Origin of the sequence: Streptomyces sp. NPDC057253 (assembly GCF_042669125.1) — a bacterium.
Lineage (GTDB): Bacteria > Actinomycetota > Actinomycetes > Streptomycetales > Streptomycetaceae > Streptomyces.
In genome coordinates, this window is the sequence record NZ_JBHUXV010000081.1 from 1 (window position 1) to 43786 (window position 43786).

The following is a 43786-nucleotide window of genomic DNA, read 5'->3' on the forward strand; positions in this document are numbered from 1 at the left end:
ATGGTACTGCAGGGGGGACCCTGTGGGAGAGTAGGACACCGCCGAACTCCTTTTAGAGCTCTGGCTCTTGGGCACTCCGCCCAAGAGCCAGAGCTTTTTTGCGTTGAGGTAGGGTCAGGGGGCATCGTTGGCACGTTTCCCACAGGAGGCCCCCGGGTGGAGGTCCAGGAGACCCGGGTCCAGACGGACCGGGTCCTCACCATCCCCAACATCCTCAGCATGGCGCGGCTCCTTGGTGTGCCGCTCTTCCTGTGGCTGATCCTCAGGCCCGAGTTCGGTGGGCCGAAGAGTGACACCTGGGCATTGCTGGTACTGGCGCTGAGCGGGATCAGCGACTACCTCGACGGCAAGCTCGCTCGCAGGTGGAACCAGATCAGCAGTCTCGGCCGGCTGCTCGACCCCGCGGCCGACCGGCTCTACATCCTGTCGACTTTGGTCGGACTCACCTGGCGCGAGATTCTGCCCATCTGGTTGACGGCTGCACTTCTCTTGCGCGAGCTGGTTCTCCTGGTGATGGTGGTCATCCTCCGGCGTCATGGTTATCCGCCGCCGCAGGTGAACTTCCTCGGCAAGGCGGCCACCTTCAACCTGATGTACGCCTTCCCCTTGCTCCTGCTCAGTGACGGAACTGGATGGATCTCGTCACTCGCTGCTATTTTCGGATGGGCGTTCGCCGGATGGGGTACAACGCTGTACTGGTGGGCAGGAGTCCTCTACGTGGTACAAGTCCGCCGCCTGATCCGTGCGGACGCCATGGCCGATTGAACTCGTCCTTTGGCACGGCCGAAGCGGCTCGATGGCCCCCGGTGGAAATGTGCGGGACAATCTGGACGGGTGAAGTCGGCTAGACCGTCATCTCTTGGAGGAGGACGCTTCCGACATGAAGGCCGTCGTGATGGCCGGAGGCGAAGGCACGCGCCTTCGTCCCATGACCTCAAGCATGCCCAAGCCGCTCCTGCCGGTGGCCAACCGGCCGATCATGGAGCACGTTCTGAGGCTGCTCAAAAGGCATGGGCTCAACGAGACCGTCGTCACCGTCCAGTTCCTGGCCTCTCTGGTCAAGAACTACTTCGGTGACGGTGAGGAGCTCGGAATGGAGCTCTCCTATGCCAATGAGGAGAAGCCACTCGGTACCGCCGGAAGCGTCAAGAACGCCGAAGAGGCGTTGAAGGACGATGCTTTCCTCGTCATCTCCGGTGATGCCCTGACCGACTTCGACCTCACCGAACTCATCAACTTCCACAAGGAAAAGGGCGCGCTGGTCACCGTCTGTCTGACGCGTGTGCCCAATCCGCTGGAATTCGGTATCACCATCGTCGATGAAGAGGGCAAGGTCGAGCGTTTCCTGGAGAAGCCGACCTGGGGCCAGGTCTTCTCGGACACCGTGAACACGGGCATCTATGTGATGGAGCCCGAGGTCTTCGACTATGTCGAGGCCGATGTACCGGTGGACTGGTCCGGTGATGTCTTTCCTCAGTTGATGAAGGAAGGCAAGCCGGTCTACGGCTATGTCGCCGAGGGCTACTGGGAGGACGTCGGCACCCACGAGAGCTATGTGAAGGCCCAGGCCGACGTCCTCGAGGGCAAGGTCGACGTCGAGATCGACGGGTTCGAGCTGTCCCCGGGCGTGTGGGTGGCCGAGGGTGCCGAGGTGCATCCCGATGCCGTGCTCCGCGGCCCGCTGTACATCGGGGACTACGCGAAGGTCGAGGCCGGCGCCGAGATCCGGGAGCACACCGTCGTCGGCTCCAACGTCGTCGTCAAGAGCGGGGCTTTTCTGCACAAGGCCGTCGTGCACGACAACGTGTACGTCGGACAGCAGAGCAATCTGCGCGGCTGTGTCGTCGGGAAGAACACCGACATCATGCGTGCCGCGCGGATCGAGGACGGCGCGGTCATCGGCGACGAGTGTCTCGTCGGTGAGGAATCGATTATTCAGGGGAATGTCCGGGTCTACCCGTTCAAGACCATCGAGGCCGGCGCATTCGTCAACACCTCGGTCATCTGGGAGTCCAGGGGCCAGGCGCATCTCTTCGGCGCCCGTGGGGTCTCCGGCATCCTGAACGTCGAGATCACGCCGGAACTCGCCGTCCGACTGGCCGGTGCCTACGCGACGACCCTCAAGAAGGGCTCGACGGTCACCACGGCCCGCGACCACTCCCGAGGCGCCCGAGCACTCAAGCGAGCGGTGATCTCGGCGCTCCAGGCCAGCGCCATCGACGTACGCGACCTGGAGAACGTGCCGCTGCCCGTGGCGCGGCAGCAGACCGCGCGGGGCAGTGCCGGCGGGATCATGATCCGGACCACACCCGGGGTGCCGGATTCCGTCGACATCATGTTCTTCGACGGACGGGGCGCGGACCTGTCCCAGGGCAGTCAGCGCAAGCTGGACCGGGTGTTCGCGAGGCAGGAGTACCGCCGGGCCTTCCCCGGGGAGATCGGGGACCTGCACTTCCCGGCGAGCGTCTTCGACTCGTACACCGGTTCGCTGCTGCGGAACGTCGACATCACCGGTATCTCCGAGTCCGGGCTGAAGGTCGTCGTGGACGCGTCCAACGGCAGCGCGGGGCTTGTGCTGCCCAGCCTGCTCGGGAAGCTCGGTGTGGACTCGCTCACCATCAACCCCGGACTCGACGAGTCCAGGCCCACCGAGACGGCCGACGCACGGCGGTCGGGGATGGTGCGGCTGGGCGAGATCGTGGCGTCCGCGCGGGCCGCGTTCGGTGTGCGGTTCGACCCGGTGGGCGAGCGCCTTTCCCTGGTCGACGAGAAGGGCCGGATCATCGAGGACGACCGGGCGCTGCTCGTCATGCTCGACCTGGTGGCGGCCGAGCGGCGCAGCGGGCGTGTGGCGCTGCCGGTGACCACCACGCGGATCGCCGAGCAGGTCGCCGCGTATCACGGCACGCAGGTCGAGTGGACGACGACCTCGCCCGACGACCTGACCCGGGTCGGACGCGACGACTCGACGATCTTCGGCGGTGACGGCAAGGGCGCCTTCATCGTGCCGGAGTTCAGCAGTGTCTTCGACGGTACGGCGGCCTTCGTACGGCTGATCGGGCTGGTGGCGCGGACGCAGCTCACGCTCAGCCAGATCGACGCGCGGATTCCGCGGGCGCATGTCCTCAAGCGGGACCTGGCGACCCCGTGGGCCGTCAAGGGGCTGGTGATGCGGCGGGTCGTGGAGGCGGCGGGCGATCGCTTTGTCGACACGACCGACGGTGTCCGGGTCGTCGAGACCGACGGGCGCTGGGTGATGGTGCTGCCCGACCCGGCCGAGGCGGTCACCCACCTGTGGGCCGAGGGACCCGACGACGCGTCCGCGCAGGCCCTGCTGGACGAGTGGTCGGCGGTCGTGGACAGCGCCGGCCGCTGAACCCACGCACGCGTGCGTGCCGGACATGTGTCCCCAAGGGGGGCCTGTCCGGCACGTCGGTGGGGCCATTCGGAGGTAGGGGCCGCGACGTGCGACGATGTGCGGCATGCCGCAGCAGCCCCCCATTCGGAGCACCCCCACGCGCCCCTCGCGCCCGGATGCCTCCATGTCGCTGCTCACCAACGTCATGGACCACAGCCTCGACGACGGGTACGCCGAGGCGGCGGCCCGCAAGAAGGCCGCCGGCGACGGAGGGCTGCCCAAGACGTTGCGGGCGAAACTCGGTCTGGCCGTCGGCCTGGTGCTCGCCGCGCTGGTCGTCACCGTGGGGGCGGCTCAGGCGCGGGTGGCGGCACCGGTGGTGGCCAAGGAGCGCCAGGAGCTCATCGACCGTATCGACCGCGAGAGCGACACGGCGGACCAGCTCGAGGAGAGCGTCGACAAGCTCCGCGACGACGTGAGCACGCGGCAGCGCGAGGCGCTCAACGAGAGCGGGGACAGCGGGCAGGCCGGCCTCGTGGACATCCTGTCGGGCGCGGCGGAGGTGCACGGCCCCGGCGTCAAGCTGGTCGTGAACGACGCCAAGGAAGCCACCACGGGCGGTGACGGCAACCCGCGTGAGACGTCCGGGTTCTCCGACACCGGGCGGGTGCGCGACCGTGACATGCAGCGGGTCGTCAACGGGCTGTGGCAGTCGGGCGCCGAGGCCATCTCCATCAACGGACAGCGGCTGACCGCGCTGTCGGCGATCAGGGCCGCGGGTGACGCGATACTGGTCGACAACAAGCCGCTGGTTCCGCCGTATACGGTGCTTGCGGTGGGGGACGGGCAGCGGCTGAGCACGCGGTTCCAGAACAGTGCCGACGGGCTGTATCTGCACGCCCTTCAGGAGAACTACGGCATCCGGACCGCGATTTCCGTCGAGGACGACCTCCGGCTGCCGGCCGCACCGAGTGTGATCGTACGTACAGCAGAGCCAAGAACTGAGAAGGGCACATCGTGATCGCCGTACTGGGCCTCGTCGTGGGAGTCGTGGCCGGCCTGTTGGTCCGGCCTGAGGTTCCGGCGGTCGTCGAGCCTTATCTGCCGATCGCCGTGGTGGCGGCGCTGGACGCCGTCTTCGGTGGTCTGCGCGCCATGCTGGACGGCATCTTCGACGACAAGGTCTTCGTCGTGTCGTTCCTGTCGAACGTGGTCGTGGCCGCGCTGATCGTGTTCCTGGGCGACAAGTTGGGCGTGGGTGCCCAGCTGTCGACCGGTGTCGTCGTCGTGCTCGGGATCCGCATCTTCTCGAACGCCGCGGCGATCCGCCGGCACGTCTTCCGGGCGTGAGGCCGATGAGCGAGCAGGAAGAGACGCCCGGTAACAGGCTGCGCAAGGAACTGCCCGAGGAACTCCCGGCGACGCCTGCCGAGGAGACCACCGGCGAAACCACCGGCGAAACCGCCGACTCGGCGGCCGAGCCCGCTCTGACCGGCCGTCAGAGGCTGGTGCAGGGGTTGTGGCCGCCGCGCGTGACGCGGGCCCAACTCATCGTCGCCGTGCTGCTGTTCGGCCTCGGATTCGGCCTCGCCGTCCAGGTGGCGTCCAACAGTGACAGCGACAGCGCGCTGCGGGGGGCGAGGCAGGAGGATCTTGTCCGCATCCTCGATGAACTGGACGACCGTACTCAGCGTCTTGAAGACGAGAAGCAGGGTCTCGAGAAGCAGCGGGACGAGCTGGAGAACAGCTCCGACCAGGCGGAGGAGGCCCGCAAGCAGACGGTCGAGAAGGAGCGGCAACTCGGCATCCTCGCGGGCACGGTGGCCGCGCAGGGGCCGGGCATCGAGATGACGATCGAGGACACCAAGGGGACGGTCGAGGCGGACATGCTGCTCGACGCGATCCAGGAGCTGCGGGCGGCGGGCGCGGAGGCGATCCAGGTGAACGGCGTACGGGTGGTCGCCGGCACCTATCTGTCGGACTCCGACAAAAGCGTGAGCGTCGACGGGAACAAGATCACTGCTCCGTTTCGTTTCAAGGTCATCGGCAATCCGCAGGACCTGGAGCCGGCGCTCAACATCCCTGGAGGCGTGGTGCAGACTCTGGAGAAGGAGCAGGCCACCGTTGTGGTCGAGCGGTCGGACAAGATCGTCGTGGACGCCTTGCGAGCGGCGAAGCGGCCTGACTACGCTCGGTCGTCCTCCCGGTGAACCGGGGGTGCATGCGGGGCGTCGGGCCAGGGCATGAGGTTGCGGGGGGTCGGCGCACCGATTGGGTGGTGCGTGGTGGAAACTGTCTGGTGGAAACGGACGTTGTGAGGATGTCCGGGTCGACCGGTGTGTTCAATCAGGGTTCGTCCTGCCCCACGGGCGGGTCTGTTTCGGTCAAGGGGAATCGCCCGTGAAGTTGTTTCAGAAGTTGTTCGGCAAGAGCGCGCGAGAGGGCAGCGACAACAACGCCACCGCTCGGCACCGCGCACAGCCCGACGCCGAGGGCCAGCGCCCGCTGTTCCGGGACCAGGTCGGCGGTCCGGGCGGCGACATCTCCGGAGGTCAGGGCGTGCCGTCTGTTGACCCTGCCCAGTCCGGCGGCATAGGTTTCGGGCAGCCGTCAACCTCAAGTACGGGTGGAGGGTTTTCCCCTATGTCGGCCCAGGTGTGTACGAGGTGCGGTAACCGCAACGCGGAGAACAGCCGCTTCTGCTCCAACTGCGGCGCTCCGCTGCGGGCCGGGGCGGTGCCCGAGCGGCCCTCCGAGACGACTTCCACCATCTCCATCTCCGGTCTCGAGGCCTACGACTCGGAGGTCACCGGGCAGACGCAGATGCCGGCGCTCTCCCCGGAAGCCCAGGCCGCTGTCGACGCGCTTCCGCTGGGCTCTGCGCTCCTGGTCGTGCGCCGGGGGCCGAACTCTGGCAGCCGCTTCCTGCTGGACGGCGAGCTGACCACGGCCGGCCGTCACCCGCAGAGCGACATCTTCCTGGACGACGTCACCGTCTCCCGCCGCCACGTGGAGTTCCGCCGAGGCCAGGACGGCTCGTTCACGGTGTCCGACGTGGGCAGCCTCAACGGCACGTACGTCAACCGCGAGCGGATCGACTCGGTCGCCCTGAACAACGGCGACGAGGTGCAGATCGGCAAGTACCGGCTGGTGTTCTACGCGAGCCAGCAGGGCTACTGACCCTCCCAGGGAAGGTCCATGCTTCAAACACCGAGCGGCGGTGCCGGACACGGCACCGCCGCCACGGACAGTGGACTGATGAGCATCGGCACGGTGCTGAACGTGCTGCGCGACGAGTTTCCCGAAGTCACCATCTCCAAGATCCGTTTCCTGGAGTCGGAGGGCCTCATCGAGCCGCAGCGGACCCCCTCCGGGTACCGCAAGTTCAGCGACCGGGACGTCGAGCGCCTCGGCCACGTCCTGAGGATGCAGCGGGACCACTATCTGCCGCTCAAGGTGATCCGGGAGCACCTGGACGCCATGGAGCGGGGCGAGGCCGTCGCGCTGCCCACACTGGGCCGCCAGCGGGACGGAGAAACGGTCCTGGAGGTCGCCGAGGGGCCCACCGCGGCCAGGATCGGGCGGACCGAGCTGCTCGCCGCCGCCGAGATCGGTGAGTCGGAGCTGGCGGAGTGGGAGTCGTACGGGCTCATTACCCCGCTGCCGGACGGGGCGTACGACGCCGAGGCGGTCACCGTGGCCGCGCTCGTCGTCGAGCTCGGGCGGTTCGGGATCGAGCCGCGGCACCTGCGCGCCATGAAGGCCGCCGCCGACCGTGAGGCGGGGCTCGTGGACCAGGTGGTGGCTCCGCTGAAGCGGCACCGCAACCCGCAGACCCGCGCGCACGCGGAAGCCCGTACGAAGGAACTGGCGGGACTCACGGTGAAGCTGCACGCGGCACTCGTGCAGACGGCCCTCGGTGTGCGGCTCCCTTGAGGGCGGCAGGTGCAGGAACTGTCACCCGTTTCCTGCCCGACTACCCAAACGTCCCGGGCACGGCCTAGGGTTGCTGTGTGAACGAGCTCGATGTCGTAGGTGTCCGGGTCGAAATGCCCTCCAACCAACCGATCGTGCTCCTGCGTGAAGTGGGAGGCGACCGCTACCTCCCCATCTGGATCGGGCCGGGGGAGGCGACCGCGATCGCCTTCGCGCAGCAGGGCATGGCCCCCGCACGACCGCTGACCCACGACCTGTTCAAGGACGTGCTGGAAGCGGTCGGCCAGGAGCTCACCGAAGTGCGCATCACGGATCTGCGTGAAGGCGTCTTCTACGCGGAGCTGGTGTTCGCCAGCGGGGTCGAGGTGAGCGCGCGGCCGTCCGACGCCATAGCGCTGGCCCTGCGCACCGGGACGCCGATCTACGGCAGCGACGGAGTGCTCGACGACGCCGGTATCGCGATCCCGGACGAGCAGGAGGACGAAGTGGAGAAGTTCCGCGAGTTCCTCGACCAGATCTCCCCCGAGGACTTCGGCACCAGCAGTCAGTGAGGCGGGGGCGGCCGATCCGGCGGATCAGTGGTCCGTGACGGGTCGGCCGTGTCCGGTCGTCACCAAAATGCTGGCATTTGCCGCCGGCGCGTGAGAGCGTCCTGCGGCCCGCTCAGAGCGCATTCGGCTAGCCTTTCCCCGCGGACGGGTACGGGAAACCACTCCTAGGGTGATTATCACTCGGCGTGCCGAGTGTGGCGATCGTTGACGCACCCCTGGTGACTGCCTACCGTCGAGAAGGCAGGTCAAGGACGGAGGTCGGCGTGAGAAGCAGCGGCGACGGTACGGCTGGGGGTGCCCCCGGACGGAGTCTCGGGGCGAGCGGTCCGTACCCGCTTCACACCAGCGCGGCCGATCATCACGCTCCGCAGCGACCGGCGGCCGTGCCGAGCAGCGGAGGGGCGACGTCCATGGCGTCCGAGCAGATCGGCTATCGCGGCCCTACGGCGTGCGCGGCGGCCGGTATCACCTACCGGCAACTCGACTACTGGGCGCGCACCGGGCTCGTCGAGCCGAGTGTGCGGCCCGCCTACGGGTCGGGGACGCAGCGGCTCTACAGCTTCCGGGACGTCGTCGTCCTGAAGATCGTCAAGCGGTTCCTCGACACCGGTGTGTCGCTGCAGAACATCCGCACCACGGTCCAGCACCTGCGCGAGCGCGGCTTCCAGGACCTGGAGCGGATGACGCTCATGAGCGACGGGGCCACGGTCTACGAGTGCACCTCGCCCGACGAGGTCCACGCGCTGCTCCAGGGCGGACAAGGGGTCTTCGGGATCGCCGTGGGTGTCGTGTGGCGGGACGTGGAGAGCGCGCTGTCGCAGCTGCACGGGGAGCGCGTCGACACCGGCGAGACGCTCGTCGGGCACAACCCCGCCGACGAGCTCGCCAGGCGCCGCAACCGAGCGGTCTGAAGCCCGCCCCGCCGCCTTCGGCGGGGCATTGTCAGTGGCGTAGGGCAGCATCGGACATGTGAGGAAAGCGCCCACGATCCTGCATCTCGACATGGATGCCTTCTACGCCTCGGCGGAGCAGGCGTCCAAGCCGAGTCTGCGCGGGAAGGCCGTCGTCGTGGGCGGGCTGGGGCCGCGGGGTGTGGTGGCCACCGCGTCCTACGAGGCCCGGGTGTTCGGGGTGCACTCGGCGATGCCCATGGCCCAGGCGAGACGGCTCGCGCCCAACGCCGCGTATCTCGTGCCGCGCTTCGGGTTCTACAAGGCGATCAGCGAGCAGGTGATGGGGCTGCTGCGGGAGTTGTCGCCGCTGGTGGAGCCGCTGAGCCTGGACGAGGCGTTCGTGGATCTGGAGGCCGGAGGAGCGGCCTGGGACGAGGGGTCGGCGCGGCTGGTGGGGGCGAAGCTGCGGGCCGACATACGGGCCGGCACGGGGCTCACGGGGTCCGTGGGGCTCGCCGCCTCCAAGATGCTCGCGAAGATCGCCTCCGAGCAGGCCAAGCCGGACGGGCTGGTGGTGATCGAGCCGGGCACCGAGCGGGCGCTGCTGGGGCCGATGTCGGTGCGGACCCTGCCGGGGGTGGGGCCGGCGACGGGGGACCATCTGCGGCGGGCCGGGATCCATACGGTCGACGAGATCGTCGAGGCGGGGGAGGACGAGCTCGTAAGGCTGCTCGGGAAGGCGCATGGGCACGGGCTGTACGCGATGGCACTGGCGCGGGACGAGCGGGCCGTGGTGGCGGAGCGGGAGACGAAGTCGGTGTCGGTGGAGGACACCTACGACGTGGACATCCATGACCGGGTTCGGGTGGGGCTGGAGGTGCAGCGGCTGGCGGACCGGTGTGTGCGGCGGTTGCGGGGGGCCGGGTTGTCGGGGCGGACGATCGTGCTGAAGGTGCGGCGGTACGACTTCTCGACCTTGACGCGGTCCGAGACGCTGCGGGGGCCGACGGATGATCCGGCGGTGGTGCGGGAGGCTGCTCTGCGGTTGCTGGAAGGGGTGGATTCCACCGGGGGTGTGCGGTTGCTGGGGGTGGGGGTTTCCGGGCTTGCCGACTTCACTCAGGAGGATCTGTTCGCTCAGGCCGCGGGGGAGGGAGTGGTGCACGCCGTGGAGGAGGTTGCCGAGGACGTGTCGGTGGAGCGGGAGTCGGTGGTCGAGCGGCGGTGGGTTGCCGGGCACGATGTGCGGCATGCCGAGTACGGACATGGGTGGGTGCAGGGGAGTGGGGTGGGGCGGGTGACTGTGCGGTTCGAGACGCCGGGTTCCTTGCCGGGGCGGGTGCGGACGTTCTCTGTTGACGATCCTGGGCTGGAGGTTGCTGAGCCGCTGCCGTTGGTTGAGGGGATGGGTGCCCATCCGCACCATCCGTGACGGGTTCGTGGTCGGGTGCCGGCCGGGTGTGGCTGGGCGCGCAGTTCCCCGCGCCCCTGGGTGGGGGTGGTGAGCCGGTGGTGATTGTTGCCGTGGCTCAGGGTTCTGCGTCCTCCGTGCCTGCGAGCTTGCCGAAGGGGCGGTCCGGTAGGGGTGGGGGTGGGGCCAGGTCCAGGCCGTAGTGGTGGTAGAGCTGGAGTTCCTGGGACGGGGAGAGGTGGCGGCCCACGCCGAAGTCGGGGGCTTCCTTGATCAGGGAGCGGTCGTAGGGGATCTGCAGGGCGCCCTCGACCAGTTCGCTGGGCTCCAGGGGGACGAAGGCGTCGCGCGAGAACAGGCCGGTGCGTATGGCCGCCCACTCCGGGACCCCGGTCGCGTCGTCGAGATAGACCTCGTCGACGGTGCCGATCTTCGTGCCGTTGCGGTCGAACGCCTTGCGGCCGATCAGGTTGCGCGGATCGATGTCGGTCTGCACGGGCCCTCCACTTGGTCGCAACTCATCCGAAGCGGTCGTAAGCACTACGAAAGAGCACATTGGAGTGGGCGGCCACTCGAACGCCCTTGCTTCGGCCTCGCTGGTAGGCTTGCAAGCGGCTGTCGACCCCGTGCGGGAGAGTCCTCCAGACGACATCGGAGGCGCCGAAGGAGCAAATCCTCCCCGGAATCTCTCAGGCCCACGTACCGCACGGACGAGGTCACTCTGGAAAGCAGAGCGGGTGTCGACGGCGGCTTCCGCTCTCACCGACGGTGAAAGCCGGTGGCCCTCGGGCGACCGGTGAAGCTCTCAGGTGCAGATGACAGAGGGGGAGGCCGTCGGGGTACCCGCGCCGGGGTACCCCTCGAAGGTCGCGTCAGACCAGGAGGCCTCCGCAATGACCGCCCACCGCATTCCGCTCGCAGAGCTCGAGCAGGGGATCCCGTTCGAGCAGCGTCACATCGGTCCCGACCACGAGGCCCGGGCCAAGATGCTCGCCCAGGTCGGATACGGCTCGCTCGACGAGCTGACCGCCGCCGCGGTGCCCGATGTGATCAAGAACGCCGATGCCCTGGAGCTGCCCGGTGCGCGCACCGAGGCCGAGGTGCTGGCCGAGCTGCGGTCGCTGGCCGACCGGAACCAGGTGCTCGACTCCATGATCGGGCTCGGGTACTACGGGACCTTCACTCCGCCCGTCATCCTGCGGAACGTGATGGAGAACCCGGCCTGGTACACCGCCTACACGCCGTACCAGCCGGAGATCTCGCAGGGACGGCTGGAGGCGCTGCTGAACTTCCAGACCATGGTCGCCGACCTCACCGGGCTGCCGACCTCCGGTGCCTCGCTGCTCGACGAGGGAACGGCGGCCGCCGAGGCCATGGCTCTGTCCCGGCGCATGGGGAAGAACAAGAAGGGGCTCTTCCTCATCGACGCGGACGCCCTTCCGCAGACCATCGCCGTCATCGAGACCCGCGCCGAGCCGACCGGTGTCGAGGTCGTCGTCGCGGACCTGAGCCAGGGCATTCCGGACGGGATCGCCGCGCGTGAGATCAACGGCGTACTCCTCCAGTACCCCGGCGCCTCCGGGGCCGTACGTGACATCAAGCCGGTCATCGACCAGGCTCATGAGCTCGGCGCGCTCGTGACCGTCGCGGCCGACCTGCTCGCGCTGACGCTGCTGAAGTCGCCGGGTGAGCTCGGGGCGGACATCGCGGTCGGCACCACGCAGCGGTTCGGTGTGCCGATGGGCTTCGGCGGGCCGCACGCGGGCTACATGGCCGTGCACGAGAAGTTCGCGCGGAGCCTGCCCGGGCGGCTCGTGGGCGTGTCCGTCGACGCCGACGGCAACAAGGCGTACCGGCTCGCGCTCCAGACGCGTGAGCAGCACATCCGGCGGGAGAAGGCGACCAGCAACATCTGCACCGCCCAGGTGCTGCTCGCGGTCATGGCCGGGATGTACGCCGTCTACCACGGTCCCGACGGGCTCAGGGCGATCGCTCGGCGGACGCACCGGTACGCGAACATCCTTGCCGCGGGCCTCACCGCCGGTGGCGTGGAGGTCGTGCACGGCTCCTACTTCGACACCCTCACCGCGCGCGTACCCGGCAGGGCCGCCGAGATCGTCGCCGCCGCCCGCGACAACGGGGTCAACCTGCACCTCGTCGACGCCGACCATGTCTCCGCCGCCTGTGACGAGACCACCGCGCGGGCCCAGGTGGCCGCCGTGTGGAACGCGTTCGGGGTCGAGGGCGACATCGAGGCGCTGGACGCGGCCACCGAGGAGGCACTGCCGGACGCGCTGCTGCGCGGCGACGAGTTCCTCGCCCACCCCGTGTTCCACCAGTACCGCTCCGAGACCGCGATGCTGCGCTACCTGCGCCGGCTCGCCGACCGCGACTATGCGCTCGACCGCGGCATGATCCCGCTGGGCTCCTGCACCATGAAGCTCAACGCGACCACCGAGATGGAGCCGGTCACCTGGCCCGAGTTCGGGCAGCTGCACCCCTTCGCGCCCGCCGAGCAGGCGCAGGGCTATCTGACGCTGATCCGGGAGCTGGAGGAGCGGCTCGCCGAGGTCACCGGGTACGACAACGTCTCGCTCCAGCCGAACGCCGGGTCGCAGGGTGAGCTGGCCGGGCTGCTCGCCGTCCGCGGGTACCACCGGGCCAACGGTGACGAGCAGCGGACCGTGTGTCTGATCCCGTCGTCCGCGCACGGCACCAACGCCGCCAGCGCGGTGATGGCGGGCATGAAGGTCGTCGTCGTCAAGACCGCCGAGGACGGCGAGATCGACGTCGAGGACCTGCGGGCGAAGATCGAGCAGCACCGGGACGAGCTCGCGGTGCTGATGATCACCTACCCCTCCACCCACGGGGTGTTCGAGGAGCACGTCGCCGACATCTGCGCGCAGGTGCACGAGGCCGGCGGGCAGGTGTACGTCGACGGGGCCAACCTCAACGCGCTGGTGGGACTGGCCAAGCCGGGGCACTTCGGCGGTGACGTCTCGCACCTCAACCTGCACAAGACCTTCTGCATCCCGCACGGCGGGGGCGGGCCGGGCGTCGGGCCGGTGGGGGTGCGGGCGCACCTCGCGCCGTACCTGCCCAACCACCCGATGCAGCCCGCCGCCGGGCCCGAGACGGGCGTCGGGCCCATCTCGGCCGCTCCCTGGGGCTCCGCGGGCATCCTGCCCATCTCGTGGGCGTACGTGCGGCTCATGGGCGGTGAGGGCCTCAAGCGGGCCACGCAGGTGGCCGTGCTCTCCGCCAACTACATCGCCAAGCGGCTGGAGCCGCACTACCCGGTGCTCTACACCGGGCCGGGCGGGCTGGTCGCGCACGAGTGCATCATCGATCTGCGGCCGCTGACCAAGGCGACCGGCGTCAGCGTGGACGATGTGGCCAAGCGGCTCATCGACTACGGCTTCCACGCGCCGACCATGTCGTTCCCGGTGGCCGGGACGCTGATGATCGAGCCGACCGAGTCCGAGGACCTGACCGAGCTCGACCGGTTCTGCGAGGCGATGATCGCCATTCGCGGGGAGATCGAGAAGGTCGGTTCCGGGGAGTGGGACGCGGACGACAACCCGCTGCGGAACGCTCCGCACACCGCCGGTGCGCTGGGTGGCGCCTGGGAGCACGCGTACACGCGTGAGGAGGCCGTCTTCCCGGGCGGTGTCTCGGTCGCGGACAAGTACTGGCCGCCGGTGCGGCGGATCGACCAGGCCTTCGGTGACCGCAACCTGGTGTGCTCGTGCCCGCCGCTGGACGCGTACGAGGACTGAGCCGAGGTGAGGAGGGCCCCGCTGCGGCGGGGCCCTTTTCCGTTGGGCGTCAGGTGGTCGCCAGAGCCAGGGACACCTCGGTCGACTTGATCAGGGCGACGACCGGGGTGCCGGCGGTGAGGGCGAGCTCGGTCGCGGAGTCCGCGGTGATCGCGGAGGTGAGCTCGCCTCCCTCGACGGCGACCTTGACGGTGGCCATGGCGGCTCCCGTGGCGACGGCGGTGACCGTGCCGGGGAGCTGGTTGCGGATGGACACGCCATGGACCGGGGCCGTGGCGAGGGAGACCTCCGTCGATTTCACGAGGGCGCGTACCGGGGTGCCCTCGGAGAGGCCGAGGTCCTCGACGGCATCGAGGGTGATCGCGGCCGTGAGGTCCTGACCGCCGTCGAGGCGGATCCTGACCGTCGCCATGGCCTCGCCCTGGGTGACGGTGGTGACGGTGCCGGGGAGCTGGTTGCGGATGCTCAGGGTCATGGGGTCACGGTAGGGCGAATGCGGGAGCGCGGCCGGTAGGCCACTGCTGGACTCGCTCGCGGGTCAGGCCGTGTGGACGCGGGGGCGGCGGGCGCGGTCCGGTTCCGCCTCGCGCAGGACCTCCCGGGTGACGGGGGCGACTTCGCCCTGTCCGAAGAGGAAGAACCGCAGGAAGTTGTGGAAGGGGTTGCCCTCGGTCCATTCGAAGTAGATGTGGGGGGTGCAGCCGGTCTCGTCGCGGACGTGCAGGAGCAGGGCCGCGAGGGCGTTGGGGATGGAGGAGTGCTCCAGGGTCAGGACGCGGTAGCGGTTGTGCAGGACCTCGCCGCGGACGGTGAGACCTGCCTCGAACTCGGAGGGGTCCAGGACGGTGACCTCGGCGAAGACGAAGTCCTCGCCGGGGATGTCGTTGTCCTCGCGGATCTGCTCGATCTTGTCGCGGTACTCGGCCTTGTCGCGGCTGTCGGGCTCGTTGGCGATGAAGCGGATCTTGCGGCTGGCCATGTCCCGGATGAAACGTTCCGCCATGGGGTCGAGGGTGACGCTGGTGACGCGGAGCTCGAAGGCGCGGGCGAGGCGGGAGAGCAGGGAGACCAGGATGATGCCGGCGATGAAGCAGGCGCCGATCTTCACGCCGTCGGGGCGTTCGATGACGTTGACGACGGTCGTGTAGAGGAACACCGCGGAGATGACCGCGAAGCCGATCGTCCAGCCGCGCTGGCCCGCCTTGTGGGCGGCGATGGTCACCGCGATCGCCGCCGAGCTGATCAGGACCAGGACGCCGGTGGCGTAGGCGCCGCCCTGGGCGTCGACGTCGGCGTCGAAGAGCCAGGTCACCAGGAAGGCGATCAGGATGAAGACGATGACCATCGGGCGCACGGCGCGGGCCCAGTGCGGGGCCATGCCGTAGCGGGGCAGGTAGCGCGGCATCAGGTTGAGCAGTCCTGCCATGGCGGAGGCTCCGGCGAACCACAGGATGGCGATGGTCGAGACGTCGTAGACCGTGCCGAAGGCGCCGCCCAGGTACTGGTGGGCGAGGTACGCCAGCGCACGGCCGTTGGCCGGACCGCCCGACTCGAAGTCCTTCTCCGGGATGAGGAGGGTGGTGATGAAGCTGGTGGCGATCAGGAAGCAGCTCATGATGACGGCGGCGGCCGTCAGGAGTTTCTTGGTGTCGCGGATACGGCCGGTGGGCTGTTCCTCGGTGTCGCCGTCGTCGCCCTTGACGTGCGGCATGACGGCGACGCCGGTCTCGAAGCCGGACAGGCCCAGGGCGAGCTTGGGGAAGACGATCAGGGCCACGCCGACCATCACGAAGATGTTGCCGTGCTCGGCGGTCAGGGCGCTGGACCAGTCGGTGACGACATGGCCGGCCGTGATGATGTGCCAGAAGCCGACGATCACGACCACGACGTTCAGGGCGAGGTAGAGGCCGACCAGGACGACCGCGACGCCGACCGCCTCCAGGAAGCCCTTGAGGAAGACCGCGCCGAGCAGGGCGACCAGGACCAGGGTGATCAGCATCTGCTGGTCGTGCAGGGCGCTGTTCAGGTGCGGGTTCTCGACCAGGTGGGTGGAGGCGTCCGCCGCGGACAGGGTGATGGTGATCAGGAAGTCGGTGGCGGCGAACCCGAGCAGGGTCAGGACGAACAGCTTGCCCTGCCAGAACGACAGCAGCCGCTCCAGCATCGCGATGGAGCCCTCACCGCGCGGGCTCTCCTCGGCGACCCGGCGATAGACCGGCAGTGCGCCCGCGAGGGTGACGATGACCAGGACGATGGTGGCGATGGGGGACAGCAGGCCGGCCGCGAGGGCGGCGATGCCGGGCTGGTAGCCCAGGGTGGAGAAGTAGTCGACGCCGGTCAGGCACATCACCCGCCACCAGCGCTGGCCCTGGTGCGCGGGCTCCGGCGCGGCATGCGGACCCGTGTGGCCGCCCGACCTGCCCATGTCGGACAAGCCCTCCAACATCCAGGAGCGCAGGCGACTGGCGGGCGGCTGATCGGTGGTGGCCATCGGGAGTGCTCCAGAGGTGCGGCTCAGCGGGGTTACGGCCGCCCTGCTGACGGCGGGACCAGCGTAAGCGGAGAGTGACGCTTGGGCCCGCGGATGAGGGGCGTATGGGCGTCAAGCTTCCGTTAAGACTCGTTCCCCGATGGCGGGGGTGGGGGGCGGGTTGGGCGAAAAGGGATTTTTCTTCCCGGTTCGCACCCTGCGAGTGGGGCGGCAGAGGTGGATACGCAGCGTCATGGCGGAGTGGCGGGGTCCGGCGGGAAGGTGGCCGCGCTGGGCGCTGGGGCTGATGGCCGGGTCCACATGGTACGTGCGGGTCCGGTTCCTTCGTAAGGATCGCTGACGTAGCCGAATGTTTCGGGTTCGCTGGGCCTTCTGTCGGAATCCGAGCCTGTCCGCTCACTGCCTCGCCGTCATCCTTCGAACATTCCCTGTGCACAAGGGGTTGCCACCTTTCAGTAGCTGTCTCTAGGGTGCGGCAGCAGCGAAGCTTTCTGGATCTACTCCGAAACTTTCGAAACGCAGGACGGACAAAGACGTCTCCGTCCCGTACCCAAGGAGCGCAAAATGGGCGACCCGGCACTGTCCCGCCGTGGCTTTCTGGCGGCGTCCGCCGCGGCCGGTCTGGGCATGACGGCACTGACCGGCTGTGGCGGCGACTCGGACGGAGGATCGTCCGACGGGACGACCACGGTGGAGTGGTGGAACATCTCCACCACCGAGCCGGCGAAGAGTGTCTGGGCGAGCCTCGCCAAGAAGTACGAGGCACAGAACCCCAAGGTGAAGATCAAGATCGTCCAGCTGGAGAACGACGCCTACAAGTCGAAGATGACGGCGCTGACCGCCTCCGGGAAGCTCCCCGACATCTTCCACACCTGGGGCGGGGGCGTGCTCAAGCAGCAGGTCGACGCGGGGCTCGTCGAGGACCTGACCGACCGGACCAAGCCGTGGGCCGACGGTCTGCTCAAGGTCACCAAGGAGCCGTACATCCTCGACGACAAGGTCTACGGCATTCCGTTCGACATGGGCATGATCGGCTTCTGGTACAACAAGAAGCTCTTCCAGCAGGCCGGTGTCAGCGAACCCCCCACCACCTGGGGCGGCTTCCTGGAGGCCGTGAGCAAGCTCAAGTCGAAGAACATCACGCCCATAGCCCTGGCGGGCAAGGAGAAGTGGCCCGGCATGTACTACTGGGCCTACCTCGCGATGCGCACGGCCGGCATCGACGCCCTTCAGAAGGCGAGCGAGGACAAGGACTTCACCGGTGCCGGGTTCATCGAGGCCGGGCGGCACCTCAAGGAACTCGTGGACCTCCAGCCCTTCCAGAAGGGCTTCCTCAACGCCGCCTACTCCACCCCGACCGGCCAGGCGGCCGCCGTGGGCAACGGCAAGGCGGCCATGGAACTGATGGGCCAGTGGGCCCCGTCCGTGCAGGCCGACTCCGGCAAGGGACTCGGCGCCGATCTCGGGTTCTTCCCGTTCCCGGCGGTCGAGGGCGGCAAGGGGGCCATCACCGAGGTGTTCGGCGGTGGCGGCGGACACGCCCTGCGCCGGGGCGCCCCGCAGGCCGCCGTCGACTTCCTGAAGTTCTTCGCCTCCGAGGCCACCGAACTCGAACTGGTCAAGAAGACCAGCGTCCTTCCCGTGCTGCCGAACGCGGAGAAGGCCATGACCGACCCCAACCTCAAGCTCGTACAGGCCCAGTTGAAGGCCGCCACCGGCTTCCAGCTCTATCTCGACCAGGCGTACGCGCCCGCCGTCGGCCAGGAGGTCAACGACAGCGTGGCCGCGCTGATCGCCGGCTCCAAGTCCCCCGAACAGGTCGCCCAGTCGATCACGCAGACCGCGAAGGAAGAGCAGTAGCCCGCGATGACCTCCACGTTCCTCGCAGACAAGCGGAGCGGTCCGGGCACCGAACTCCCGCCCCCGGAATCAGTCAGGGCCCGGGGGCGGGGCCGGCGGCGGGTGCTGCACTGGCTCACCGCGGTCGGCTTCCAACTGCCCGCGCTGGTGCTGTTCATCGGCATGGTCCTGCTGCCGATGCTGTTCGCGCTGTACGCCGCGTTCTTCCGCTGGGGCGGCTTCGGCATGCCCTCCGACTACGTCGGCACGGACAACTTCACGGATCTCTTCGACAACCCGGTCTTCCTGGGCGACCTGTGGCGCTGCCTCGTCCTGGTGCTGCTCTCCCTCGCGCTCCAGCTGCCGTTCGCGCTCGCCATGGCGGTCCTGCTCAACCAGAGGCTGCGCGGCCGGGCCGTCTACCGGATGCTGTTCTTCGCGCCCTACGTCCTGTCCGAGGCGATCACGGGTGTGCTGTTCAGCATGGTCTTCGCCCCGGACGACGGCCTCGCCGACCACGTCCTGGGCGCGGTCGGACTGGACGGCGTGGGCGGGCTCTGGTTCGCCGACCCGTCGTACGTCATGGCGACGCTCTTCCTCGTCATGACCTGGAAGTACTTCGGCTTCCACATGATGCTCTACCTGGCCGGACTCCAGTCGATCCCACGGGAGTTGACCGAGGCGGCGCTCATCGACGGCGCGAGTGCCTGGCAGCGGTTCCGCAACGTCACCCTGCCGCTGCTCGCGCCCACCCTCAGGATCAGTGTCTTCCTGTCCGTCATCGGGGCGATCCAGCTCTTCGACCTGGTCTGGGTGATCACCCAGGGCGGGCCCGACCACCACTCCGAGACGATGGCCGTGACCATGTTCCAGTACGGCTTCAAGCGCTACCAGGTCGGCTATGCCAGCGCGATCAGCGTGGTCATGTTCGGCATCTGCCTCGTCTTCGCCCTCGCCTACCAGCGGTTCGTGCTCCGCCGCGACCTCGAAGGGGCCACCACGACGATGAGGGGGGACGGCAAGTGACCAGCCGTACAAGGGGCGTTCGGACCCTGCCGCTGCACGTGATCCTCGTCGTCGTCGGCGCGGTGATGGTCGTACCCCTGGTGTACGCCGTCCTGTCCGGGTTCAAGTCGACCGACGAGCTCTCCAGCAATCCCTTCGGGCTGCCGCGGAAATGGCTCACCAGCAACTACACCGACATCCTCGCAGGCGGTGACTTCTGGCGGCTGCTCGGCAGCAGCACGCTGATCGCGGTCGGTACGACGGTGCTGGTGGTCGCCCTGTCCGCGCTGGCCGCGTTCTCCTTCGCGCGGTTCGCCTTCCGGGGCCGGGAGGCGCTGTTCACGCTCTTCACGATGGGGCTGATGTTCCCCTTCGCGGTGGCGGTGCTCCCGCTCTTCCTGCTGCTGCGCTCGCTCGACCTGCTGGACAACCCGCTCGGCGTGATCCTGCCGCAGGCGGCCTTCGGACTGCCGATGACGATCATCATCCTGCGCGCCTTCTTCCGGGAGATCCCGGGCGAGCTGGAGGAGGCGGCCACCCTCGACGGGTGCTCCTCCTTCGGGTTCTTCTGGCGGGTGCTGCTGCCCATGGCCCGGCCGGCGCTCGGCACGGTGTCGGTGCTCGCGGTCGTCACCAGCTGGAACAACTTCATGCTGCCGCTGCTGGTGTTCACCGACAACACGTGGTGGACGCTGCCCGTCGGTGTGCAGCAGTTCCAGGGGCAGTACTCCGCGGAGTACGCCCGGGTCTTCGCCTATCTCGTCCTGGCGATGGTGCCCGCCCTCGCCTTCTACTCGGTCGCCGAGCGGCAGCTCGTCGGCGGCCTGACCGCCGGTGCCACGAAGGGCTGACACCGGCCTCCGCGAGAAAAGTACGGCTCACCCACCCCCGCACGTGAGGAGTCGCCCCATGCGCACAAACCGTCTCAGACTTGTCGGAGTGCTCGCCGCGGCCCTGGTCGTCGCCGGGCTCGGCGCGCCTGCCGCCCAGGCCCACGGCAAGCCGGTCACGCTCGCCGAGCTCTCTCAGCGGCACGGGCGGTACTTCGGCAGCGCCACGGACAACCCCGAGCTCGTGGACGAGCCGTACAAGCAGATCCTCGGCAGCGAGTTCGACCAGATCACGCCGGGCAACGGCATGAAGTGGTACGCCACCGAGCCTCAGCAGGGCGTCTTCGACTTCTCCCAGGGCGACGAGATCGCTGACCTGGCCCGCTCGCACCACCAGAAGGTGCGGGGCCACACCCTCGTCTGGCACAGCCAGTTGCCCGACTGGGTCACCTCGCGGGAGTGGACGGCGGCTGAGCTGAGGGCCGTGCTGAAGAAGCACGTCCAGACCGAGGTGCGGCACTACCGGGGGAAGGTGTTCGCCTGGGACGTCGTCAACGAGGCGTTCAACGAGGACGGTACGTACCGTGAGACCGTCTTCTACAAGACGCTCGGGCCCGGGTACATCGCCGACGCGCTGCGGTGGGCCCGGCAGGCCGATCCCAAGGTCAAGCTGTACCTCAACGACTACAACATCGAGGGGATCGGGGCGAAGAGCGACGCCTACTACCACCTGGCCAAGGAGCTCAGGGCGCAGGGCGTGCCACTCGACGGCATCGGGCTCCAGGCCCATCTCGCGCTCCAGTACGGCTATCCGACGACCCTGGAGGACAACCTCCGCCGCTTCTCCAGGCTGGGCCTCGACACCGCGCTCACCGAGGTCGACATCCGGATGATCCTTCCGGCGACGGAGGAGAAGCTAGCGCAACAGGCCGAGTGGTACGGCGACCTGACCGACGCGTGCCTGGCTGTGCGGCGGTGCGTTGGCATCACGGTGTGGGACTACACCGACAAGTACAGCTGGATTCCGGCGTTCTTCGAGGGGGAGGGGGCCGCGTTGCCGTGGGATGAGCAACTTCAGCCCAAGCCGGCTTACTTCGCGATCAGGGGCGCGCTGGAGTAGGGGGCTTGAGGCTGTCGTACGGCTGCGGGTGAGTGGGGGCTGGTCGCGCAGTTCCCCGCGCCCCTGAGAAGCTTCACTGGACCTACCCGCAGCCGTACGACGGCCCGACGCCCCCCTCACTGCCTCGGTGGGGCTGTGCTTGCTCTTACCACCAGGTCCGTGCCCAGTTCGACTCGCGGGGTGTCCGGGGGTTCGTTGCGGGTCAGTTTGAGGACTGTGCGGACCGCCAGTTTGCCCATGTCGGCCAAGGGCTGGCGGATCGTGGTCAAGGGGGGTGCGGACCAGCGGACTTCCGGGAGGTCGTCGAAGCCGACCACGCTCATGTCCTGGGGGACCCTGAGGCCACGTCGGCGCAGGGCCTCGATCGCGCCCAGGGCCATCTGGTCGCTGGCCGCGAAGACCGCGGTCGGCGGTTCGGGGAGGTCGAGGAGCTTCTCGCAGCCGGCGAAGCCGGACTCCGGGTGGAAGTCGCCGGGGACGACCAGTGACTCGTCGAGGGTGAGGCCGGCGCCCTCCAGGGCGGCCCGGTAGCCGTCGAAGCGGGCCCGGGAGCAGAGCAGTCGGGGCGGTCCGGCGATCAGGCCGATCCTGCGGTGGCCCAGCGACAGCAGGTGCTCGGTGGCCGCCAGTCCGCCCGACCAGTTGGCGGCGCCGATGGTGGGGGCGTCGAGCGCGGGGGAGCCGGCCGGGTCGACGACGACCAGGGGGACGCCGAGGGCCCGCAGTTCCTCGTGCAGGACCGTGTCCAGCGCCGAGGTGACCAGGATGACCCCGTCGGAGGCCCGGGCGCGCAGGTTGCGCATCCACTCGCGGGCCGCGCCGGAGCGGCCGTGGATCGCGGAGACCACGGTGCCGACGCCCTCGGCGTGGGCGATCTCCTCGACGCCCCGGATGATCTCCACGGCCCAGGGGCTGTCCAGGTCGTTGAAGACCAGGTCGAGCAGGGCGGCACGGGTGCCGGGGGCCGCCGGGCGCCTGCGGTAGCCGTACCGCTGGAGCAGTTCCTCGACCCGGGCGCGGGTCCGCGGGGAGACGTCCGAGCGGCCGTTGACCACCCGGGACACCGTCGGCACCGAGACTCCGGCCTGCCGGGCGATCTCCGTGATGGTGACCCTGCCCCGGGGCCCGGCACCGGCCGCGCCTGCTGTCACTTGCCCACCTCCGCGTCGTAGCTTCGAAAGCGCGTTTCGAAACTTCCAGGAGTCTTCCGGAAAAGTGGGTCCATACACAAGGCATCACAGTCAGTGATCGCCCTCTGACATGCGTCGGGGCCGGTGCGCAGACAGTCGCTGCGAGCCGGCCCCTCAAGGTCTCCGGGCGGTACGACGGCCGTGGCCGCGGCCGCCCGGCCGTGCTCAGGCTGCCGAGGCCCCCGCGAGCGGGCGGTGCGGGGCGATGACCCGGCCGTCGGGCAGGAGCTCACCGGTGTCCTCGAAGAGCAGGACGCCGTTGCACAGCAGGCTCCAGCCCTGTTCCGGGTGGTGCGCCAGAAGGCGGGCGGATTCCCGGTCGGCGGAGTCGGCGGTGGGACACGGTGGCTGGTGCTGGCACATGGGTTGGATCTTTCGCTGTGTTGTGGTCATGACGTCCCCCGTCGTGATTACTCAGTCGGAACCCAGTGTTGCCCTACGGGCGTCAATCCGCAGGTATTTCGCATCACCACTTCTTCACAGGTTGGAGACGCGTCACCCGGCCGGACGGTTCATCCCAACTGCACTGTCCCTTCGGGTGGTTCGAGGGGGCCGGATAGGGCTAGTCCACCTGGTGTCGGCCTCGTTTTCGGCTCTACCGAGTAATTGTGCGCTCGTATGAGCAAATGGCGCGTCGGAAACACGGTCGTACCCCGCTACCCGGAATTCGGGGCGGGGTACGAGGGGCCGGGCCGGTCGGTCGAGGATCTTCAGGCCGGCGAGCTCAGCAGGGGAGCCGGAGTCAGCCGATGGGTCAGCACCGGGAGGAGTTCGGCGGCCCGGTGCGGACGGTGGGCGGCGATGCCGGGCGGGGCGGGGGCCAGCGGGACGAGCAGGTCGGTGGCGGCGAGGCGGCCCGTGGCGGCGTCCGCCGCGCAGTCGCCGTGCAGCCACAGCGCGAGCATGTACAGGGCCGGGATCGACAGCAGGCGCGGCTGCCAGGGTTGCTGCATCACCTCCGCCTGACGCAGCGCGCGTTCGGTGGACGGGATGTAGGGGCCCTCGAAGAAGTGCGAGAACGCCCAGCCGTCCGCGGTCAGCATGGTCTCCGCCGCCGCCACCGAGCGATCACCGCTGCGGATCAGGAAACGCCACCCGGTCAGCCGGGTGGCGGTGCCGTCCAGGACGTGCACGGGCAGGGGCAGCTCGGGTGTGACGGGGCCCTGGGCCCGCAGGAGAGAGGGGGTCCGGGCCTCGCGGACCGCGGTGGGCGAAGCGAGTGCGGTGAGGACGGAGCGAAGTGCGGGCGCGGGAGCCGGGGGGACATGCAGCGGCATGGTGGGTCGCCTCTCATTCGACAGGCACGGTGGCGCGAGGGCGGGGGCGGACGGCGCTGTCAGCTCACGGGGTCAGAGAGGCGGGGGCCGGGGTCCGGTGACGCGGGGGCGGGTGTGACTGCCGTACGTCACCTGACGGCAGGATCCAGGACCGCGGGTGCCAACCCTCTGCCTTGTTCGCGGAGTTTATACGACATATGTTCACACGGTGTTTCGTCTAGCCGTTTCCGGCGCGCGAAGCAAGGAGTCATTCGGTCGGCGATACGCGGGAATCCTCCCGAAACCGTGACTACTTCACCGCGGTGACCTCGGGGAATCCGCCCGAAGCGGTCGGCCAATTCTCGTCGGCGTTTTTCACGAGTTCCTCGGGGCACCCGAAACTGCTGAGCGCTTCATGCCGAGTGAATGTGCCACCGGTCACATCCGACAGGGTAGCGGGCTCGGGGCCGCCGCGGGACGTTATCGATCGTTCCGGCTGGGCATCATCCCACCTGACTCATGACGTATCGAGGAGGGACTCTCCGATGGGGGAGAAGGTCGTGGCAGGCCGGTTCGACCTGTCCGATCGCCAGAACTACCGCGACAAGCTCCGCAGGTGCCTGACGGGGCTCGAGCGGCTCCTGGCGGAGCGGCGGTTCGATCGGCCCAGGAACCTGATGGGGCTGGAGATCGAATTGAATCTGGTCGGCACCGACGGTATGCCGAGAATGTTGAACGGGGAGGTCCTCGAACGTATCGCGAGCCGAGATTTCCAAACAGAACTCGCCATGTTCAACCTGGAAGTCAACATAGCCCCACACAAGTTGGGCGGGCGGGTATTCGATCGGCTCGCGGAGGAACTCCGGACCTCGCTGGCATATGCCGACCGTAAAGCCGGCGAGCTCGACGCGGGAATCGTGATGATCGGCATTCTGCCGACCCTCGACCGGGACGACCTGGTCTCCTCGAACCTTTCCGACGTCGACCGCTACACCCTGCTCAACGACCAGATCGTGGCCGCGCGCGGTGAGGACTTCGTCCTCGACATCGACGGGGTGGAACGCCTCACCTGCACCTCGAAGTCCATCGCCCCGGAGGCCGCCTGCACCTCGGTGCAGCTGCACCTCCAGGTCACGCCGGGCCGGTTCGCCGATGTGTGGAACGCCGCGCAGGCGGTGGCCGGGGTGCAGATAGCCGTGGGCGCCAACTCGCCCTTCCTGTTCGGGCGTGAGCTGTGGCGGGAGTCCCGGCCGCCGCTCTTCCAGCAGTCCACGGACACGCGTCCGCCGGAGCTCCAGGCGCAGGGGGTGCGGCCGCGGACCTGGTTCGGGGAGCGGTGGATCTCCTCGGCGTACGACCTGTTCGAGGAGAACCTGCGCTACTTCCCGGCGCTGCTGCCGATCTGCGACGAGGAGGATCCGCTGGAGGTCCTCGACGCGGGCGGGGTGCCCTCGCTCGCCGAACTCGTCCTGCACAACGGCACGGTGTACCGCTGGAACCGGCCGGTGTACGGGATTGCCGACGGGGTCCCGCATCTGCGCGTCGAGAACCGGGTGCTGCCGGCCGGGCCCACCATCACGGACGTCATCGCCAACGCGGCCTTCTACTACGGCCTCGTCCGCGCCCTCGCCGAGGAGTCGCGGCCGGTGTGGACCCGGATGCCGTTCGAGGCGGCCGCGGCCAACTTCGACGCGGCGTGCCGGTACGGGATCGACGCGCGGATGACCTGGCCCCGGCGGGGGCGGTACGGCGGCACCGTGGAGGTCGACGCGGTGAGCCTCGTACGCGATGAACTGCTGCCGCTGGCCGAGCAGGGGCTCGCTGGGTGGGGCGTCGAGCCCGCCGACCGGGACCTGTATCTCGGGGTGATCGAGGAGCGGTGCCGCAAGCGGGCCAACGGGGCGTCCTGGCAGGCGGCGACCTTCCACCGGGCCCTGGAGGCGGGGCTGTCCCGGGAGGCGGCGCTCGCCGCGACGACTCGGCGGTACGGGGAGCTGATGCATCTGGGCGAGCCGGTGCACACGTGGCCGGTGGGGTTGCCGGAGCCGGCGTCGTTGGGGTGACGGGCGGGGGAGCGGGCAGGGTCAGGACCGGGCCCTCGCACGGATGACGTGCGAGGGCCCGGGGCGGCCGACCCGCGGATGGCCGGCCTCAGCGGCGGCTGTGCGGCCGTGAGCTCCGTGCCCTCATGAAGACCGTCGGGCCCTCCGTGCCGTCAGGAACACCAGCGTGCCGCCTGCCACCAGCAGCACGGCGATGCCCGTCCGCGGCAGGACTCCGTCCGTGCCCGTGGCGGCCAGCCGGCCGCCGGTCGTCGTCCCGCTCCCGGTTCCTCCGGTGCCGGAGCCGGACGGGGCCGTGGCCGACGGGGACGCTGAGGCGCTGGGCGACGGGCTGGGACTTGCCGAGCCGGTGGCCTGCACCTCGATCACCGCGGTGTCGTTCGTCGTGTCGTCGTCACGGTTGGGGTAGTCGGGGTTCTCCACCGCCGTCACGCTGCCCCGCGCGTCGGGGACGGCTCGGTCGATGCGCACGGTGAACTCCTGGGTCACCGAGTCGCCCGGTCCGAAGTCCGTGTTCGCGATGAGGCAGGTGTAGCTCTTCGCGCCGGCCTTTCGCGGGGTGCAGTTCCACAGCGGCCCGGGGTCGCCCTGCTCGCCGGGGCCCGGGGCGCCGGTGATGGTGGTGCCTGCGGGCGGGGTCACCACGAAGGTGCCGGAGTCGTCGGCGTCCATCCACCGGAAGTCCATCCGGCCCGGCCCGGTGTTCCGCACGCCCACGGTGATGCTCACCGTCTCGCCGACCTTGCCCTCGACGGTGTCACCGATGGCCTCGTAGTCGGCGTGCTGGGTGGTGGCGAAGGTGCCGTACCCGGAGCCGGTGAAGCCGGAGCCGGAGGCGACGGGCTTCAGGCCGAGCGGTGCGCCGGTGCCGGTCCTGGGGAAGCCGGACGGGTCGAAGGAGTCGGGCGCGGTGCCGCCGACCGGCCACACCACGTAGGTGTTGTAGCCGTACATGGTGTCCACGGCGGCGGTGTAGCGCAGCGGCACGTCCGTCTCGTAGGCCGAGCCGGGCGCGATCGGGGTGTCGAACCGGCACCAGGCGCCGGCCTCGGGCCGGTCCGCGTAGTGGCAGTTGGAGTGCTCGCGGGCGAGCTGGACGCCGTCGGAGTCCTGCACCAGCAGCATGACGCCCTTGTCGGCGGGGGCCGCGCCGGTGTCGACGAAGGCCGGAGTGCGTTCGAAGACGGCGCCGGGGGCGATGCCCTTCAGCGCCGGGTAGGGCCGGGTGACGAGCTTCGGCCCACCGACCAGGACGTCGGTCCTGCCGGTCACGGTGGGCGCGTCGGAGGCGGTGGCGGTGTAGGTGAGGGCACCGGTGTCGCCCGCCCTGGCGGCCGCGGTGGGCTTCAGGAAGAAGGGGTCGATCGACTCCTTGCCCGACAGCGGGCCGACCGCGCACCTGACCTTGAGGGCGCCGGTGCTCTCGCAGTCCCCCGTGACCACCATCGTCGCCTTCCCGGCCAGGGACGACGCGTCGACCGTGACCGAGACGTCATGGGCGTCCCCGCCCGAGGCAGTGATGCCGAGGTGCAGGTTCGGGCCCTCGCCCTCGGTGGGCAGGTAGTAGTTCTCCTGAGTGTCCAGGACGAGCGTCGTTCCGGCGGCGTCGGCGGCCGGGGTCGCGACCGCCAGGACGGCGGTTGCGAAAGCGGCGGCGGCCGCTGTCCGCCATGATCTGGATATCGTCAGCACGTTACGTGGACACGCCAGAGCATACGAAGGTTGCGTCCGACGGGCCGTCGGTCGACGGACAGGAGACGGTCAGCCGGCGCCGCTGCCCTGGGCCCCCGCTGCCACGATCGCCTTCAGGATGACCGTGTGGATCTGGGACGGGTCGTTGACCTGTTGGCCGGAGCCGCGGGTGGCCTCGGCCAGTTGCTGGGCTTCGGCCCGGTCGGCGTCGGGGCCCACCGCGATGACGATGAGCGGGACCGGGCGTTCGGGGTCGGAGAGCCGTTCGAGCTCGGAGATCAACTTTCCGCGCGAGATGCTGCCCGGGTCCTGGTTCACCCCGTCGGTCAGGACCACCAGCGCGTTGAACTTGCCCTGGGCGTAGGAAGAGGTGGCCGCCTTGTACGCGGCGAGCGTGGTGTCGTACAACCCGGTCGCCCCGCCCGCCACCGGCTGGAGGCCGGCGAACGCCGCCGACAGCCGCTCGCGTTGGGTGCCCGCCCCGCTTCCGCCGCTGTCGCCCAGGCGTTCGGTCGGCACGAGGATCTTGTAGTCCTTGTCGCCGTCGAGCTTGGTGGAGAACTCCCACAGGCCGATCTCGTCCTCCTGGGTGAAGGTCGCGAGGGCCTGGAGGAGGGACTCCTTGGTGACGTCCATCCGGGAGCGGCCGGTGCCCGGCACCGGCTCCGACATGGACGAGGACGCGTCCACGACCGTGGTGATCCGCGCGCTCTGCACGGTGATCGTCCAGGTGCCGAGGGCCTCCTGGAGCGCCGCCGCCGAGGCGGGCTCGCCGGGCGCCGCCGAGTACGGCTGCGGCACCTTGCCCCCGGCCTTCGCGACCAGTGAGGCCGACACCTGGTCGTCGGACGTCCGGAACCCCCGGTCCGTCAGCAGCTGTTCCTGCTCGGGCTTGCGCAGATACGTCATGAACCGGATCGCCGCCCGGCTCTCGTCCGTGGTCAGCCGGGTCTCGTCGACGAGCGCGAAGGGGTAGTCGAGTCGCGGTGAACCGTCCGTCGGGTAGAAGAAGCGCAGGTCTTCCTCGGAGTCGGCCGAGGAATTGTGCGCGAAGGCCGCCTGCTCGGACAGGACCAGCGCCTGATTGCGCTTCGGGTTGCCCTGCTCCGTGCCGGAGGCGTCCCGCGGGAGGGTCTCCACCACCTGCCCGTCGCTGTCCGAGATGCGCTGCGAGAGCGACTTCATCATCGCCGCGGCCTGGGTCTCGCCGCCCTTGACCTGTCCGGCCGCGCTGCTGAGCTGGGTGAGGGCGAGCAGTCCGGTCGCACTGCGCGCGGGGTCGGCGGCGCCCAGCTTGAGGGAGTCGTCCTGGAGCGTGGCACCCGCCAGCTCCAGCCAGCCGTACGTCTTCTGCGGCCAGCCCAGCGACCGGGCGGCGGCCGGTACCGTCGCCACCCCGACCGGGCTGGAGGCCACGTTGCCGACCCGTGCCACCTCCGTCGCGCCGCCGTCCGCGTCGATCTGCTCGACCCAGACGTCCGAGTCCGGCACCCACACCTGGACGCCGGGGTCCTTGCCGGCCGCGAGGGTGTCTCTGACCTTGTACGACTCGCGCGCGGTGACCGTGATGTCGACGCAGCGCCCGTCGGAGGTGAGGTTCTCGTCGTGGGCCCGCTCGGCCGCGGCGCGCAGGGCCGGGGCCACGTCGGGGGAGGCGGCGACCTCCAGGCGTACGGCCTCGTCCCGGCAGGAGGAGCCGAAGGAGAACAGACCGCCCTGGACGGCCGCTGCCGTGCCGCCGGCGACGGTCAGGACGAGCACCGTCGCGATGGCCACGGTCCTGCGGCGCGCGCGGGGACGGGGGTCGCTGCCGCCCGCCCCATACTGATCGGGCAAGCTGTGACGTCCCATGGCGGTGGTGCCCTCCCCTGTCGCTCTCTCCGTGCCGGCACGGCCGGTTATGGCAGGAAAGGGGGAGGTACGCCCCGTACGGCGTCCGTCCCCCCAACGGCCTTGCGCACGATCTTCGTAACTTCTTTCGAAGGACCCTAGCGGGGCGCTGATGGGGATGAGGCGGGATTACTCAACTGGAGGCAGGTGTGCAGGCGGAGGAAGGGGCAGTGGCCGATTCTTTTCCGCAGATGGCGCTCTCGCGGAAGTTCTTCCGTGACGAGACGCTGCTCGTTCTGGGGCTTTCGCTCGGTGCGAGCGGTGTGTCCGCGCTGATCAGTTTTGTCGGATCGGTCACCAAACCGGGGGGTCTCAAGGACCAGGCCGCGACCCTCAACGCCTCGGCCGCACCCGGCCGTCCCTGGCTGGATCTCGCCTGGCAGCTGTTCGGGATCGCGTCGGCGCTGGTGCCCGTCCTGCTGGTCGCGCATCTGCTGCTGCGTGAGGGGCAGAGCCTCAGGACCCTGGGCTTCGACCGCACCCGGCCGGGGCCGGACCTGCTGCGCGGGGCCGGGATCGCGGCCGTGATCGGCAGCACCGGGATCGCGTTCTACCTGGCCGCGCGTGGTCTCGGCTTCAACCTCACCGTGGTGCCCGAGGCGCTGCCCGACGTGTGGTGGAAGTACCCGGTGCTGATCCTGTCGGCGATGCAGAACGCGATCCTCGAAGAGGTGATCGTCGTCGGGTATCTGCTGCGCCGGCTCGGCCAGTTGGGCTGGACGCCGGGCACGGCGCTGGTGGCCAGTTCCGTGCTGCGCGGCAGCTACCACCTCTACCAGGGCATCGGCGGCTTCATCGGCAACATGGTGATGGGCGTGGTGTTCGTCTATCTGTACCGGCGGTGGGGGCGCGTGGGTCCCCTGGTGGTGGCGCATTCCCTGCTCGACATCGGGGCGTTCGTGGGGTACGCGCTGCTCGCGGGGAAGGTCGGCTGGCTGCCCACGGCGTGACCCGGGGCCGCGCCGCTTGAAGCCCGCGCTCTGATTCAGGCGAGCAGCTCGCCCTCGATGACCGTCACCGCGCGGCCGGTCAGGAGGGTGCGGTCACCGCGCAGGTGTGTGCGTACGCGGCCGGAGCGCGGTGAGGCCTGGAGGCCCGTGAGCGTCGTACGGCCCAGGCGCCGGGACCAGTGGGGGGCCAGGGCGGTGTGGGCGCTGCCGGTGACCGGGTCCTCGTCGATGCCGACGTTCGGGAAGAAGCAGCGGGAGACGAAGTCGTAGCCGAGCTCGGGGTTCTCGGCGCGCGCGGTGGCGATGATGCCGCGCTCCGAGTAGGCGGCCAGGGCCCCCAGGTCGGGGCGCAGGGCGTGCACGGTCTTCTCGTCGGCGAGTTCGAGCAGCAGGTCGCCGATGTTCGGGCCGGTGTCGAAGGCGGTGAGCGGCTCGGCGCCCAGTGCCTCGGCGACCCCCTCGGGGAGTGCGACCGGGGTGAGCGGGGCCGTGGGGAAGTCCAGGGTGATCGAGCCGTCCTCGTCCGGTGTGGCGATGAGGACCCCGCTGCGGGTCGCGAACCGCACCGGGCCCTCGTGGGCGCCGGTGGTGTGCAGGACGTGGGCCGTGGCGAGGGTCGCGTGACCGCACATGTTCACCTCGGTGACGGGCGTGAACCAGCGCAGCGCCCAGTCGGCCTCGCCGCCCCCGGGAAGCCGGTGGGCGAAGGCCGTCTCGGCGTGGTTGACCTCCAGGGCGATGTTCTGGAGCCGGTCGTCGTCCGGGAAGGCGTCGTCCAGGAGCAGCACCCCGGCCGGGTTGCCGGCGAAGGGGCGGTCGGTGAAGGCGTCGACGATTCGAATGCGCATGGGACGACCGTAGGGGGCGGATTGGCCCGTGGAACAAGGCCAATCCTGCTCCCGTGGACCGATTTTCTCGCGCCATGAAGTGATCTGGGTCACATGCTGTCACGGTGGTCCGCCGCCCGGTGTCTTGAGGCCGAACCCCTTGAGGGCGCACCCCTTGAGGCGGCCGATGAGATACGGACCGATGAGACGGAACAAGGAGACACCATGAACACCGAGATCCTCGTGATCGGCGGCGGCTACGCGGGCGTCATGGCGGCCAACCGGCTCACCCAGCGCGACGACGTGACCGTGACCCTCGTCAACCCGCGCCCGACCTTCGTCGAGCGGATCCGGCTGCACCAGCTGGTGGGCGGGACGCACCCGGCGCTCGTCGAGTACCGGAAGGTCCTGGCCGAGGGAGTGCGGCTGGTCGTCGACAGCGTGTCCCGGATCGACGCCGACGGGCGAGAGGTCGCGCTGGCGAGCGGCGGCACGCTCGGCTACGACTACCTGGTCTACGCGGTGGGCAGCGGAAGCGCCGACCCGAGCGTGCCCGGAGCGGCCGAGTTCGCCCACCCGATCGCCACCCTGGAGGACGCCCAGCGGCTGCGGCCGCTCGTCGAGGCCATGTCCGCCGCGGCCCCGGTGACGGTCGTCGGAGCCGGTCCGACCGGTATCGAGACCGCCGCCGAACTGGCGGAGCAGGGCCACGCCGTGACCCTGGTCTGCGGTGGGGTGCTCGGCCCGTACCTGCACCGCAAGGGCCGGCGCTCGGTCGCAGGCCGGCTGGCCGGTCTCGGGGTGACCGTGCTCGAAGGTGTGCGGGTGGCGGCCGTGACCGGCGATGTCGTACGGCTCACCGACGGCCGTACGATCCCCAGCGCGCTGACCGTCTGGACCGCCGGCTTCGGCGTGCCCGACCTGGCCGCGCGCAGCGGGCTGACCACCGACGCCCTGGGCCGACTGCTCACGGACGAGACCCTGACCAGTGTGGACGACGACCGCATCGTCGCGGCCGGCGACTCCGCGGCACCCTCGGACCTGCCGCTGCGCATGAGCTGCCAGGCCGCGATCCCGCTGGGCGCGCGGGCCGCCGACACCGTGCTCAGCCGGATCGCGGGGGAGTTGCCGGGGCCCCTCAACGAGGCGTTCGCCGGCCAGTGCATCAGCCTGGGCCGCGGTGCCGGGATCTTCCAGTTCGCGCGCCGCTCCGACGTCGCGGTGGGCCTCCACATCGGCGGTCGCCCCGGCGCACGGGTGAAGGAGTTCGTGTGCCAGGGAATCATCAAGCACCTCGCGGGCGAGGCCGGCAAGCCCGGTTCGTACGGTCTGCACAAGGTCTCGGGCGGCCCCAAGCGGCAGGAACTGCTGGAGGCCCGGCGTGCCGAGAGCGCGGCCCCGGCCACCGTCGAACAGGTCGCCTAATCCGCTGGCGATCAGGGGAGGGACCGGAACATGACTGATCACGCCACCGACACGTTCGTCGCCCACCGCAACCTGCTCTTCACCGTCGCCTACGAGATGCTCGGATCGGCGGCCGACGCGGAGGACGTCCTCCAGGAGACCTGGATGCGCTGGGTCAAGGTGGACCTGGAGCGGGTCGAGGACCCGCGCGCCTACCTGGTCCGCATCACCACCCGGCAGGCCCTCAACCGGCTGCGCACCATGACGCGCCGCAAGGAGGCCTACGTCGGCCAGTGGCTGCCCGAGCCGCTGCTCACGGCGCCGGACGTGGCCGAGGACGTGGAGCTGTCCGAGAGTCTGTCGATGGCGTTGATGTGCGTCCTGGAGACGCTGTCCCCGACGGAACGCGCGGTGTTCGTGCTGCGCGAGGTCTTCGACGTCGACTACGACGAGATCGCGGCCGCCGTGGAGAAGAGCCCGGACGCGGTGCGCCAGATCGCGCACCGCGCCCGCCGGCACGTCGACGCCCGCCGTCCGCGCAGAACGGCCTCCGCGAGCGAGACCCGCGCGGCGGTGGAGTCGTTCCGGCTGGCGCTGGAGACCGGGAACCTTCAGGGGCTGCTCGACGTGCTCGCGCCCGATGTCGTCCTCGTCAGCGACGGCGGCGGCATCAAGCAGGCGGCGATGCGGCCGGTCGTCACCGCCGACAAGGTCGCGCGCTTCATCTTCGGCGGCATCAACAAGTTCACGATCACCTTCACCTGCGAGGCGACGGAGGTCAACGGCAGCCCGGCGCTGGTGCTCCACGTCAACGGCGAGATGGACGGCGTCCTCGCGGTACGGGTCGAGGAGGGGCGGATCAGCGGTCTGTACTACGTCCGCAACCCGGAGAAGCTGACACGGGTGGAGGCGGAGACTCCGCTGACGCTGGGGGCGGCGCCGACGGCGGAATGACGGCGGCTCGGCGCTTCCCATTGCGCGAGGAGCGGCGGGGCATCCATTATCAGGAAACCTGTTACTTTAACCTTGTAGCGATGGGTGCCAAGTCATGCCGTTCAGCTCCCGTTTGCAGGCCAGAGCGATCCAGCTGCTGCTGGGTCGGGTCATGACGCGGGTCCACGAGGACCTGCGCTTCACCGAGATCCCGGCGTACACCGAGACCCTGCGGGTGGACACCGGCGCCGGTCCGGTGACCTGCACCGTCTACCGCCCGACGGCCGGCACCTCTCCCGCCCCTGTGTACGTCAACTTCCACGGGGGCGGGTTCGTGGTGGGTCGGCCGGAGCAGGACGATCACATCTGCCGCTACCTCGCGGCCACGGCCGGCTGTGTCGTGATCAACGTCGACTACGCCGTCGCCCCGCAGCGGCCGTACCCGGCACCCGTCACCCAGGCCTACGACGTCACCGCGTGGGTCGCCGGGAACGGCTCGGCGGGTGGCTGGGACGGCTCGCGCCTCGCCGTCGGCGGGCACAGTGCCGGGGCCAATCTGACCGCCGCGGTGTGCCGTCTGGCCAGGGAGCGGGGCACCTTCACGCCCCGGCTCCAGATCATCGACTCGGCCCCGCTGGACCAGCAGGCCGACCCGGCCACCAAGCGGTCCCTCGTCGCCAAGCCGCTGCTGTCTCCCCAGCTCATGCGGATCTTCACCGCGGCCTACGTCCCGGACCCCGCCGACCGCGCCCACCCCCTGGTCTCGCCCGCACTCGCCGACGACCTCGCCGGCCTGCCGCCCGCCCTGGTCATCACGGCGGAGAACGACCGCCTGCGCGACGAGGGCGACGCCTACGCCAAGGCCCTGGAGGCCGCGGGCGTCCCGGTCACCCACCGCGTCTTCGAGGGCGCGGACCACTACTTCACCCACACGGGGCCGGTGACGACGGGGAGGGCGGCGATCGACCTGATGGCGAGCAGCCTGCGGGAGGCGCTGAGCGACTGACGCGGGTTCGTCGCCGGGCTTTGAGGTTGGTGCCGGTCGGCCATGAGATGGACGGGGGCGGGTTCAGGCGGGGGCCAGCCGTACCTGGGAGGAGGTGGGTGTCTGCTGTTGGCGTCCTGCGGTGATCTCTCTGAGGGAACCCGCGTCCTTCAGCCTGCGCGGCGACTACTTTCCCGAACGGACCTCGCTGATGCGGCAGGTGAGTTCCGTGATCGAGGAGTTCCGCGCCACGCTGCCCCGGCAGCGCCCGCCGCGGGCCTTCCCGCACTGAGCCCCGCGGCGCGTCACCGCGTCGACTCCAGGATGCGGTCGAGTGTCCGGCGCCCCAGCAGACTCATCGTCGGATTGCTGTCGACGTAGTACCAGACGAGCCCCATCGCCTGCTCGAACGCCCACGCCTTGCCGCGCTCCCACTCCAGGTCGTCGCAGGCCAGCGTCCGCCGGAGCACGTCCCGCGGGCCCGGCCGCAGCAGGTGCCAGGCGCTGACCAGGTCCAGTGCGGGGTCGGCCGGACCGAAGCCGCCGGTGTCGAGCACGCCGGTGAGCCGGTCTCCCGTGACCAGCACGTTGCCGGGGATCAGGTCACCGTGGCTCATCACGTCGGCACTCGTGCGGGGCAGCTCACGAAAGCGGCTCCACAGCCGGCGCAGCCGGGGCACGTCGAGCAGGCCTTCGCTCTCCTCGAAGCACGTCGTCATCCAGTCGTCGTGATCCGCGATGACGCCGCCGCGGTTGTCGCCGCTGAACTGCCGTCCGCAGGTCTCGGCCTCCCGCAGGGCCGCGATGAAGGCCGCGAGGTCCTCGGCGAAGGCGTCGGACCCACTCGGGTCGGCGTCGGAGGCGACCGTTCCCGGCAGCCATGTCTGGACCGACCACGGCATGGGGTAACCCTCTCCGGGCTCTCCCAGGGCGACGGGTTCCGGCACGGGAAACCGGGACACCCGCGCCAGCTCCGCGCTCGCCCGGGCCTCCCGTTCCAGCACCGCCAGCGTTTCGGCGGCATCGGCCAGGCGCAGTGGGAAACGTGCGGCGAGGCCGGTCCCGATGCGGAAGATGGCGTGGACCGTCCCGGCCGCCGGGAGCGGTCGGATCTCCTCGCCGCTCCACTGCGGGAACTGCTCCTTGACCAGGGTCGTGACGATGTCGGCGGTCACGTCCACTTGGTCGGTGTGCATGGTCATTCCCGGAGCCCCCTGGATCGGATCAGCTGAGACGACGGCCAGTATTCACGCGCCGGGGCCCGGACCGCCCGGATTTTCGACCCTTGCCATGCGAGCTGTTCCGATATATCGTTGAAGCATCGCGACAGATCAACGATGAAACGATGAATGGAGTGATTGCGATGCGTTCCCACGGATTCGAGCGTGGACATGGTGGAGCCGGCCGTCAGGGCCGAGGTGGCTTCGAGGGCCGGCGTGGTGCCTTCGGGCCGTTCGGGCCCGGTGGTCCGGGTGGTCCCGGAGGGCCGTTCGGCGGGCCGGGATTCGGTCCCGGGCCCTGGGGGCCCAGGGGGAGGGGCGGCCCGAGGGGGCGGGCCCGGCGCGGTGACGTGCGGGCCTCGATCCTGGCCCTCCTGAAGGACCGGCCCATGCACGGTTACGAGATGATCCAGGAGATCGCCGAGCGCAGCGGCGGGGCGTGGAAGCCCAGCCCCGGCTCGGTGTACCCCACCCTCCAGCTGCTGGAGGACGAGGGGCTGATCGCCAGCGAGAGCGAGGGCGGCAAGAAGCTGTTCGCGCTCACCGAGGCCGGCCGTACCGCGGCCGACGAGGGCCCCGACGCGCCCTGGGAGGAAGCCTCCCGCGGCATCGACTTCGAGGCGCTCGGCGAGATCCGCCAGGCCGGCTTCGGCCTGATGGAGGCCTTCGGCCAGGTCTGGAAGACCGGCAACAAGGAACAGCGCGACAAGGCGGTGGCCGTCATCAACGAGGCCCGCAAGAAGCTGTACCTCATCCTCGCCGACGAGCACTGACAGTCGTACGACGATCAAAGGGCGCCCCGTGGAGAGATCCGCGGGGCGCCCTCGTGCGTGCCGTGCTCACTCCACCAGTCCGGCCAGCTTCCGCAGGGACTCGTTCAGCGCGGCGGTCCCCGAGTCCTTGAGCTTGCCCGCCATCAGGGACACGGCGGCGCCCGTGAACTCGCCGTCGATGCGCACGTCGGTGGCGTCGCCGTCGGGGGTCAGGGTGTAGCGCGTGGCCACGCTCACCGCCATCGGACCCTTGCCCCGGATGGCGAACAGCCGGGCCGGTTCCACTTGGTCGACGGTCCACTCGACCTCGGCGGGGAAGCCCATCAGCTTCATGTTCTCCTGGAAGGTCGCGCCCACTTCGAGCACCGCCGGGCCGCCCTTGGGGAAGCTGGTGTGGGTCGCGTTCCACTCCCCGTACGAGGACCAGTCCGTGAGCTGGGCCCAGACCTTCTCCGCGGGTGCCTGGACGCGTGCCTCCGCGCTGATTTCCGCCATGCGGCCACCTCTTCGTGTCGGGCTGTGGTGTCGCGGAACGTAGCCGCAGGCATCGCAACATTCAATACTGATGAACCGTCAGAAAATGCGGGCCCCTGAGCGGGGCCGGCCCAGCCGACCCCGCTCAGCCGACCGGCCGTATCGTCGCCGCGTCGAACAGATCCCACGCGCGTGGGAACGCGCTCTCGTCGTGGCAGTGCCAGGCCTCCCAGAACAGGTCGGCGAGCCGTGCGTCCCTCGGGGCGTACACCCGGTACACGTACTGCCTGCCGTCCACGGCCGGCAGGGCCACCAGCCAGCTCCCGCTCTCCACGCTCGTGGGGGACGAGTGATGTCGTGTTGCGGTTGCGCAAGGGGCGCATGGCAAGGCGGCGCGCGCCCGCCGTGACGGACAGTCCTGATCTCCTCCGTAAGGAGGAGATTCCGGCTCCCGGGGTCCGCTCTGCGTGGGACGCGAAGATGCTTCCCTTCGGGGATGACGCGCCGCGGTGGGACTGATGAGGTGGGGGATGTGCACCCCCGTATCCCCCGGCAGTCGGCCCGCGACCAGGACCGCCCGCCGCAGATCGCCCCGGACAACGATGCCGGCCTCAGTGTGGAACTGGCGGCGGTCGTCTCCGGCGCCCGCAGGCGCGCCCTCCGGGACGGGGACCGGCAGATCGACACGGCCCATCTGCTGCACTCCCTGCTGGAGGCCGACCCGGAGGCCTACGCACTCTTCGAGGGTGAGCCCCAACTGCCCCGGCTGCTCGGCTACCTCGTGCAACGCAGCATCGGCTACGGACTGCGCTGGCAGGGCACGGTCGAGGACTCCGGAGCCGTCCCCGCCGTGCCCGCGGCCGGGAACCTCGGCGCCGACCCCGCCCCGGCCGAGGGCTTCTCGCCGCTCGCCGCCGAGGCCATGGAGTACGCCCGGGTCCGCGCCGGGCGGCGTGACGGCGGCCCGGCCCGTGGGGTCGACCTCCTCGCGGCGATCCTGGTGGACTCCGAGTCCCGGGCCGTAGAGGTGCTGGCCCGCGCCGGAATCGACGCCGGGGACGTGCGCGCACGGCTCGACGACCTGCTGCCGGGAGGCCTGTGGGGCGACCCGTGGCGCAGGGACCGATAGGGAGGGTGGCACGGTCCAGCCGATGAGACAGGAGTCAACGGGGGTGACGCTCATGTCGTCCCCTGTCATCATGGGTCGGTGCATACCTCTGAGAGCAGCAGGGCCGGTGACGGCAGGGGCGTAGGACTCGGTCTCGCGCTGGTGTCCGCGCTCGCCTTCGGCGGATCCGGGGTCGCGGCCAAGCCGTTGATCGAGGCGGGCCTCGACCCGCTCCACGTGGTGTGGCTGCGGGTGGCCGGCGCCGCCCTCGTCATGCTGCCGCTCGCCGTCCGCCATCGCGCGCTGCTGCGCAGCCGTCCCGCCCTGCTCGCCGGGTTCGGCCTGCTCGGGGTGGCCGGTGTCCAGGCCTTCTACTTCGCCTCGATCTCCCGCATCCCCGTCGGTGTCGCCCTGCTCGTCGAGTACCTCGCGCCCGCCATGGTGCTCGGCTGGGTGCGGTTCGTGCAGCGACGGCCGGTCACGCGGGCCGCCGCGTTCGGCGTGGTCCTCGCGGTCGGCGGGCTCGCCTGCGTCGTCGAGGTCTGGTCGGGACTGAGCTTCGACGCCCTCGGGCTGCTCCTCGCGCTCGGTGCCGCCTGCTGCCAGGTCGGCTACTTCGTCCTGTCCGACCAGGGCAGCGACAGCGGTGAGCAGGCTCCCGACCCGCTGGGCGTGATCGCGTACGGACTCCTCGTCGGCACCGCCGTGCTGACCGTCGTCGCCCGCCCCTGGACCATGGACTTCTCCGTCCTCACGCACCGCGCCGACCTGAACGGCACCCCGGTCGCGGCCGGGCTCCTGCTCGGCTGGATCGTGCTGGTGGCCACCGTCCTCGCCTACGTCACCGGTGTGGTGTCGGTGCGCAGGCTCTCGCCGGCGATAGCCGGGGTCGTGGCCTGTCTCGAAGCGGTCGTCGCGACCGTGCTCGCCTGGGTCCTGCTCGGCGAGCACCTGTCGGCCCCGCAGATCGTGGGCGGCGCGGTCGTGCTCCTCGGTGCCTTCATCGCGCAGTCCTCGACCCCGGCCAAGGGCTCCGTGGAACCGGTCGCCACCGGCGGCGCCGAAAGTCGGTTGTCCGCCCGGGAGAACGCCGCCTAGGCTCCCGGACCATGCACACGCACATCCTCATCGTCGCTCCGCCGGCCGCCTGAGGCGGGCCCTCCGGAGTCCACGCCCGGCGGCTTGCCGGGCGTGTCGGTGCTGCCCGCAGACGAAGTCCGCGGACCCCGCCACCGAGCGGGCGTCCTCTTCCGAACTTCCGCGCCGTCGCGCGCGTCTGCGGAGAGAACACGTGTCGCATGCTTCCTCGGGCCTGCCCATCGGGCGAGGCCTCGTCTACCTGATCATCGCCGGTACCACCTGGGGCACCGCGGGAGCGGTCGCCTCCCTCGTCTACCGCACCAGTGACCTGGGCCCGGCGGCCCTGTCCTTCTGGCGCTGCGCGACCGGCCTGGCGGTCCTGCTCGGCGCCCGCCTCGCGCGGTCACGCGCGCGTACGGCCGTCTCGGAGCCCCTCGTCCGCCGGGCACTGCGCGTCGGTGCCACGGGCGTCGGGCTCGCGGTGTTCCAGACCGCCTACTTCGCCGCCGTACGGTCCACCGGCCTGGCCGTGGCCACCGTCGTCACCCTCGGTGCGGGTCCCGTTCTCAGCGCGCTCGGCGCGCGGCTGGTCCTGGGGGAGCGGCTCGGGCGGAGCGGAGCCGTCGCCGTGGCCGGCGCGCTCGCCGGACTCGGTGTGCTGACGCTCGGCGGCGCGGGGGCGGCCGTACACCTGCCGGGTGTGTTCCTCGGGCTGCTGTCGGCGGCCGGATGCTGTGTGATGACCCTGATCACACGCGCCGCCGAGGCGGAGTCCACCGGTACGTCCGTCGGGGTGTTCGCGGTCACCAGCCTCTGTCTGCTGCCCTTCGCGGCGGCCGAGGGACTGGTCCCGCAGACCGGTCAACCCGCCTTGCTCATCTGCCTGTTGGTGTACCTGGCGACCGTGCCGACCGCCCTCGCCTACGGTCTCTACTTCGCGGCCGCCGCGGTCGTCCGTCCCACCACCGTCTCCGTGGTCATGCTGCTCGAACCGGTGAGCGCGGCGGTGCTGGCCGTCGTGCTGTTCGGTGAGCACCTCACCCCGACGACCCTCGCGGGCACGCTGCTGATGCTGGGCGCGGTCGCGGGGCTCGCGGTGACGGAGGCGCGCGTGCCCGCGTGACGGGCCGAGGGGCCCTTCCTGCCCCGGGATCGCCGGGATCTCCAAGTCCCCGGGATCTCGGTGCTCGAAGGGCCCCTTCGCTCAGCCGCGTTGCCTGCGCAGCAGATGCTCGCGCGCCGCCGCGTCCCCCGGTCCGGCCCGATCCGCCAGCGCCTTGGCGATCCGCTCCCGCACCTCCGCCGTCCGCTTGCCCGCGTACTTGAACTTCGCCCGCACCCCGGTCACTTCGAGCCGCAGCCCCCGAATTCCCGGCAGCATCCGTCCGAACGGCACCTCGCCGACCGCGACGGCAGCGGAGCCGCCCTCCGGCTGGAAGTGGCCGACCTGGAGGTTCAGCAGCGCGGCCTTCTCGCCGGGGTCGTCCACCACATGGGCGCGGCACCGGAGTTGGACGGCCGCGTAGAAGCTCGTGGGGGTGCCGTGGGCGGCGGGGGCGTCCGGGTCGGCCTGCCAGGGGCCGGGGACGTAGGCGTAGTCGTCGACCACGCTCAGCAGGACCTCCGGGTTCGCCTCCAGGGCGCCCCACAGCGGGTTGGGGCGCGCGAGGTGGGTCAGGGCCTCGCCGCGCTCGGGGTCGTAGAAGAAGTGCAGCGGCTGGACGAACGGGGGCTCGCCCGCAGGTCCGTTGACGGCGAGCTGGCCGAAGTCGTGGACCGCGAGCCACTGTTGCCACTCGGCGTCGGAGTGGGGTGCGTCCCAGGGGTGGATCAGCATCACAGGGTCGTCAGGTAGTCGGGGACCTCGGTGCCGGGGGCCAGCTCGGCGTCGGCGACCGGGGTGCCGTAGCCCTTGCGCAGCGGGAGGACACCGGCCCAGTGGGGGAGGGCGAGGTCCTCGGGCTCGTCGTTGACCCCGCCGGTGCGGAGCTTGGCGGAGACCTCGTCGAGGTCGAGGCGGATCACGGCGGTCGCCGCCAGCTCCTTCTTGTTGGCGGGGCGGGAGTCCAGGGCGCGGCCGGGGACCACGTGGTCGACCAGGGCGTCGAGGGCGAGGCGCTTCTCCTCGGGGTCCGTGACGTCGTAGGCCAGTCCGTGCACCACCACCGACCGGTAGTTGATCGAGTGGTGGAAGGCCGAGCGGGCGAGGATCAGCGCGTCGACATGCGTGACCGTCAGGCAGACCGGCAGCCCGGGGTCGGCCTGGCCGGTCATCCGCAGCGGGCGCGAGCCCGTCGAGCCGTGGACGTAGAGCCGCTCACCGACCCGGCCGTAGAGCGTGGGCAGCACCACCGGGGCGCCGTCCCGGACGAAGCCGAGGTGGCAGACGTACCCCTCGTCGAGTATCGAGTGCACCAGGTCCCTGTCGTACGAGGCCCGGTCGGCGGAGCGCGTCGGGACGGTGCGGTCGGTCGGCGCGTAGGAGGTCGGCTCCGGCGTGGTCGCGGTGGTCCCCTGCATTGCGGTCTCCATTGCACTAGTGCATAATCTGCTTTGTGCTAGGAGGATATCGGATCGAGGGTCGGCGCGCAGCGGAGATTGCGGCGAGCGTCGAGCGCGCGGTGGGTGCGGGAGAGCTGGAGCCCGGTCAACCGCTGCCGCCCATGCGGGAGTTGGCCGGGGAGCTGGGCGTGAATCCCAATACGGTCGCGGCCGCGTACCGGACCCTGCGCGAGCGCGGGGTCATCGAGACCGCCGGACGCAGGGGCAGCCGGGTGCGGTCGAAGCCGGCGACCACCGGACGCGACGACATCCGCGTGGAGGTCCCCGAGGGCGTGCGGGACGTGTCGAACGGCAACCCGGACCCGGCGCTGCTGCCCCCGTTCGGCCCCGCCTTCGCGGCCGCCGCCGCACAGGGCGACCGGGAGCCGGTGCTGTACGGCGCGGCGACCGTGGACCCGGAGCTGGCGCGGCTCGCCCGCGCGGCGCTGGATGCGGACGGTGTCCCGGCCGGCCCGCTCGCCGTCGCCTCCGGTTCCCTCGACGTCATTGAGCGCGTCCTCGCCGCCCATCTCAAGCCGGGCGACACCGTGGCCGTCGAGGACCCCGGCTGGGGCAGCCTCCTCGACCTGGTCCCCGCCCTCGGCCTGCGCATCGCCCCGGTCGGCGTCGACGACGACGGCCCGGACCCCGAGGACGTGCGCCGCGCCCTGGAGTCGGGCGCCCGGGCCCTGATCGTCACGGACCGCGCCCAGAACCCGACCGGCGCCGCGGTGACCGCCGCACGCGCGCGTGCCCTGCGCGCGGTCCTCGCGGACCACCCGGACACGCTCCTGATCGAGGACGACCACGGCCACGGCATCGTCGACCTCCCGCTGCACCCCCTCGCCGGCGTCACCCGCCACTGGGCCTTCGTCCGCTCGGCGGCCAAGGCCTACGGCCCCGACCTGCGACTGGCCGTCCTCACCGGCGACGGCACCACCGTCGACCGCGTCCACGGCCGGCACCGCCTCGGCCCCGGCTGGGTCAGCCGGATCACCCAGCGGGCCGTGGTGAACCTGTGGGCGGACGGCGTGCTGGACACGGCGAAGGTCGCGGCGGCCTACCGCGACCGCAGGGACCGGCTGATCGACGCACTGGCGGCCCACGGCGTCGAGGCCCACGGCCGCAGCGGACTGAACGTCTGGATCCCGGTCCCGGACGAGACGGGAGCGGTGGCCCGGCTTCTGCACGCCGGCTGGGCGGTGGCCCCGGGAGCCCGCTTCAGGATGGGCGCGCCGCAGGGAATCCGGGTCACCGTCGCGAACCTGGAGGCCGACGAGGTCGCCCCCTTGGCCGACGCCGTCGCGAGGGCCGTGGGCCCGGCGCCCACCCATGCCCACTCGCACCCCCGCGTGGAGAGGTGACCCGCATGCTGAACCTGGAGCGCCTGCGCACCCTGGACGCGCTGGCCCGGCACGGCTCGGTCAGCGGTGCCGCCGAGGGGCTGCACATCACGACGTCGGCGGTCTCGCAGCAGTTGTCCAAGCTGGAGCGGGAGGTCGGCCAGCAACTCCTCGCCAAGAACGGCCGGGGCGTCCGGCTCACCGACGCGGGCCGCCTGCTGGCCGAGCACGCGGCCCGCATCCTGTCCCAGGTCCAACTCGCCCAGTCCGATCTGGAGGCCCAACGCGGCCAGGTGGTGGGGGAGTTGCGGCTCGCCGCGTTCCCGACGGCCGCCCGCGGCCTGTTCCCGGCCGCGCTGGCCGCCCTGCGCTCGGCACACCCCGGGCTGCGGATCAGCTCGCGCGAGACGGAACCGGAGCCCGCGATGCTCGCGGTCCTGCGGGGCGGCTACGACCTCGCGGTCGTCCTGGACTGGTACAACAAGCCGCTGCCCGTGCCGGAGGGGCTGATCAAGGCGTCGATCGTCGAGGACACCGCCGACGTGGCGATGCCCGCCACCCACCGCCACGCGCACCGCGCCGAGGTCGACCTGGAGGACTTCGCCGACGACGACTGGGTCACCTGGGGCGAGAACGAGTTCTGCCACGAGTGGCTGATGCACACCCTGCGCGCCAAGGGCATCGAACCGCGCGTCGCGCACCGCGCGGAGGAGCACGCGACCCAACTCGCCCTGGTCGGCGCGGGACTCGGCGTCTGCGTGGCGCCCCGGCTCGGCCGCGGCCCGGTCCCGGACGGGGTGCGGACCGTGCCGGTGCGGCAGCCGGTCAGCCGGCACATCTACGC

Annotated in this window: 41 protein-coding genes and 1 riboswitch; of the genes, 27 read left to right on the top strand and 14 right to left on the bottom strand. The window is 70.3% G+C overall.

Features of this window, described 5'->3' with window-relative positions; all coding sequences use genetic code 11:
• Positions 1-156: 156 nt before the first annotated feature.
• From ACFULQ_RS33500 to ACFULQ_RS33545, 10 genes are all read left to right on the top strand, one after another.
• Positions 157-765, top strand: a complete 609-nt coding sequence (locus tag ACFULQ_RS33500; protein ID WP_383551233.1) for a CDP-alcohol phosphatidyltransferase family protein — start codon at positions 157-159, stop codon at positions 763-765.
• A 115-nt stretch (positions 766-880) separates the two neighbouring features.
• Complete coding sequence (locus tag ACFULQ_RS33505; RefSeq protein WP_383551235.1) at positions 881-3376, top strand: sugar phosphate nucleotidyltransferase; 2496 nt, start codon at positions 881-883, stop codon at positions 3374-3376.
• A gap of 97 nt (positions 3377-3473) precedes the next feature.
• On the top strand, positions 3474-4379 hold the full coding sequence (locus ACFULQ_RS33510) for a DUF881 domain-containing protein (protein ID WP_383551237.1): 906 nt from the start codon (positions 3474-3476) through the stop codon (positions 4377-4379).
• Positions 4376-4708, top strand: a complete 333-nt coding sequence (locus tag ACFULQ_RS33515) for a small basic family protein (RefSeq protein WP_003988855.1) — start codon at positions 4376-4378, stop codon at positions 4706-4708. Before ACFULQ_RS33510 ends, ACFULQ_RS33515 begins: the two co-directional genes overlap by 4 nt.
• Positions 4709-4713: 5 nt before the next feature.
• On the top strand, positions 4714-5568 hold the full coding sequence (locus ACFULQ_RS33520; RefSeq protein WP_383551239.1) for a DUF881 domain-containing protein: 855 nt from the start codon (positions 4714-4716) through the stop codon (positions 5566-5568).
• Between the two features lie 61 nt (positions 5569-5629).
• Positions 5630-6538, top strand: coding sequence for an FHA domain-containing protein (locus ACFULQ_RS33525; RefSeq protein WP_383551241.1), 909 nt, complete (start codon positions 5630-5632; stop codon positions 6536-6538).
• A gap of 18 nt (positions 6539-6556) precedes the next feature.
• A complete protein-coding gene (locus ACFULQ_RS33530; RefSeq protein ID WP_383551243.1) occupies positions 6557-7294 on the top strand; it encodes a MerR family transcriptional regulator in 738 nt (245 codons plus the stop codon).
• 77 nt (positions 7295-7371) lie between these two features.
• On the top strand, positions 7372-7845 hold the full coding sequence (locus tag ACFULQ_RS33535; RefSeq protein WP_004002801.1) for a bifunctional nuclease family protein: 474 nt from the start codon (positions 7372-7374) through the stop codon (positions 7843-7845).
• Positions 7846-8108: 263 nt separating this feature from the next.
• A complete protein-coding gene (locus ACFULQ_RS33540) occupies positions 8109-8756 on the top strand; it encodes a MerR family transcriptional regulator (RefSeq protein WP_383551245.1) in 648 nt (215 codons plus the stop codon).
• A gap of 58 nt (positions 8757-8814) precedes the next feature.
• Entirely contained in the window at positions 8815-10170 is a 1356-nt protein-coding gene (locus tag ACFULQ_RS33545) for a DNA polymerase IV (RefSeq protein WP_383551247.1), read from the top strand.
• 97 nt (positions 10171-10267) lie between these two features.
• Here ACFULQ_RS33545 and ACFULQ_RS33550 read toward each other — a convergent pair whose 3' ends face one another.
• Positions 10268-10645 carry a PRC-barrel domain-containing protein gene (locus ACFULQ_RS33550; protein WP_383551249.1) on the bottom strand — a complete coding sequence of 126 codons (378 nt, stop codon included), beginning with the start codon at positions 10643-10645 and terminating at the stop codon, positions 10268-10270.
• Between the two features lie 123 nt (positions 10646-10768).
• Positions 10769-10864, top strand: a riboswitch (glycine riboswitch).
• A 178-nt stretch (positions 10865-11042) separates the two neighbouring features.
• Between ACFULQ_RS33550 and gcvP the strand changes: the two genes are divergently transcribed.
• A complete protein-coding gene (gene gcvP, locus ACFULQ_RS33555) occupies positions 11043-13928 on the top strand; it encodes an aminomethyl-transferring glycine dehydrogenase (protein ID WP_383551251.1) in 2886 nt (961 codons plus the stop codon).
• Positions 13929-13977: 49 nt separating this feature from the next.
• Here the strand turns inward: gcvP and ACFULQ_RS33560 are convergent, their stop codons facing one another.
• Positions 13978-14403: a molybdopterin-binding protein gene (locus ACFULQ_RS33560; protein ID WP_383551253.1), complete on the bottom strand. Its 426-nt coding sequence runs from the start codon at positions 14401-14403 to the stop codon at positions 13978-13980.
• A 63-nt stretch (positions 14404-14466) separates the two neighbouring features.
• Positions 14467-16419: an amino acid transporter gene (locus ACFULQ_RS33565; RefSeq protein WP_383551254.1), complete on the bottom strand. Its 1953-nt coding sequence runs from the start codon at positions 16417-16419 to the stop codon at positions 14467-14469.
• 564 nt (positions 16420-16983) lie between these two features.
• Here ACFULQ_RS33565 and ACFULQ_RS33570 point away from each other — a divergent pair.
• From ACFULQ_RS33570 to ACFULQ_RS33585, 4 genes are read left to right on the top strand one after another with little or no spacing between them, the layout of a single operon-like run.
• Positions 16984-18279 carry an extracellular solute-binding protein gene (locus ACFULQ_RS33570; protein WP_383551256.1) on the top strand — a complete coding sequence of 432 codons (1296 nt, stop codon included), beginning with the start codon at positions 16984-16986 and terminating at the stop codon, positions 18277-18279.
• 6 nt (positions 18280-18285) lie between these two features.
• Positions 18286-19284 carry a carbohydrate ABC transporter permease gene (locus ACFULQ_RS33575; protein ID WP_383551258.1) on the top strand — a complete coding sequence of 333 codons (999 nt, stop codon included), beginning with the start codon at positions 18286-18288 and terminating at the stop codon, positions 19282-19284.
• A complete protein-coding gene (locus ACFULQ_RS33580) occupies positions 19281-20114 on the top strand; it encodes a carbohydrate ABC transporter permease (RefSeq protein ID WP_383551260.1) in 834 nt (277 codons plus the stop codon). The genes ACFULQ_RS33575 and ACFULQ_RS33580 overlap by 4 nt, the downstream gene beginning before the upstream one ends.
• 58 nt (positions 20115-20172) lie before the next feature.
• Positions 20173-21213, top strand: a complete 1041-nt coding sequence (locus tag ACFULQ_RS33585; RefSeq protein WP_383551262.1) for an endo-1,4-beta-xylanase — start codon at positions 20173-20175, stop codon at positions 21211-21213.
• Positions 21214-21329: 116 nt separating this feature from the next.
• Here the strand turns inward: ACFULQ_RS33585 and ACFULQ_RS33590 are convergent, their stop codons facing one another.
• From ACFULQ_RS33590 to ACFULQ_RS33600, 3 genes are all read right to left on the bottom strand, one after another.
• A complete protein-coding gene (locus ACFULQ_RS33590; protein ID WP_383551266.1) occupies positions 21330-22364 on the bottom strand; it encodes a LacI family DNA-binding transcriptional regulator in 1035 nt (344 codons plus the stop codon).
• 204 nt (positions 22365-22568) lie between these two features.
• Complete coding sequence (locus ACFULQ_RS33595; RefSeq protein ID WP_383551268.1) at positions 22569-22766, bottom strand: DUF5999 family protein; 198 nt, start codon at positions 22764-22766, stop codon at positions 22569-22571.
• Positions 22767-23113: 347 nt separating this feature from the next.
• A complete protein-coding gene (locus tag ACFULQ_RS33600; protein WP_383551270.1) occupies positions 23114-23680 on the bottom strand; it encodes a hypothetical protein in 567 nt (188 codons plus the stop codon).
• 524 nt (positions 23681-24204) lie between these two features.
• On the opposite strand from ACFULQ_RS33600, the gene ACFULQ_RS33605 reads away from it, so the two are divergent.
• Positions 24205-25722 carry a glutamate-cysteine ligase family protein gene (locus ACFULQ_RS33605; RefSeq protein ID WP_383551272.1) on the top strand — a complete coding sequence of 506 codons (1518 nt, stop codon included), beginning with the start codon at positions 24205-24207 and terminating at the stop codon, positions 25720-25722.
• A gap of 123 nt (positions 25723-25845) precedes the next feature.
• Here ACFULQ_RS33605 and ACFULQ_RS33610 read toward each other — a convergent pair whose 3' ends face one another.
• Positions 25846-27414, bottom strand: a complete 1569-nt coding sequence (locus ACFULQ_RS33610) for a hypothetical protein (RefSeq protein ID WP_383551274.1) — start codon at positions 27412-27414, stop codon at positions 25846-25848.
• A 69-nt stretch (positions 27415-27483) separates the two neighbouring features.
• On the bottom strand, positions 27484-29265 hold the full coding sequence (locus ACFULQ_RS33615) for a substrate-binding and VWA domain-containing protein (RefSeq protein WP_383551276.1): 1782 nt from the start codon (positions 29263-29265) through the stop codon (positions 27484-27486).
• A 188-nt stretch (positions 29266-29453) separates the two neighbouring features.
• On the opposite strand from ACFULQ_RS33615, the gene ACFULQ_RS33620 reads away from it, so the two are divergent.
• A complete protein-coding gene (locus tag ACFULQ_RS33620) occupies positions 29454-30254 on the top strand; it encodes a CPBP family intramembrane glutamic endopeptidase (RefSeq protein ID WP_383551278.1) in 801 nt (266 codons plus the stop codon).
• Positions 30255-30289: 35 nt separating this feature from the next.
• Here the strand turns inward: ACFULQ_RS33620 and ACFULQ_RS33625 are convergent, their stop codons facing one another.
• A complete protein-coding gene (locus ACFULQ_RS33625) occupies positions 30290-31102 on the bottom strand; it encodes a PhzF family phenazine biosynthesis protein (protein WP_383551280.1) in 813 nt (270 codons plus the stop codon).
• Positions 31103-31306: 204 nt separating this feature from the next.
• On the opposite strand from ACFULQ_RS33625, the gene ACFULQ_RS33630 reads away from it, so the two are divergent.
• The 4 genes from ACFULQ_RS33630 to ACFULQ_RS33645 all read left to right on the top strand — a co-directional run bounded on the left by ACFULQ_RS33630 (position 31307) and on the right by ACFULQ_RS33645 (position 34695).
• Positions 31307-32506 carry an NAD(P)/FAD-dependent oxidoreductase gene (locus tag ACFULQ_RS33630; RefSeq protein ID WP_383551282.1) on the top strand — a complete coding sequence of 400 codons (1200 nt, stop codon included), beginning with the start codon at positions 31307-31309 and terminating at the stop codon, positions 32504-32506.
• 30 nt (positions 32507-32536) lie between these two features.
• A complete protein-coding gene (locus ACFULQ_RS33635) occupies positions 32537-33439 on the top strand; it encodes an RNA polymerase sigma-70 factor (RefSeq protein ID WP_383551284.1) in 903 nt (300 codons plus the stop codon).
• 94 nt (positions 33440-33533) lie between these two features.
• Positions 33534-34424, top strand: a complete 891-nt coding sequence (locus ACFULQ_RS33640) for an alpha/beta hydrolase (protein ID WP_383551286.1) — start codon at positions 33534-33536, stop codon at positions 34422-34424.
• Between the two features lie 121 nt (positions 34425-34545).
• A complete protein-coding gene (locus ACFULQ_RS33645; protein WP_383551307.1) occupies positions 34546-34695 on the top strand; it encodes a hypothetical protein in 150 nt (49 codons plus the stop codon).
• A 13-nt stretch (positions 34696-34708) separates the two neighbouring features.
• Here the strand turns inward: ACFULQ_RS33645 and ACFULQ_RS33650 are convergent, their stop codons facing one another.
• Positions 34709-35605 carry an aminoglycoside phosphotransferase family protein gene (locus ACFULQ_RS33650; protein ID WP_383551288.1) on the bottom strand — a complete coding sequence of 299 codons (897 nt, stop codon included), beginning with the start codon at positions 35603-35605 and terminating at the stop codon, positions 34709-34711.
• Positions 35606-35766: 161 nt separating this feature from the next.
• On the opposite strand from ACFULQ_RS33650, the gene ACFULQ_RS33655 reads away from it, so the two are divergent.
• Positions 35767-36396 carry a PadR family transcriptional regulator gene (locus ACFULQ_RS33655; protein WP_383551290.1) on the top strand — a complete coding sequence of 210 codons (630 nt, stop codon included), beginning with the start codon at positions 35767-35769 and terminating at the stop codon, positions 36394-36396.
• Positions 36397-36462: 66 nt separating this feature from the next.
• Here the strand turns inward: ACFULQ_RS33655 and ACFULQ_RS33660 are convergent, their stop codons facing one another.
• A complete protein-coding gene (locus ACFULQ_RS33660) occupies positions 36463-36891 on the bottom strand; it encodes an SRPBCC family protein (protein ID WP_383551292.1) in 429 nt (142 codons plus the stop codon).
• A gap of 124 nt (positions 36892-37015) precedes the next feature.
• Positions 37016-37204: a hypothetical protein gene (locus tag ACFULQ_RS33665; RefSeq protein ID WP_383551309.1), complete on the bottom strand. Its 189-nt coding sequence runs from the start codon at positions 37202-37204 to the stop codon at positions 37016-37018.
• Between the two features lie 198 nt (positions 37205-37402).
• Here ACFULQ_RS33665 and ACFULQ_RS33670 point away from each other — a divergent pair, with 198 nt between their 5' ends.
• The 3 genes from ACFULQ_RS33670 to ACFULQ_RS33680 all read left to right on the top strand — a co-directional run bounded on the left by ACFULQ_RS33670 (position 37403) and on the right by ACFULQ_RS33680 (position 40181).
• Positions 37403-37999 carry a Clp protease N-terminal domain-containing protein gene (locus ACFULQ_RS33670; protein ID WP_383551294.1) on the top strand — a complete coding sequence of 199 codons (597 nt, stop codon included), beginning with the start codon at positions 37403-37405 and terminating at the stop codon, positions 37997-37999.
• A 78-nt stretch (positions 38000-38077) separates the two neighbouring features.
• Positions 38078-39076, top strand: a complete 999-nt coding sequence (locus ACFULQ_RS33675; RefSeq protein ID WP_383551296.1) for a DMT family transporter — start codon at positions 38078-38080, stop codon at positions 39074-39076.
• Between the two features lie 193 nt (positions 39077-39269).
• Entirely contained in the window at positions 39270-40181 is a 912-nt protein-coding gene (locus tag ACFULQ_RS33680) for a DMT family transporter (protein ID WP_383551297.1), read from the top strand.
• Between the two features lie 81 nt (positions 40182-40262).
• On the opposite strand, the gene ACFULQ_RS33685 is transcribed toward ACFULQ_RS33680, so the two are convergent.
• Entirely contained in the window at positions 40263-40895 is a 633-nt protein-coding gene (locus tag ACFULQ_RS33685) for an FMN-binding negative transcriptional regulator (RefSeq protein ID WP_383551299.1), read from the bottom strand.
• On the bottom strand, positions 40895-41578 hold the full coding sequence (locus ACFULQ_RS33690) for a pyridoxamine 5'-phosphate oxidase family protein (RefSeq protein ID WP_383551301.1): 684 nt from the start codon (positions 41576-41578) through the stop codon (positions 40895-40897). Before ACFULQ_RS33690 ends, ACFULQ_RS33685 begins: the two co-directional genes overlap by 1 nt.
• A gap of 35 nt (positions 41579-41613) precedes the next feature.
• On the opposite strand from ACFULQ_RS33690, the gene ACFULQ_RS33695 reads away from it, so the two are divergent.
• The gene (locus tag ACFULQ_RS33695; protein WP_383551303.1) at positions 41614-42963 is read left to right on the top strand and encodes an aminotransferase class I/II-fold pyridoxal phosphate-dependent enzyme; all 1350 of its coding nucleotides are present in this window, start codon (positions 41614-41616) and stop codon (positions 42961-42963) included.
• Positions 42964-42968: 5 nt separating this feature from the next.
• A partial coding sequence (locus ACFULQ_RS33700) for a LysR family transcriptional regulator (protein WP_383551305.1) occupies positions 42969-43786 on the top strand: 818 nt, incomplete at its 3' end.

Bases quoted from the DNA above. Each gene is read 5' to 3' on its own strand.
- ACFULQ_RS33655 (WP_383551290.1), top strand. From the start codon at position 35,767: ATGCGTTCCCACGGATTCGAGCGTGGACATGGTGGAGCCGGCCGTCAG.
- ACFULQ_RS33625 (WP_383551280.1), bottom strand. From the start codon at position 31,102: ATGCGCATTCGAATCGTCGACGCCTTCACCGACCGCCCCTTCGCCGGC.
- ACFULQ_RS33650 (WP_383551288.1), bottom strand. From the start codon at position 35,605: ATGACCATGCACACCGACCAAGTGGACGTGACCGCCGACATCGTCACG.
- ACFULQ_RS33615 (WP_383551276.1), bottom strand. From the start codon at position 29,265: ATGGGACGTCACAGCTTGCCCGATCAGTATGGGGCGGGCGGCAGCGAC.
- ACFULQ_RS33630 (WP_383551282.1), top strand. From the start codon at position 31,307: ATGAACACCGAGATCCTCGTGATCGGCGGCGGCTACGCGGGCGTCATG.
- ACFULQ_RS33635 (WP_383551284.1), top strand. From the start codon at position 32,537: ATGACTGATCACGCCACCGACACGTTCGTCGCCCACCGCAACCTGCTC.
- ACFULQ_RS33560 (WP_383551253.1), bottom strand. From the start codon at position 14,403: ATGACCCTGAGCATCCGCAACCAGCTCCCCGGCACCGTCACCACCGTC.
- ACFULQ_RS33690 (WP_383551301.1), bottom strand. From the start codon at position 41,578: ATGCAGGGGACCACCGCGACCACGCCGGAGCCGACCTCCTACGCGCCG.
- ACFULQ_RS33505 (WP_383551235.1), top strand. From the start codon at position 881: ATGAAGGCCGTCGTGATGGCCGGAGGCGAAGGCACGCGCCTTCGTCCC.
- ACFULQ_RS33605 (WP_383551272.1), top strand. From the start codon at position 24,205: ATGGGGGAGAAGGTCGTGGCAGGCCGGTTCGACCTGTCCGATCGCCAG.
- ACFULQ_RS33510 (WP_383551237.1), top strand. From the start codon at position 3,474: ATGTGCGGCATGCCGCAGCAGCCCCCCATTCGGAGCACCCCCACGCGC.
- ACFULQ_RS33575 (WP_383551258.1), top strand. From the start codon at position 18,286: ATGACCTCCACGTTCCTCGCAGACAAGCGGAGCGGTCCGGGCACCGAA.
- ACFULQ_RS33570 (WP_383551256.1), top strand. From the start codon at position 16,984: ATGGGCGACCCGGCACTGTCCCGCCGTGGCTTTCTGGCGGCGTCCGCC.
- ACFULQ_RS33530 (WP_383551243.1), top strand. From the start codon at position 6,557: ATGCTTCAAACACCGAGCGGCGGTGCCGGACACGGCACCGCCGCCACG.
- gcvP (WP_383551251.1), top strand. From the start codon at position 11,043: ATGACCGCCCACCGCATTCCGCTCGCAGAGCTCGAGCAGGGGATCCCG.
- ACFULQ_RS33685 (WP_383551299.1), bottom strand. From the start codon at position 40,895: ATGCTGATCCACCCCTGGGACGCACCCCACTCCGACGCCGAGTGGCAA.
- ACFULQ_RS33520 (WP_383551239.1), top strand. From the start codon at position 4,714: ATGAGCGAGCAGGAAGAGACGCCCGGTAACAGGCTGCGCAAGGAACTG.
- ACFULQ_RS33585 (WP_383551262.1), top strand. From the start codon at position 20,173: ATGCGCACAAACCGTCTCAGACTTGTCGGAGTGCTCGCCGCGGCCCTG.
- ACFULQ_RS33595 (WP_383551268.1), bottom strand. From the start codon at position 22,766: ATGTGCCAGCACCAGCCACCGTGTCCCACCGCCGACTCCGCCGACCGG.
- ACFULQ_RS33660 (WP_383551292.1), bottom strand. From the start codon at position 36,891: ATGGCGGAAATCAGCGCGGAGGCACGCGTCCAGGCACCCGCGGAGAAG.
- ACFULQ_RS33640 (WP_383551286.1), top strand. From the start codon at position 33,534: ATGCCGTTCAGCTCCCGTTTGCAGGCCAGAGCGATCCAGCTGCTGCTG.
- ACFULQ_RS33600 (WP_383551270.1), bottom strand. From the start codon at position 23,680: ATGCCGCTGCATGTCCCCCCGGCTCCCGCGCCCGCACTTCGCTCCGTC.
- ACFULQ_RS33565 (WP_383551254.1), bottom strand. From the start codon at position 16,419: ATGGCCACCACCGATCAGCCGCCCGCCAGTCGCCTGCGCTCCTGGATG.